At 55.8% G+C, this 57,067-nt stretch carries 53 protein-coding genes and 2 pseudogenes (1 of these 55 cut by a window edge); 22 read left to right on the plus strand and 33 right to left on the minus strand.

What is annotated here, in order from left to right:
* A partial coding sequence (locus FHC52_RS23045) for an IS1 family transposase (RefSeq protein WP_131646547.1) occupies positions 1-60 on the minus strand: 60 nt, incomplete at its 3' end.
* Between the two features lie 128 nt (positions 61-188).
* Here FHC52_RS23045 and FHC52_RS15120 point away from each other — a divergent pair.
* A complete protein-coding gene (locus tag FHC52_RS15120; protein ID WP_220420130.1) occupies positions 189-1,088 on the plus strand; it encodes a LysR family transcriptional regulator in 900 nt (299 codons plus the stop codon).
* Between the two features lie 89 nt (positions 1,089-1,177).
* Here FHC52_RS15120 and FHC52_RS15125 read toward each other — a convergent pair whose 3' ends face one another.
* Positions 1,178-1,660, minus strand: a complete 483-nt coding sequence (locus FHC52_RS15125; RefSeq protein WP_021241340.1) for a glutathione peroxidase — start codon at positions 1,658-1,660, stop codon at positions 1,178-1,180.
* Positions 1,661-1,796: 136 nt separating this feature from the next.
* On the opposite strand from FHC52_RS15125, the gene FHC52_RS15130 reads away from it, so the two are divergent.
* Positions 1,797-3,068 (plus strand): serine hydrolase, encoded by a 1,272-nt coding sequence (locus FHC52_RS15130; RefSeq protein WP_220420131.1) that lies wholly within the window; start codon positions 1,797-1,799, stop codon positions 3,066-3,068.
* Here FHC52_RS15130 and paaY read toward each other — a convergent pair.
* The 13 genes from paaY to paaA all read right to left on the minus strand — a co-directional run bounded on the left by paaY (position 2,971) and on the right by paaA (position 14,131).
* On the minus strand, positions 2,971-3,573 hold the full coding sequence (gene paaY / locus FHC52_RS15135; RefSeq protein WP_045335928.1) for a phenylacetic acid degradation protein PaaY: 603 nt from the start codon (positions 3,571-3,573) through the stop codon (positions 2,971-2,973). The two genes, FHC52_RS15130 and paaY, sit on opposite strands and share 98 nt — an antisense overlap.
* A gap of 9 nt (positions 3,574-3,582) precedes the next feature.
* Entirely contained in the window at positions 3,583-4,518 is a 936-nt protein-coding gene (gene paaX, locus FHC52_RS15140; protein WP_063616975.1) for a phenylacetic acid degradation operon negative regulatory protein PaaX, read from the minus strand.
* A 102-nt stretch (positions 4,519-4,620) separates the two neighbouring features.
* A complete protein-coding gene (gene paaK, locus FHC52_RS15145; RefSeq protein WP_023327374.1) occupies positions 4,621-5,937 on the minus strand; it encodes a phenylacetate--CoA ligase PaaK in 1,317 nt (438 codons plus the stop codon).
* A 27-nt stretch (positions 5,938-5,964) separates the two neighbouring features.
* Complete coding sequence (gene pcaF / locus FHC52_RS15150; protein ID WP_063616974.1) at positions 5,965-7,170, minus strand: 3-oxoadipyl-CoA thiolase; 1,206 nt, start codon at positions 7,168-7,170, stop codon at positions 5,965-5,967.
* Positions 7,170-7,592: a hydroxyphenylacetyl-CoA thioesterase PaaI gene (gene paaI, locus FHC52_RS15155; protein WP_062935615.1), complete on the minus strand. Its 423-nt coding sequence runs from the start codon at positions 7,590-7,592 to the stop codon at positions 7,170-7,172. The genes pcaF and paaI overlap by 1 nt, the downstream gene beginning before the upstream one ends.
* Complete coding sequence (gene paaH, locus FHC52_RS15160; protein ID WP_063616973.1) at positions 7,582-9,006, minus strand: 3-hydroxyacyl-CoA dehydrogenase PaaH; 1,425 nt, start codon at positions 9,004-9,006, stop codon at positions 7,582-7,584. Before paaH ends, paaI begins: the two co-directional genes overlap by 11 nt.
* A 1-nt stretch (position 9,007) precedes the next feature.
* Positions 9,008-9,796, minus strand: coding sequence for a 2-(1,2-epoxy-1,2-dihydrophenyl)acetyl-CoA isomerase PaaG (gene paaG / locus FHC52_RS15165; RefSeq protein ID WP_032623001.1), 789 nt, complete (start codon positions 9,794-9,796; stop codon positions 9,008-9,010).
* On the minus strand, positions 9,796-10,563 hold the full coding sequence (gene paaF / locus FHC52_RS15170; RefSeq protein WP_045416146.1) for a 2,3-dehydroadipyl-CoA hydratase PaaF: 768 nt from the start codon (positions 10,561-10,563) through the stop codon (positions 9,796-9,798). Before paaF ends, paaG begins: the two co-directional genes overlap by 1 nt.
* Complete coding sequence (paaE, locus tag FHC52_RS15175) at positions 10,560-11,630, minus strand: 1,2-phenylacetyl-CoA epoxidase subunit PaaE (RefSeq protein WP_063616972.1); 1,071 nt, start codon at positions 11,628-11,630, stop codon at positions 10,560-10,562. The genes paaF and paaE overlap by 4 nt, the downstream gene beginning before the upstream one ends.
* 7 nt (positions 11,631-11,637) lie before the next feature.
* On the minus strand, positions 11,638-12,135 hold the full coding sequence (gene paaD, locus FHC52_RS15180) for a 1,2-phenylacetyl-CoA epoxidase subunit PaaD (protein WP_008502378.1): 498 nt from the start codon (positions 12,133-12,135) through the stop codon (positions 11,638-11,640).
* A gap of 11 nt (positions 12,136-12,146) precedes the next feature.
* The gene (gene paaC / locus FHC52_RS15185; protein ID WP_063616971.1) at positions 12,147-12,893 is read right to left on the minus strand and encodes a 1,2-phenylacetyl-CoA epoxidase subunit PaaC; all 747 of its coding nucleotides are present in this window, start codon (positions 12,891-12,893) and stop codon (positions 12,147-12,149) included.
* A gap of 8 nt (positions 12,894-12,901) precedes the next feature.
* A complete protein-coding gene (gene paaB, locus FHC52_RS15190; protein ID WP_008502380.1) occupies positions 12,902-13,189 on the minus strand; it encodes a 1,2-phenylacetyl-CoA epoxidase subunit PaaB in 288 nt (95 codons plus the stop codon).
* 12 nt (positions 13,190-13,201) lie between these two features.
* Entirely contained in the window at positions 13,202-14,131 is a 930-nt protein-coding gene (paaA, locus tag FHC52_RS15195; protein ID WP_063616970.1) for a 1,2-phenylacetyl-CoA epoxidase subunit PaaA, read from the minus strand.
* A gap of 287 nt (positions 14,132-14,418) precedes the next feature.
* On the opposite strand from paaA, the gene paaZ reads away from it, so the two are divergent.
* From paaZ to FHC52_RS15210, 3 genes are all read left to right on the plus strand, one after another.
* Entirely contained in the window at positions 14,419-16,458 is a 2,040-nt protein-coding gene (gene paaZ / locus FHC52_RS15200) for a phenylacetic acid degradation bifunctional protein PaaZ (RefSeq protein WP_063616969.1), read from the plus strand.
* 205 nt (positions 16,459-16,663) lie between these two features.
* The gene (tynA, locus tag FHC52_RS15205; RefSeq protein ID WP_063616968.1) at positions 16,664-18,937 is read left to right on the plus strand and encodes a primary-amine oxidase; all 2,274 of its coding nucleotides are present in this window, start codon (positions 16,664-16,666) and stop codon (positions 18,935-18,937) included.
* A gap of 118 nt (positions 18,938-19,055) precedes the next feature.
* Entirely contained in the window at positions 19,056-20,162 is a 1,107-nt protein-coding gene (locus tag FHC52_RS15210) for a GGDEF domain-containing protein (protein WP_220420132.1), read from the plus strand.
* An 88-nt stretch (positions 20,163-20,250) separates the two neighbouring features.
* Here FHC52_RS15210 and FHC52_RS15215 read toward each other — a convergent pair whose 3' ends face one another.
* Positions 20,251-21,750 (minus strand): aldehyde dehydrogenase family protein, encoded by a 1,500-nt coding sequence (locus FHC52_RS15215; protein WP_063616966.1) that lies wholly within the window; start codon positions 21,748-21,750, stop codon positions 20,251-20,253.
* 241 nt (positions 21,751-21,991) lie between these two features.
* Here FHC52_RS15215 and feaR point away from each other — a divergent pair, with 241 nt between their 5' ends.
* Positions 21,992-22,900: a transcriptional regulator FeaR gene (feaR, locus tag FHC52_RS15220; RefSeq protein ID WP_021241324.1), complete on the plus strand. Its 909-nt coding sequence runs from the start codon at positions 21,992-21,994 to the stop codon at positions 22,898-22,900.
* Here feaR and FHC52_RS15225 read toward each other — a convergent pair whose 3' ends face one another.
* The 5 genes from FHC52_RS15225 to FHC52_RS15245 form a co-directional block, all read right to left on the minus strand.
* Positions 22,901-23,218 carry a YdbL family protein gene (locus tag FHC52_RS15225; protein ID WP_008502387.1) on the minus strand — a complete coding sequence of 106 codons (318 nt, stop codon included), beginning with the start codon at positions 23,216-23,218 and terminating at the stop codon, positions 22,901-22,903.
* Positions 23,219-23,225: 7 nt separating this feature from the next.
* Positions 23,226-23,417 (minus strand): YnbE family lipoprotein, encoded by a 192-nt coding sequence (locus tag FHC52_RS15230; RefSeq protein ID WP_008502388.1) that lies wholly within the window; start codon positions 23,415-23,417, stop codon positions 23,226-23,228.
* 2 nt (positions 23,418-23,419) lie between these two features.
* Entirely contained in the window at positions 23,420-26,053 is a 2,634-nt protein-coding gene (locus FHC52_RS15235) for a YdbH family protein (RefSeq protein WP_063616965.1), read from the minus strand.
* A 214-nt stretch (positions 26,054-26,267) separates the two neighbouring features.
* Complete coding sequence (locus FHC52_RS15240) at positions 26,268-26,591, minus strand: hypothetical protein (RefSeq protein ID WP_008502390.1); 324 nt, start codon at positions 26,589-26,591, stop codon at positions 26,268-26,270.
* Positions 26,592-26,593: 2 nt separating this feature from the next.
* The gene (locus FHC52_RS15245) at positions 26,594-27,349 is read right to left on the minus strand and encodes a DUF4225 domain-containing protein (protein ID WP_023327356.1); all 756 of its coding nucleotides are present in this window, start codon (positions 27,347-27,349) and stop codon (positions 26,594-26,596) included.
* A gap of 364 nt (positions 27,350-27,713) precedes the next feature.
* Between FHC52_RS15245 and FHC52_RS15250 the strand changes: the two genes are divergently transcribed.
* Positions 27,714-28,703 carry a 2-hydroxyacid dehydrogenase gene (locus FHC52_RS15250; RefSeq protein ID WP_008502392.1) on the plus strand — a complete coding sequence of 330 codons (990 nt, stop codon included), beginning with the start codon at positions 27,714-27,716 and terminating at the stop codon, positions 28,701-28,703.
* A 20-nt stretch (positions 28,704-28,723) separates the two neighbouring features.
* Here the strand turns inward: FHC52_RS15250 and FHC52_RS15255 are convergent, their stop codons facing one another.
* Entirely contained in the window at positions 28,724-29,929 is a 1,206-nt protein-coding gene (locus tag FHC52_RS15255) for an MFS transporter (RefSeq protein WP_032651698.1), read from the minus strand.
* Positions 29,930-30,383: 454 nt separating this feature from the next.
* Here FHC52_RS15255 and FHC52_RS15260 point away from each other — a divergent pair, with 454 nt between their 5' ends.
* Both FHC52_RS15260 and uspF read left to right on the plus strand, forming a co-directional pair.
* On the plus strand, positions 30,384-31,055 hold the full coding sequence (locus FHC52_RS15260) for an MgtC family protein (RefSeq protein ID WP_008502394.1): 672 nt from the start codon (positions 30,384-30,386) through the stop codon (positions 31,053-31,055).
* A gap of 245 nt (positions 31,056-31,300) precedes the next feature.
* Positions 31,301-31,735, plus strand: coding sequence for a universal stress protein UspF (uspF, locus tag FHC52_RS15265; protein WP_032651696.1), 435 nt, complete (start codon positions 31,301-31,303; stop codon positions 31,733-31,735).
* A gap of 117 nt (positions 31,736-31,852) precedes the next feature.
* Here uspF and FHC52_RS15270 read toward each other — a convergent pair whose 3' ends face one another.
* Together FHC52_RS15270 and dcp are read right to left on the minus strand one after the other, a co-directional pair.
* On the minus strand, positions 31,853-34,435 hold the full coding sequence (locus FHC52_RS15270; protein WP_220420140.1) for an EAL domain-containing protein: 2,583 nt from the start codon (positions 34,433-34,435) through the stop codon (positions 31,853-31,855).
* A 302-nt stretch (positions 34,436-34,737) separates the two neighbouring features.
* Entirely contained in the window at positions 34,738-36,771 is a 2,034-nt protein-coding gene (dcp, locus tag FHC52_RS15275) for a peptidyl-dipeptidase Dcp (protein WP_220420133.1), read from the minus strand.
* A gap of 142 nt (positions 36,772-36,913) precedes the next feature.
* Here dcp and ydfG point away from each other — a divergent pair, with 142 nt between their 5' ends.
* Both ydfG and FHC52_RS15285 read left to right on the plus strand, forming a co-directional pair.
* Positions 36,914-37,660, plus strand: coding sequence for a bifunctional NADP-dependent 3-hydroxy acid dehydrogenase/3-hydroxypropionate dehydrogenase YdfG (ydfG, locus tag FHC52_RS15280; protein WP_021241307.1), 747 nt, complete (start codon positions 36,914-36,916; stop codon positions 37,658-37,660).
* A 91-nt stretch (positions 37,661-37,751) separates the two neighbouring features.
* Positions 37,752-38,438, plus strand: coding sequence for a GntR family transcriptional regulator (locus FHC52_RS15285; protein WP_008502405.1), 687 nt, complete (start codon positions 37,752-37,754; stop codon positions 38,436-38,438).
* 35 nt (positions 38,439-38,473) lie between these two features.
* Here FHC52_RS15285 and FHC52_RS15290 read toward each other — a convergent pair whose 3' ends face one another.
* A complete protein-coding gene (locus tag FHC52_RS15290) occupies positions 38,474-38,905 on the minus strand; it encodes a universal stress protein (RefSeq protein WP_095429056.1) in 432 nt (143 codons plus the stop codon).
* 287 nt (positions 38,906-39,192) lie between these two features.
* On the opposite strand from FHC52_RS15290, the gene ydfZ reads away from it, so the two are divergent.
* Positions 39,193-39,396, plus strand: a complete 204-nt coding sequence (gene ydfZ, locus FHC52_RS15295; RefSeq protein WP_014883679.1) for a putative selenium delivery protein YdfZ — start codon at positions 39,193-39,195, stop codon at positions 39,394-39,396.
* A gap of 43 nt (positions 39,397-39,439) precedes the next feature.
* Here ydfZ and FHC52_RS15300 read toward each other — a convergent pair whose 3' ends face one another.
* The 5 genes from FHC52_RS15300 to FHC52_RS15320 form a co-directional block, all read right to left on the minus strand.
* Positions 39,440-40,903: a mannitol dehydrogenase family protein gene (locus FHC52_RS15300; RefSeq protein ID WP_220420134.1), complete on the minus strand. Its 1,464-nt coding sequence runs from the start codon at positions 40,901-40,903 to the stop codon at positions 39,440-39,442.
* A gap of 222 nt (positions 40,904-41,125) precedes the next feature.
* Positions 41,126-42,493: an MFS transporter gene (locus FHC52_RS15305; RefSeq protein WP_220420135.1), complete on the minus strand. Its 1,368-nt coding sequence runs from the start codon at positions 42,491-42,493 to the stop codon at positions 41,126-41,128.
* A 73-nt stretch (positions 42,494-42,566) separates the two neighbouring features.
* Positions 42,567-43,586 (minus strand): Zn-dependent oxidoreductase, encoded by a 1,020-nt coding sequence (locus FHC52_RS15310; protein WP_025911408.1) that lies wholly within the window; start codon positions 43,584-43,586, stop codon positions 42,567-42,569.
* 14 nt (positions 43,587-43,600) lie between these two features.
* Positions 43,601-44,815, minus strand: a complete 1,215-nt coding sequence (rspA, locus tag FHC52_RS15315) for a starvation-sensing protein RspA (RefSeq protein ID WP_039025374.1) — start codon at positions 44,813-44,815, stop codon at positions 43,601-43,603.
* Positions 44,816-44,925: 110 nt separating this feature from the next.
* Positions 44,926-45,252 carry a YnfA family protein gene (locus tag FHC52_RS15320; RefSeq protein ID WP_021241222.1) on the minus strand — a complete coding sequence of 109 codons (327 nt, stop codon included), beginning with the start codon at positions 45,250-45,252 and terminating at the stop codon, positions 44,926-44,928.
* A 152-nt stretch (positions 45,253-45,404) separates the two neighbouring features.
* On the opposite strand from FHC52_RS15320, the gene FHC52_RS15325 reads away from it, so the two are divergent.
* Both FHC52_RS15325 and speG read left to right on the plus strand, forming a co-directional pair.
* On the plus strand, positions 45,405-45,743 hold the full coding sequence (locus FHC52_RS15325) for a DUF1283 family protein (RefSeq protein WP_008502414.1): 339 nt from the start codon (positions 45,405-45,407) through the stop codon (positions 45,741-45,743).
* A complete protein-coding gene (gene speG, locus FHC52_RS15330; RefSeq protein WP_008502415.1) occupies positions 45,743-46,303 on the plus strand; it encodes a spermidine N1-acetyltransferase in 561 nt (186 codons plus the stop codon). The genes FHC52_RS15325 and speG overlap by 1 nt, the downstream gene beginning before the upstream one ends.
* Positions 46,304-46,446: 143 nt before the next feature.
* Here speG and FHC52_RS15335 read toward each other — a convergent pair whose 3' ends face one another.
* The gene (locus FHC52_RS15335) at positions 46,447-47,163 is read right to left on the minus strand and encodes a YnfC family lipoprotein (RefSeq protein ID WP_181239427.1); all 717 of its coding nucleotides are present in this window, start codon (positions 47,161-47,163) and stop codon (positions 46,447-46,449) included.
* Positions 47,164-47,261: 98 nt separating this feature from the next.
* Here FHC52_RS15335 and FHC52_RS15340 point away from each other — a divergent pair, with 98 nt between their 5' ends.
* From FHC52_RS15340 to FHC52_RS15360, 5 genes are all read left to right on the plus strand, one after another.
* Positions 47,262-47,531 (plus strand): DUF1161 domain-containing protein, encoded by a 270-nt coding sequence (locus FHC52_RS15340; protein ID WP_021241220.1) that lies wholly within the window; start codon positions 47,262-47,264, stop codon positions 47,529-47,531.
* Positions 47,532-47,662: 131 nt separating this feature from the next.
* Positions 47,663-50,104 carry a selenate/tellurate reductase subunit YnfE gene (gene ynfE, locus FHC52_RS15345; RefSeq protein WP_220420136.1) on the plus strand — a complete coding sequence of 814 codons (2,442 nt, stop codon included), beginning with the start codon at positions 47,663-47,665 and terminating at the stop codon, positions 50,102-50,104.
* Between the two features lie 93 nt (positions 50,105-50,197).
* A complete protein-coding gene (gene dmsD / locus FHC52_RS15350; RefSeq protein WP_008502419.1) occupies positions 50,198-50,812 on the plus strand; it encodes a Tat proofreading chaperone DmsD in 615 nt (204 codons plus the stop codon).
* A gap of 154 nt (positions 50,813-50,966) precedes the next feature.
* Positions 50,967-51,536, plus strand: a complete 570-nt coding sequence (locus FHC52_RS15355) for a hypothetical protein (protein WP_032651686.1) — start codon at positions 50,967-50,969, stop codon at positions 51,534-51,536.
* Between the two features lie 248 nt (positions 51,537-51,784).
* The gene (locus tag FHC52_RS15360) at positions 51,785-52,009 is read left to right on the plus strand and encodes a hypothetical protein (protein WP_032651684.1); all 225 of its coding nucleotides are present in this window, start codon (positions 51,785-51,787) and stop codon (positions 52,007-52,009) included.
* 134 nt (positions 52,010-52,143) lie between these two features.
* Here FHC52_RS15360 and FHC52_RS15365 read toward each other — a convergent pair whose 3' ends face one another.
* Positions 52,144-53,865 carry a SulP family inorganic anion transporter gene (locus FHC52_RS15365; RefSeq protein ID WP_220420137.1) on the minus strand — a complete coding sequence of 574 codons (1,722 nt, stop codon included), beginning with the start codon at positions 53,863-53,865 and terminating at the stop codon, positions 52,144-52,146.
* Between the two features lie 292 nt (positions 53,866-54,157).
* Here FHC52_RS15365 and FHC52_RS15370 point away from each other — a divergent pair.
* From FHC52_RS15370 to FHC52_RS15380, 3 genes and pseudogenes are all read left to right on the plus strand, one after another.
* Positions 54,158-54,564: pseudogene (locus FHC52_RS15370) on the plus strand (cell envelope integrity TolA C-terminal domain-containing protein).
* Positions 54,565-54,792: 228 nt separating this feature from the next.
* A complete protein-coding gene (locus tag FHC52_RS15375; protein WP_220420138.1) occupies positions 54,793-55,272 on the plus strand; it encodes a hypothetical protein in 480 nt (159 codons plus the stop codon).
* Between the two features lie 438 nt (positions 55,273-55,710).
* Complete coding sequence (locus FHC52_RS15380; RefSeq protein ID WP_032651683.1) at positions 55,711-56,808, plus strand: CBS domain-containing protein; 1,098 nt, start codon at positions 55,711-55,713, stop codon at positions 56,806-56,808.
* Positions 56,809-57,041: 233 nt separating this feature from the next.
* Here the strand turns inward: FHC52_RS15380 and FHC52_RS22935 are convergent.
* Positions 57,042-57,067 (minus strand): annotated as a pseudogene (locus FHC52_RS22935) (VOC family protein); its annotated part runs 191 nt beyond the window's last position; the annotation flags it as partial.

The following is a 57,067-nucleotide window of genomic DNA, read 5'->3' on the forward strand; positions in this document are numbered from 1 at the left end:
GTTACGCACCACGCCTTCAGTAGCTGAACAGGAGGGACAGCTGATAGAAACAGAAGCCACTGGAGCACCTCAAAAACACCATCATACACTAAATCAGTAAGTTGGCACCATTACCCTATTATATGGCTGGAATAGTTGCAAATTAATTGCTATTATCAAAATACATTATTGCAGATTTCACAATAATCATGGACAAACTTGACGCTCTAAAATTTTTTATCATCGCCTCTGAGACCTTGAACTTCCGCGAAGCAGCCATCAAGCTGTCGGTTTCACCATCAGTAGTAACCCGAACAGTCGCTGAGCTGGAGAAACAACTTGGTGAACCTTTATTCAAACGCAATACGCGTTCGATCTTTCTCACCAGTTTCGGCGAACTATTTTTACCCCAAGCGAAGCGACTGCTTGAAGATTCTGAAAAACTTTTTCAGACAGCGAAAGATGATAATGAAATGAAGGGTATTGTTCGTATCACATTACTTCGATTTCCAAATCATGAACAAATCTTGTATGAACTATTGACAGCACTACGCCCCTATCCTGAGTTATTTATCGACTGGCGTTTAGATATGATGGAACTTGATACTATTGAGCATCGTATCGATATAGGTATACGCGTAGGGCGAGAACCTAATCCAAACTTTATCATTAAAAATATCGGACAAGTTGAACATATTTTGGTTGCATCCCCTGAACTTATTGAGCGACTGGGAGCACCTACTGATTTAGAAGATCTTCGACAGCGTTATCCATTTAGTGGTTTAATTAATCCTGAAACGGGAAAATCATTTGAGTTTATGAGTGACGCAGTAAATACTTTTGTCCCTCGTCATATTGAGTTTTATACTACAGATCCATATGCCGAAATTCAGGCTGCATTGGCCGGGAGAACGGTTGTACAGTCCAGCGACTTTATCTGTAGGGAGTACTTAGCAAGCGGCCAACTTGTTCCCCCATTGCCAGAACTGCGACAGGAGAAATGGCAATTTTATTTATATCGGCCTTACCAGCTGATTACTCCCAAAAGGGTGACGGTCGTTTTCTCGTTATTAGAAAAAATATTACGCAAATATTTCGCATCAAAATAACATTCTCCTCGACGTCCGCATCTGGCACAGAGCGGACATCAGAATATCGGCTATCCCCAACAAACGGATGGCTCTGGCGACAAAAACACTCACCTTCCCAGTGCCGCAACAATTGCCCCCTCCATTTTCTCGGGCGTAGTCATCGGTGCAAAGCGCTTGAGGGGTTTACCGTCACGCCCGACAAGGAACTTGGTAAAGTTCCACTTGATCCGCCCACCCAGCACGCCGGGCAATTCGTCTTTCAGATAACGAAAAATCGGATGTGCTGCGGCACCGTTGACCTCGACTTTCTCGAACATGGGAAAGCTGACGCCGTAGTTAATGTAACAGGTCTTTGAGATGTCGTCGGCACCGCCAGGTTCCTGCTTACCGAACTGATTGCAGGGGAAGCCAAGCACCACCAGCCCTTGATCGGCGTATTTTTTGTACAGTGCTTCAAGCCCCGCATACTGTGGCGTAAAGCCGCACTGGCTGGCCGTATTAACAACCAGAACCACCTTACCCGCATAGTCGGCAATAGAGATAAGTTGCCCATCCAGACGGGTGGCGGTAAGTTGATAAAAGCGAGTCATACTAATATCCCTCAAAGCTGGCCGAAAAGTCATGGTGACCACCCGCAGGGCCGTCACCGTGTAGAAAGTTTACATTCAAGCAGGCTATTTGTGATACATTCCTGGCGCGCCATGACCACCACACTCGCTATCAGGTATGCAGAACATAACAAAAAAATTTCGCTGGCTTCTGCTTACTCTGCCACTCCTCAGCGGTTGTGGCACGCTCTCGCAAATGTCCTCCCCGGAAGGCACTCAGGAACTTCTCACTCATGATTCGCTGGATGGCGACGTTGACAGCGTGGTGCGTCACTACATGGCGCAAAAATCCGTTCCCGGGATGACGGTCGCGGTGATCCATAATCACGGCTCACCGCAGTTTTACACCTGGGGCGTAACCGATGCGGTCAATCGCTATCCGATCAGGACCGACACCCTGTTTGCGCTCGGCTCACTCAGCAAAGGGATCACGGCAGAAGTAGTGGCTTGTCTGGTGAATGAAGGGCAACTGAACTGGAACGATAGCCTGGCGACATTGCTTCCGCCGGGGACGGCGCTTAGCGCGGATGCACAAAAAATCACCCTACTTGAACTGGTAACCCACACCTCCGGCCTTCCGCGTCAGAATATGGATGTTCCGATGCTTGGAAAATTCATCAGCTACTTAAGCACCGGCGATAATTTCTACGGTGAGCTGGATAGCGATAACGTGCTGCTCTACCTCGCCGACTGGCGAGCGCCAAAGAATAAAGTGCCGCAATACTCCAATACCGGCTACGCCCTGATCGGCTACATCCTGAAGCACAAAACCGGCGAAGATATCCAGAGTTTAGCCTCGCGCTATATTTTCCATCCGCTGCAAATGGCTAACAGCAGCTTTACGCCCCGGCAGCTAAAAGGGTACCCCCAGCGTGCGCTTGGCCACGCGGGCGATCAGCCGAAATTTATCCCGCGCGGGCAAATCACTCCGGACTGGCATTTTTCCAACAACATGGTGGCGGCAGCGAGCCTATACAGTAACGCCGAAGATCTGGCGACCTACGCCCGCTATCACGTCTCAACGACCCACAATCCCCTGCTGGACAGCGTCTTTGCCGAAGTGAGAAATACCGATATTCAACGTCCCGACGGGGTACAGGGTATTGCCTGGACCACCGACTTTATCGGTCTGGAAAAAATCACCTATCAGGTCGGCTATATCGGCGGCTACTCCAGCTTTATCGGTTATGACAAAGAAAGAGGCAATGCGGTGGTAGTGCTGCAAAATACCTTTAACTGGAGTAATTACATTGGCATTGCGCTATTGATGGATATGGCGAAAAAAGACGGCCTTACCCCTGGTTCGCCGACTTCGGCCTCAAATTCTCGTCAAACGTCAGCCGTTTCCGTTCAGGCTCAACCTCGCGCAGCGGCTCAACCTGGTGCATAGTGAGCTTGCAGCGCTCCACCAGCACCTGATACTCCCGCGTGCCCTGCTGCTTCCAGGCCAGCTCCTGCTCGCTCAGCTCACGGATCGCTTTGGCCGGGCTGCCGATAATCAGATGGTTGGCGGGCATCTCCGCTTTCGCCTTCACGAACGCCGCCGCGCCGACGATGCTGTTTTCACCAATGACCGCCCCGTCCATCACCACCGCGTTCATGCCCACCAGCGCATTGCGGCGGATCACGCAGCCGTGAAGAATGGCGCTGTGGCCGATGTGCCCGTCCTCTTCCACCACCGTGTCCTGCTCCGGGAAGCCGTGCATCACGCAGTTATCCTGAATGTTCGCCCCGTCTTTCACCACGATACGGCCAAAATCACCGCGCAGGCTGGCATTGGGACCGACATACACGCCTTTGCCCAGAATCACGTCGCCAATGAGCACCGCCGTTGGGTGAACGTAGCTCTCGTCAGGCACGACCGGCGTCAGGCCGTCAATTTGATAAACAGGCATCTTCCCTCCTTATGCGCTTGTAAGACCACCGAAGCGTTGATAGTAGAGCGTGCCGGGCACGGGCAGTTCGCCGACAGAGGTTTCGCCCTTCTCGCTGACAAACGCCAGCGCTCCCGGCGCGACACGCTGATAGATATTTATGCAGAGCTGTCGGGCGCTTTGCCCCGCCCAGTGCGCAGGCAGTAACTCTTCCGGCAGCAGCGGGTCCTTCAGCACCACGCGACGATAAAAGTGAATCAGCAGCAGCTGGATCTGGAAGCAGCGTTCCGGCGTCAGCTCCTCCGGCGCGGCCTCTTTCAGCAGCGGCAGCAGCGGCCGGAACGAGCTGATAAACGACTCGTACATCGCGTTTTGCTCGGTTAACTGCCAGCACTCTTCTACGCGTGAACGCAGCGCGGCACGCGAGAGCGCCAGCGGCGAGTAGGCTTCAAAAAAAATCACGTTTTCGGCCACGCCGGCATCGTGAAGCAGGGACTGCACGTCCGCCAGATGCTGCGACGGCGAGGCCATCAGGCTCGGCGCCAGCGTGCCAAACCCCTGCCAGATCAGCTGCTTTTTAACGTCGGCCAGGGTGGTTTTATCCAGCCCCTCGGAGAGCAGCAGTAACCATTTGCCGTCCCAGGCGGGCAGTTCCGCGCGGTAGATCTTATTCTCCGCGCGACGCGTCAGGCGCAGCCCCTTATCGCTCAGGCGGTAAAAGCTGCGTCGCCCGATGCGCGAGACGTCCAGCCAGCCCTCTTTGTTGAGGCGAAACAGCGCGGTACGCACGAACCGTTCGCCAAACCCCATGCCTTCCAGTAAGGCAGCCAGGCTGCCGAGCCAAATCTCACCGCCGCGATGGGAAAGCGCGTCACCGTATAGCGAGGAGATAAGCGAGGTCCCGCTGACGGGAACGGAGCTGACCGCGTGCTGGATAAAGGCGTCGAGTTTATTCATGTGATTCATTCTGTTGTTATTTTTGTCCTGGATGAATCATAGCATAGGATTCAGGGATAGCCCCTCACCCTAACCCTCTCCCTTTGGAAGAGGGCCGGGGTGAGAGGAAACTTAGCCGTTGGCCGCAACTTTACGCAGGTCAAACACCCGGCAGGCTTTCCCCTCCGAGCGCGGGATGCTGCCGCAGTTCACGATCGTCACGTCGGTGGAAATCCCCACCATCGATTTAATGCGGTGGCGCAGCTGGTGGCACACCTGGCAACGCTGCTCGTGCGTCAGCGTCAGGCTGCTCTCTTTCAGCTCCACCTTCACGGAAAGTGAATCAAGATGTCCGCGACGGTTCACCTCCAGCTGGTAGTGCGGAGAGAGATGTTCGAACTTCACAATCTCTTCCTCCAGCTGCGACGGGAAGACGTTGACGCCGCGAATAATCAGCATATCGTCGCTGCGGCCGCTGATGCGGTCCATACGGCGCATGCTGCGCGCGGTTGCCGGGAGCAGGCGCGTCAGGTCGCGGGTGCGGTAGCGGATCACCGGCAGCGCCTCTTTGGTCAGCGTGGTGAACAGCAGTTCGCCCTGCTGGCCGTCATCCAGCGGCGTGCCGTCGTTCGGGTTAACGATCTCCGGGTAGAAATGATCTTCCCAGATGGTCGGGCCGTCGACGGTTTCGATACACTCCATCGCCACGCCCGGCCCCATCACTTCGGAGAGGCCATAGATGTCCAGGGCCGTAATACCTAAGCGTTTTTCAATTTCGCGGCGCATGGCCTGCGTCCACGGCTCGGCGCCGAAGACGCCCACGCGCAGGGAACAGCCGCTGGCATCGCCGCCCATCTGGCGCTCCAGCTCCTCAATCAGGTTGAGACAGTAGGATGGCGTCACCATGATCATGTCCGGCTGGAAATCGCGGATCAGCTGCGCCTGTTTCTCCGTCTGGCCGCCGGACATCGGGATCACCGTCGCGCCTAAGCGCTCGGCCCCGTAGTGCGCCCCCAGCCCGCCGGTAAACAGGCCGTAGCCATAGGCCACGTGTATTTTGTCCTTCGCGCTGCCGCCCGCCGCGCGCAGGGAGCGGGCCACCAGATTGGCCCAGTTGTCGATGTCGCCCTGAGTGTAGCCGACAACGGTCGGCTTGCCGGTGGTGCCGGATGACGCGTGAATGCGCACCACCTGCTCCATCGGCACGGCAAAGGTATCGAACGGGTAGTTATCCCGCAGGTCCTGCTTGGTGGTGCACGGGAACTTACGGATATCCGCCAGCTCGTTGAAATCGTCAGGATGAACGCCCGCGGCATCAAACTTGCGTTTGTACATCGGCACGTTGTTATAGGCGTGATGCAGCGTCCATTTCAGACGCGCGGTCTGCAGCGCCTGTAACTCGTCAAGGGAGGCCGTTTCAATCGGATCAAGCTTTGTTGTATTTGTCATTGTAGGGTACTCACATTGTTTTTATGCTCAAACACGCTCAAGGATCATGGCAATGCCCTGACCCACACCGATGCACATCGTACACAGCGCGTAGCGCCCGCCGCGTCGGTGCAGTTCGTTACTCGCGGCCAGCGCCAGCCTGGCGCCGCTCATGCCCAGCGGGTGGCCCAGCGCAATCGCGCCACCGTTCGGGTTAACGTGCGCGGCATCATCCGGCAGGCCCAGCTGACGCAGCACGCCCAGCGCCTGCGCGGCGAAAGCTTCATTAAGCTCGATGACGTCCATATCGAGAATACCGAGTCCGGCGCGCTCCAGCACCCTGCGGGTGGCCGGTACCGGGCCGAGCCCCATCAGACGTGGCTCCACGCCCGCCGTCGCCATCGCCACGATCCGCGTGCGCGGGACTACCCCCTGCGCCAGCGCCATCTTCTCGCTGGCGACAATCAGCGCCGCCGCGCCGTCGTTGACCCCGGAGGCATTGCCCGCCGTGACCACCCCGTTCTTACGGAACGGCGTTTTCAGACCGGCAAGCTGTTCGAGCGTGGTGTCGGCGCGCGGATGTTCATCCACGCTGAACGCCGTAACCGTCCCTTTTTTGCCCGGCACCGGCACCGGGACAATCTCCTGCGCCAGAATGCCGTTCTGCTGCGCCTGCGCGGTGCGCTGCTGGCTGCGCAGCGCGAACGCGTCCTGATCGGCACGGCTGATATTTAACAATTCAGCTACATTCTCTGCCGTTTCCGGCATACTGTCAGTTCCGAATTGCTGATGCATGAGCGGATTCACAAATCGCCAGCCGATGGTGGTATCGAAGATCTCCGCCTGTCGCTGAAACGCCGCGGTGGCTTTGCCCATCACAAACGGCGCGCGGGACATCGACTCCACCCCGCCCGCAATCAGCAGGTCGCCGTCGCCCGCCTTAATGGCGCGCGCGGCAAAACCAATCGCGTCCAGCCCGGACCCGCACAGGCGGTTGATCGTTGTGCCGGAGACCGTCTGCGGCAGACCGGCCAGCAGCAACGACATGCGCGCCACGTTGCGGTTATCTTCACCCGCCTGGTTGGCGCAGCCGAAAATCACGTCGTCAAGCCGCTCCAGGTCGAGCTGCGGGTAGCGGGCCAGCAGCGCGCGCAGCGGCACGGCGCCGAGATCGTCAGTTCGAACAGCGGAAAGCGCCCCGCCGTAGCGGCCCACCGGGGTTCGAACGCCATCACAAATAAATGCGTCACGCATCAGGCCTCTCCTGTCACGCTGCCGCCAATGCGGTGAGATTTTCCGCGAAAAAGGGCGACGGTTTTCTGTTGTTGGTTGTGAATTTCAATGTCATACACGCCGGTCAGCCTGCCCTGATGCTTCACCCGCGCGGTGGCGGTGAGCGTGTCCCCGGCAAAGCCCGGACGCAGAAAGTCAATCGAGCAGCCGGAGGCTACCGCCGCCAGCCCCTGGCTGTTGCAGGCGTAGGCAAAAGCGGTGTCTGCCAGCGAAAACAGCTGTCCGCCGTGGCAGGTTTTGTGGCCGTTCAGCATCTGAGGGGTGATGGTCATGGTTACCACCGCGTAGCCCTCGTCCATCTCGACAATGTCCATCCCCATCGCCTGCGCGCAGGCGTCCCGTTCGTACATGGTGCGGGCGTTATGCCAGGCGTTATGACTCATAGCTACTCTCCAGAAGCGCGCGCTGGCGCAGCAGTGAACAGGGGCGATAGCGCTCTTCGCCGTAATGACGCTGCAGGTTCTCCAGCAGTGTCAGCAGGCGCTGCCAGCCCAGGCGCTCGCCCCAGGCGATCGGCCCGCTCGGGTAGTTCACGCCCAGGCGCATGGCGGTATCAATGTCCTTCTCGCTGGCGACCCCTTTTTGCAGGGCATCCAGCGCCTCGTTGGCAATCATCGCCAGCGTTCGCCAGATCAGCAGGCCGGGATAATCGGCAATTTGCACCACCCGGAGCCCCTGCTGCTGCAGGTAGTGAATGGCTTTTTGCGTCGCGGTATGCGGGTTGCTGGCCGCGGCGGCAATGACCGCCACGTCACGCTCGATGCGGTCTACCACCACCACCGGGCCGTTGAGCCGCAGCGCCAGCGCCTGCGCGGTCTCCCCCTGCGTTTCAATCAGGTACACATCATCAATTTCTGTGACACTGTCACGCCTTTTTTCCACGCGCATCGGGCTATAGCTGTCGTTAACCGCCTTGACCCACTGCACGTCGGGTTTGTCACCCTGCCAGTCGTAAACGCCCTTCCCGCTCTTTTTGCCCAGCCTGCCTGCCAGCACCAGCTCCTGCTGAACCAGCGAAGGCAGAAAACGGCGCTCCTGCCAGAAGGCGTTAAAGACCGAGCAGGTCACCGCAAAGTTCACGTCCTGACCGATCATGTCGGTCAGCTCCAGCGGCCCCATCGGGAAGCCGCCGCCTTCGCGCAGGGCGGCGTCAATCACCTCCGGCGGCGCGACCTGTTCTTCCAGCGCGCGCCAGGCCTCGGAATAGAACGGACGGGCGACGCGGTTGACGATGAACCCCGGCGTGGACTGGCAGCGAACGGGCTGTTTGCCCCAGTTCAGCGCCAGCTCGCACAGCGCGTCGGCCACTTCCGGAGAGGTCGCCAGCCCGCTGACCACCTCCACCAGCTTCATCACCGGCGCCGGGTTAAAGAAGTGCAGCCCTGCGACCCGCTCCGGGTGGTGGACGTCCGCCGCAATCGCCGTGACGGAGATGGAAGAGGTATTGCTGGTCAGCACCGTCTGCGGCGGGCAGATCTCAGCCAGCTGCGCAAACAGCGCCTTTTTCACCTCCAGCCGCTCTGAGGCCGCTTCAATCACCAGATCGGCCGCGGAGAGCGCCTCGATATCCGTGACGGGAACCAGCCGGGCAAGGATCTGGCTCCCGGCATCGGCAGAGAGTTTTCCCCGCGTTACCCGGGAGGCCAGACGCTGGCGGATCCCGTCGATGGCGCGCGATATCGCATCGCTGGAGATGTCGTAGATCAGCACCTGATGACCATGGCTGGCGGCGACTTCGGCAATCCCTGCGCCCATCGTGCCGCTGCCGATCACGGCGACAGTCCGTATGTTCAGCATCTTATTTCCCCGTAAAGTTCGGCGCGCGCTTCGCCAGGAAGGCGCTGACGCCCTCGCGGTAGTCATCGCTGCGCCCGGCCAGGCGCTGATAGTCGCGCTCGAGATCGAGCTGGGCGTCCAGGGTGTTGGTTTCCGCGGCATTGATGGCCTGCTTGATCAGCCCCAGCCCGAAGGTCGGCTGCGACGCAAAATGCAGGGCCATCTGCTGCGCCGTAGCGGAGAGCTGTTCGTCATCCACCACCTGCCAGATCATCCCCCACGCCTGCGCCTGTTCAGCGCTGAGCTTGTCGCCGAGCAGCGCCAGCCCCATGGCGCGGGCGCGTCCGGCCACGCGTGGCAGCAGCCAGGTGCCGCCGCAGTCCGGCACCAGACCGAGCTTGCTGAAGGCCATCACAAAGCTGGCGGAGCGCGCCGCAATCACCATGTCGCAGCCGAGCGCCAGCGTGGCGCCAGCGCCCGCCGCTACGCCGTTAACGGCACAGATGACCGGCTTCGGCAGCTTTGCCAGGCGGCGCACCAGCGGGTTGTAGAAGGTTTCCACGGACATGCCCAGATCCGGCGCAGGGCCGTTGGGGTCGACGTTGCGGTCGTTCAGGTCCTGACCGGCACAGAAACCGCGTCCTGCGCCGGTGAGCAGCAGGCAGCGAACGGTGTCATCGCGCTCGGCCTGTTTCAGGCACTCGGCCAGCTGCTGGTGCATCACGTCGTTAAAGCTGTTCAGACGCTCCGGACGGTTCAGCGTAAGGGTCATCACGCCCTGTTCTACATGACTGAGAATAAATTCCACAATTAGCGTCCTTTAAAGTCGGGAGTGCGTTTTTGTAGGAAGGCGTCGATACCTTCCCGGCGGTCTTCGGTGGCAGAAAGCAGCGTAAACAGCTGGCGCTCCTGGGCCAGACCGGCCTGGAGCGGCACTTCCTGGGACTGGCGCAGCGCCTGCTTCGCCGCCTGCAGCGCCAGCGGGGAGTGGCGCGCCATCAGGGCCGCCTGCTTCAGGGCATACTCCAGCGTCAGCGCCGCCGGGAAAACGTCGCTCACCAGCCCGGCGCTCAGCGCCTGCCCGGCGGAAATGCTCTCGCCGGTCAGCACCATTTTGCTGGCCAGGGATTTACCGACGCTGCGGATAAGACGCTGGGTGCCGCCCGCGCCGGGCATGATGCCGAGCGTGATTTCCGGCAGGCCGAAACGGGCGTTGTCGCCAGCGATAACCACGTCGCACAGCAGCGCCAGCTCGCAGCCCGCGCCCAGCGCGAAGCCATTCACGGCGGCGATCAGCGGTTTAGGAAACGCGTTGATTCGCGCCCACAGCTGCGGGCGAATATCGTTCAGAGTGGCAGGCAGGTCTTTCTCCGCCATTTCGTTGAGATCGGCCCCGGCGGCAAAGCAGCGCTCGCTGCCGTAAATCACGCAGACGGCGATGTCGGCATCCACAGCGGCGGCCTCAAGCTGTTCCGCAAGCTGGGTCAACAGCGCGTTGTTGAGGGCGTTGCGCGCCGCCGGACGGTTCAGCGTCAGCTGCAGCACGCGGCCATGACGGGTAACAATCAGTTCGCTCATGCCATCCCCTTCGCGTCAAAGTCGACAATTACGTCCGCGGTTAACGGCAGCGACTGGCAGCTCAGCACATACCCGGCGGCCAGCTCGTCCGGCTCCAGGCTGTAGTTGGTCGCCATGTCCACCTTCCCGCGCAGCACTTTGCATTTACAGGTGGCGCAGACGCCGCCCTTGCAGGCATACGGCAGATCCGCTCCCTGACGCAGGGCGGCATCCAGAATGCTTTCGTCCTCCGCCGTCAGGGTGATTTCACGGTCGCGCCCGTCCTGGCGAACGGTCACTTTCTGTCCTTCTGCCTGCACGTGCGCCGCGCGCTTAACGGTGATTCCGGAGGTGTTAAAGCGCTCAAGGTGAATGGATTTCTCCGGCATCCCCAGCGCCTTCAGCGTGGCTTCCGCGTCGTCCATCATGGCAGACGGGCCGCAGATAAACGCCTCGTCATACTGGCGGAAGTTGATCAGGGTTTTCGCCAGCGCCTGCAGCTTTTCCCCGTCGATGCGGCCATAGAGCAGGTCGCTGTCCAGCCGCTCCTGGCTGAAGATGGAGAGCAGCTGCAGCCGCTGCGGGTATTTGTCCTTCAGGTCCGCCAGCGCCTGGCGGAACATCATGCTCTGGCTGCTGCGGTTGCCGTAGATCAGGGTGAAATGGCTGTTCGGTTCGGTCGCAAGCGTCGCGGAGATAATCGCCAGCATCGGGGTGATCCCGGAGCCTGCCGCAATCGCCAGGTAGTGGCCTTCGCGTTCGGCCCGGGGCTGGTAGCCAAACTGCCCCTGAGGAACCATCACCTCCAGCGCCATGCCCGCTTTGATCTCATCCCGGGCATAGCGGGAGAAGCGCCCGCCCTCAATCGCTTTGACCGCCACGCTGATTTCGCCCGGGGCAGTACTCCGGCAGATGGAGTAGCAGCGGCGCAGCTCGTCCCCGCCAAGCGTCGTTTTTAACGTCAGGTGCTGGCCGGGACGGAAGCGGTAGGCCTCCTGCAGGGCCTGCGGCACCGCAAAGGTGATGGTCACCGCGTCGCGGGTTTCGGGTTCCACTTTTGCCACTGTTAATGAATGAAACGTTGTCATGGCAGCCTCAAATACATTTGAAATAGTCGAAGGGCTCACGGCAGGAATTGCAGCGGTAGAGCGCTTTGCAGGCCGTCGAGCCAAATTCACTGATAAGCGCGGTGTCGGTGCTGGCGCAGCGCGGGCAGCTCACCTCCACCGGGGCGTGCGCGTGACAGCTATGCCCCACCGGCGGACTGATGCCGTACGCCCGCAGGCGCTCGCGCGCGTCGGGGGTCATCCAGTCGGTGGTCCAGGCGGGTTCAAGCTGGAGCACAATGTGCACCGGGGTAAAGCCGTGCGCGGTCATCGCCTCGCGGATCGCCCCCAGCAGGTGTTCCGTCGCCGGGCAGCCCGAGTAGGTGGGCGTGAAGCCGATGACCCAGCCTTCCCCCTGCGCCTTCACGCTGCGCACCATGCCTAAATCGGTGATGGTTAACACCGGCACTTCCGGGTCCGGGATCTGGCTTAACAGCGCCCAGATCTGCGGAATTTGCGCGGGCGCGATGTCGACGAGGCGTTGCATAACGTTCTCCTTTACCACTGCTGACCGGGATACGCGCGCTGGAGATACTGCATTTCCGCCAGCATCGGGCCCAGATGTTCGGTATGCAGCCCCTGCTTGCCCCCGGTGCGGTACGCCACCTCGGCGGGCACCTGCAGGCAGGCTTCATTCAGACCGGCATACACTTCGCTTTCCCACGGCTGACTCAGGAGGCGCGGGTCAACCGCCACGCCGGACTCAATCAGCTCCCGCTCGACGTCATCGGCTTCAAACAGCTCGGCCGTAAAACGCCACAGGCTGTCGATGGCCTGCTGCATTTTTTGCGCGGACGTTTCGGTCCCGTCGCCCAGACGCACCAGCCAGCCGCGGCTGAAGCGCAGGTGGTAGCGCGCCTCTTTAATCGCTTTGGCGGCAATGGCGGCAAGCTGGCCGTCGCGGCTTTGGGTCAGGCGTTCATACAGCGCCACGTTCCAGGCATCCATCAGGTACTGGCGGGCAATCGTGTCGGCGAAGCTGCCGTTCGGCTGCTCCACCAGCAGGACATTGCGGAACTGGCGCTCATCGCGGCCATACGCCAGCGTGTCTTCATCGCCCTGGCCTTCCCGCTGCGCGGCATAGGTCAGGAAATTGCGCGCCTGTCCCAGCAGGTCGAGAGCGATATTGGCGAGCGCGAGATCGATCTCCAGCTCCGGCGCGTGGCCGCACCAGGCGCCGAGACGCTGGGAGAGCACCAGACCGTTGTCGCCCAGACGCAGGGCATAGGCAGTCACTGAGTTCATTCTTTGCCTCACATATGCTCGATGCCGTCGGGGATGGTGTAGAACGTCGGATGGCGGTAAACCTTGCTTTCTGCCGGGTCGAAGAACTCGCCGCGCTCTTCCGGCTGGGAGGCGACAATCTCGCTCGCCTTCACCACCCAGATAGAACACCCTTCGCTGCGGCGGGTATAGGCATCACGCGCATTTTCCAGCGCCATGCGATCGTCGGCGGCATGCAGGCTGCCCACGTGACGGTGGGACAACCCCTGTTTGCTGCGTACGAACACTTCGTACAGCGGCCAGTAGACATTGCTCATGGTTATTTCCTCTTAAGCGGCCTGACGGGCGCGTTGTTTTTCGGCGTGCGCCAGCGCGGCTTCCCGCACCCACGCGCCCTCTTCCCAGGCTTTACGTTTCGCGGCCAGGCGTTCGTGGTTGCAGATGCCGCGCCCGTTAATGACCTCGTCAAACTCCTGCCAGTCGATCTCGCCGAAGCGATAATGACCGCTCTCTTCATCAAAACGCAGATCGGGATCGGGCACCGTCATGCCCAGCATCTCCACCTGCGGCACCGTGTTGTCGACAAAGCGCTGGCGCAACTCGTCGTTGCCAAAGCGTTTGATTTTCCACGCCAGGCTGCGGGCGCTGTTCGGCGAATTGTCGTCGTTCGGCCCGAACATCATCAGCGCCGGCCACCAGAAGCGGTTGATGGCGTCCTGCAGCATCTGGCGCTGAGCCTCGCTGCCCTGCGCCAGCGCCATGCAGGCTTCAAAGCCCTGACGCTGGTGGAAGCTCTCTTCTTTACAGATTTTCACCATCGCGCGGGCATACGGACCGTAGGAGGTGCGGCACAGCGCCACCTGGTTGACGATGGCGGCGCCGTCCACCAGCCAGCCGATCACGCCGATATCGGCCCAGCTCAGGGTCGGATAGTTGAAGATGGAGGAGTATTTCATCTTGCCGTCGAGCATCTTCTGGTAGATGTCTTCCCGCGCGCAGCCCAGCGTTTCCGCCGCGCTGTAGAGGTAAAGCCCGTGTCCGGCTTCGTCCTGCACCTTCGCCAGCAGGATCGCCTTACGGCGCAGCGTCGGGGCGCGGGCGATCCAGTTCCCTTCCGGCAGCATGCCGACAATTTCGGAGTGCGCATGCTGGCCAATCTGGCGGATCAACGTCTTACGGTAGGCGTCAGGCATCCAGTCCTGAGGCTCAATCGCCGTCTCCTGCGCTATGCGCTGCTCAAACCGTTGTTCTTGCGTCACGTCATCACCTTTTATGATTCGTTAGTTTGCAAATTAAAGCGTAATGTTGAATCACTTTGTTTTTTTAAAAGTTACACAAAGGTTAAATATAACCCCAAGAATTGTTTGTTTGTTTTGTGATGCTGCTCGCAAGGCTTTTACTGCAAGCCTTGATAAGCGGGCCTTGGTATTCTCTGATTCATCCATCCAGATCACATCGTTAACAATTCATTAAAAACTCGGCTTGATTTTTATGATTCACGATCAAACTATTAATGGGCAAACCACGTAACATTTGGAGATAAGCGATGCAGCAGTTAGCCAGCTTCTTGTCCGGCACCTGGCAGTCTGGCCGGGGCCGCGAACGCACTATTCATCACGCCATCAGTGGCGAAGCGCTGTGGAGCGTGACCAGCGAAGGGCTGGACATGGCGGCCGCCCGTCGCTATGCGATTGAGCGCGGCGGCGAAGCGCTTCACGCGATGACCTTTATCGAACGCGCGGCCATGCTGAAGGCGGTGGCAAAGCATCTGCTTAGCGAGAAAGAGACGTTTTATGCTCTGTCCGCCCAGACCGGGGCGACGAAAGCAGACAGCTGGGTCGATATCGAAGGCGGCATCGGCACCCTCTTCACTTACGCCAGCCTGGGCAGCCGCGAGCTGCCGGATGACACCGTGTGGCCGGAAGACGAGCCGATCCCGCTGTCGAAAGAGGGCGGCTTTGCCGCGCGCCACGTTCTGACCTCGAAGTCCGGCGTGGCGGTGCACATCAACGCCTTTAACTTCCCCTGCTGGGGAATGCTGGAAAAACTGGCCCCGACCTGGCTTGCGGGCATGCCCGCCATCATCAAACCCGCTACCGCCACCGCGCAGGTGACGCAGGCGATGGTGAAATCCATCGTCGACAGCGGGCTGGTGCCGGACGGTGCCATCAGCCTGATCTGCGGCGGCGCGGGGGATCTGCTCGACCAGCTCGACAGCCAGGACGTGGTCACCTTTACCGGCTCCGCCAGCACCGGGCAAAGCCTGCGCGTGCACCCGAATATTGTGGCGAATGCCATTCCGTTCACGATGGAAGCCGACTCCCTGAACTGCTGCGTGCTGGGAGAAGACGTCACGCCGGAGCAGCCGGAGTTCGCCCTGTTCATTCGGGAAGTGGTGCGCGAGATGACCGCCAAAGCCGGGCAGAAATGTACGGCCATCCGCCGCATTATCGTCCCGCAGAGCCAGATTGACGCCGTGAGCCAGGCGCTGATTGCCCGCCTGGAAAAGGTGGCGGTGGGCGACCCGGCGCAGGAAGGAGTAAAGATGGGCGCGCTGGTCAACGCCAAACAGCGCGCGGACGTGCAGGAGAAAGTGGATCACCTGATCGCCGCAGGCTGCCAGGTCCGTCTGGGCGGCAAAGCGGATTTGCAGGCCGCGGGCGCGTTCTTCCCGCCGACCCTGCTGTTCTGCCCGCAGCCGGATGAAACTCCGGCAGTGCACTCAACCGAAGCTTTTGGCCCGGTTGCGACGCTGATGCCGTATCGCAACGCACAGCACGCAATGCAGCTTGCCCGCGCGGGCGGCGGCAGCCTGGCGGGCACGCTGGTTACCGCAGACCTGGACATTGCCCGCCAGTTTATTCTCGGCGCGGCGCGCGCCCACGGGCGTATTCAGATCCTCAACGAGGAAGCCTCGAAAGAATCCACCGGCCACGGTTCCCCGCTGCCACAGCTAGTGCACGGCGGTCCCGGACGTGCGGGTGGCGGCGAGGAGCTGGGCGGCCTGCGTGCGGTCAAACACTATATGCAGCGCACGGCCATTCAGGGCAGTCCGACCATGCTGGCCGCCATCGGCAAGCAATGGATGCGTGGCGCAGCGGTGCAGGAAGATCGCGTGCATCCGTTCCGTAAATACTTTGAGGAGCTGCAGCCGGGCGACAGCCTGCTGACGCCGCGCCGCACCCTGACGGAAGCGGACATCGTGAATTTTGCCTGCCTGAGCGGCGACCACTTTTACGCCCATATGGACAAGATCGGCGCGGCAGAGTCGATCTTTGGCGAGCGCGTGGTGCACGGCTACTTCCTGATTTCCGCCGCGGCAGGGCTGTTCGTTGATGCGGGCGTTGGGCCTGTCATTGCCAACTACGGCATGGAAAACCTGCGCTTTATCGAGCCGGTTAAACCGGGCGATACCATTCAGGTGCGTCTGACCTGCAAGCGTAAAACGCTGAAGAAACAACGCAGTGCCGAGGAAAAACCAACCGGCGTGGTGGAATGGGCGGTTGAGATCTTCAACCAGCACCAGCAGGCCGTGGCGCTCTACTCCATCCTGACGCTGGTGGCGCGCCAGCAGGGGGATTTCTGACACCTTCCCTTCACCGCCTTTCCTGCCGGGTGGCGCGATGCTTACCCGGCCTACGACGACCAGCCGGGGTGTGACATCGCCCCGCTCTTTTTTTAACCTGGCAAGACTGGCAAATAATCTGGCAGATGCAGGCAAACGCTTTTCTCAGGCGCCTGTCAGGATAGGGCTGTCACAACACTATAAACACAACAAGATGAGGTCTACGATGGGAAGCAATTCTTCTTTTTCTGCCCGTAGAACGGCGCTGGCTATGGCCGTTGCGCTGTGTTGCGCCTGGCAATCCCCTGTTTTCGCCCACGGCAGCGAGGCGCATATGGTCCCGATGGACAAAACGCTGCAGGACTTTGGTGCGGACGTGCAGTGGGATGATTACGCACAGATGTTCACCATTGCGAAAGACGGCGCCTTTGTGAAGGTCAAACCGGGTGCCAAAACCGCCATCGTCAACGGGAAAACCCTCAAGCTCGAGGTGCCGGTGGTGATGAAAGGCAAGAAAGCCTTTATCTCTGACAGCTTCATCAATGATGTTTTCCAGTCCGGTCTTGACCAGACTTTCCAGGTTGAAAAACGCCCTCACCCGCTGAACGCGCTGACGGCGGACGAAATTAAGCAAGCCGTTGAGATTGTCAAAGCCTCGACGGATTTTAAACCGAATACCCGCTTTACCCAGATTGCCCTTGCTGAGCCAGAGAAAGCCAAAGTGTGGGACTTTGTGCTTAACGGTACGGCTGTGGATGCCCCGCGTCAGGCAAAGATTGTAATGCTCGATGGCAAGCACGTTATCGAAAGCGTGGTGGATCTGAAGGATAAAAAAATCCTGCGCTGGGAGCCGGTGAAAGATGCGCACGGCATGGTGCTGCTGGATGATTTCACCGCGGTGCAGCAGATCATCAACGACAGCACGGAGTTTGCCGAGGTGCTTAAAAAACACGGCATCACCGACCCGAAAAAAGTGATTACCACGCCGCTGACCGTCGGCTATTTCGACGGTAAAGATGGCCTGAAGCAGGAAGACCGCCTGCTGAAGGTGGTGAGCTATCTCGACGTCGGCGACGGCAACTACTGGGCGCACCCGATTGAAAACCTGGTGGCCGTGGTCGATCTTGAGCAGAAGAAAATCCAGAAGATTGAGGAAGGTGCCGTTGTTCCGGTTCCGATGACGCCGCGCCCCTACGATGGCCGCGACCGTATAGAGACGCCAAAAAAACCGCTCGACATCATTGAGCCGGAAGGCAAGAACTACACCATTACCGGCGATATGGTGCACTGGCAGAACTGGGATTTCCACCTGAGCCTGGACTCCCGCGTCGGCCCGATGATTTCAACCGTCACGTATAACGACAACGGCAAAAAACGCCAGATTATGTATCAGGGGTCGCTCGGCGGCATGATCGTTCCTTACGGCGATCCGGACGTGGGCTGGTACTTCAAGGCCTATCTTGATTCCGGCGACTACGGCATGGGCACCCTGACCTCGCCGCTGGTGCGCGGGAAAGACGTGCCGTCCAACGCGGTGATGCTCAACGAAACTATCCCGGACTACACCGGCGCGCCGATGGAGATCCCGCGCGCGATTGCGATTTTCGAACGCTACGCGGGGCCGGAATATAAGCATCAGGAGATGGGCCAGCCTAACGTCAGCACCGAGCGCCGCGAACTGGTGGTGCGCTGGGTGAGTACCGTGGGCAACTACGATTACATCTTCGACTGGGTGTTCCATGAAAATGGCACCATCGGCATTGACGCCGGCGCGACGGGTATCGAGGCGGTGAAAGGCGTTCAGGCGAAAACCATGCACGACGCCACCGCCAAAGATGATACAAAATACGGCACGCTGATCGACCACAACATCGTGGGCACCACGCACCAGCACATCTACAACTTCCGTCTTGATATGGACGTGGACGGCATCAACAACAAGCTGGTGGCGATGGATCCGGAAGTGAAGCCGAATACCGCCGGTGGCCCGCGCACCAGCACCATGCAGATCAATCAATACGATATTGATACCGAGCAGCAGGCAGCGCAGAAGTTCGACCCGGGCACGATTCGCCTGCTGAGCAACACCCGTAAAGAGAACCGCATGGGCAACCCGGTTTCGTACCAGATCATCCCTTACGCGGGGGGCACGCACCCGGTGGCAACCGGCGCGAAATTTGCCCCGGACGAGTGGATTTACCATCGCCTGAGCTTTATGGACAAACAGCTGTGGGTGACCCGCTACCACCCGGATGAGCTCTACCCGGAAGGGAAATTCCCTAACCGCTCCGTGCACGACACCGGCCTGGGGCAGTACAGCAAGGATAACGAGTCGCTCAACGATCAGGATGACGTGGTCTGGATGACCACCGGCACCACCCACGTGGCGCGTGCGGAAGAGTGGCCGATTATGCCAACGGAATGGGTGCATACCCTGCTTAAACCGTGGAACTTCTTCGACGAGACGCCAACGCTCGGAAAGAAAAAAGACGAAAAATAACCATCCACCGGGCAATTGCCCGGTTTTTTTTGCCCTGGCGTTTGAGGATCGTCCTGGCTTGCTTATAGTTACTGATATCTCACCTGCATGATTTATCCCCCGGACGGGAAAGGGCTTTATGGAAAAAAGAAAAAAACCGACGCTGGAACGGGCAACCTGGCCAACGCGCCAGGCCATGGTCATGCATGGACTGGCGATGAACCTGCCGTGGCTGGCCTTCGTCAATATCAGCTTCGCGGTGATGATTCTGCTGCGACACGTTCTGCTTAAGGCCAGCGATCCCCTTTATCCCCACTCGCCGCAGCTGACGAGAATCGTCGATGCCTCCATGCTCGGTATTGTTATCCTCTCGGCTGCGCTGATCCTTATGGCCTGGCGGCGCATCGCCGGCATCAGCGTGGTGTTGTTTATCTGCAGCGCCATCTGGTCGGTCTCCTGCTTCTGGTTTATCACCCAGCTGCTGCTCCCGCACGTCTGGCCGTTGTGCGTTATTCTGTTACTCGCCGGTTTGACGGCGCTCTATTTCTACCCTGAAGGGCTGCTCGCCTTTGTGCTCCCGCTCTGGATCACCCTGCCGATAGCAAGCTGGATACGAAACGATGGTCTCAACCTTCACTTCGTTGTTATCTGGAGCGTCTTTACGCTGATCCTGATCTGCGGGCGTTTTATTCTGCTGAGCTGGTTTGACGAAGCCTGGCGACGTAACCAGCAGAATCAGCTGCTGATTTCGCGGCTGGATGCGCTGGCGCATCAGGACCCGTTAACCAAAACCGCCAATCGACGGAAAATGGAGGTGGTGCTGGAGAACGCGGTTGAGCAGAAGAAGCCCTTCTCGCTGATTATGCTGGATATCGACTACTTCAAGCGCTACAACGACACCTACGGGCACCAGGCGGGTGATGACTGTCTGACGCGCGTGGCGCGCGTGCTTAAGCAGTCGGTGCGCACACCTGAGGATGTGGTGTCACGCTACGGCGGCGAAGAGTTTCTGGTGATTCTGTTTAATTGCCCGGAGAACATCGCTGAAAAGGTCGCCCTGCGTATCCAGGACGGCCTTCGCGCAGAGGCCATACCGCACGGCGCCTCGACGGTCAGCGACCATGTCACCGTGAGCATGGGGATTGCGGGGATGGCGGGGGGACTCGCGGGCACCGAGATTATCGCCCGCGCCGATGCGGCGCTGTATCGGGCGAAAGAGGCCGGGCGGGATCGGTGGTCGCTGTAGATAAAAGCCGGGTGGCGCTGCGCTTACCCGGCCTACGGTTCGAGTCGTTGTAGGCCGGGTAAGGCGTAGCCGCCACCCGGCTTGCTTTTTAATACCGCACGCACACCGACTTGGTTTCACACCAGCCGTCCAGCCAGTCCGGACCGAAGTCACGCCCTGTCCCGGACTGCTTCATCCCGCCGAACGGCAGGTTGGCGTCGATCAGCGTATGGCTGTTCACCCACACGGTGCCCGCCTGCAGCCTGTCGGTGTACTCCAGCGCCTTGCTGATATTCTGCGTCCAGACGCTGGCCGTCAGGCCATATTCGGTGTCGTTTGCCAGCTGGAGCGCCTCTTCCCCGTCGGCGACACGTACCAGGTTGACCACCGGACCGAATACTTCTTCGCGGGTGAGCCGCAGCGAGGCATCCGGGTTCACCACCAGCGTCGGCGACACGTAATAGCCTTTGCCCTCCGGACCACGGTTACCGACGATCAGCTCCGCGTTGCGCGACGTCGCCTCATCAAGGAAAGACTGCACCTTGTCGCAGTGCGCACGCGACACCAGCGGGTTGATAAACGCCTTCGGCGACATGCCCGGCCCGACGCTCAGGGATTTCACCGCCTGTTCGAACCCACCGACCAGCGTGTCAAACAGCGGCGCCTCTATGTAGATACGCGAGCTGGCCGCGCACACCTGCCCCTGGTTCAGGAAGCTGCCGGTCATCAGGCCTTCGATCACCCACGCGGGGTCCGCATCCTTCAGCACGATGGCCGGGTTTTTCCCACCGAGCTCCAGGGTCACGCCGGTGAGCGTATCCGCCGCCGCGCGGGCAATTTGCTTACCCGTCGCCGTTGAGCCGGTAAAGCTCACCTTCGCGATATGCGGATGCGAGGTCAGCGCTGCACCACACACCGCGCCGCTGCCGGTCACCACGTTGAACACCCCGTCCGGGATGCCCGCTTCACTGGCGAGTTCCGCCACGCGCAGCAGGGTCAGCGGCGTGGTTTCCGACGGCTTAATGACGATAGAGCAGCCCGCGGCCAGCGCTGGCATCACTTTCCACATGCCAATCATCAGCGGGAAGTTCCAGGGCACAATTCCGGCCACCACGCCAACCGGCTCTTTACGCGTCCACGCCTGATAGCGTGCCCCCTGCGGTAGCGGGATGGAGAGATCGAGGGTTTTGCCCGCAATTTTGGTGGTCAGCCCGGCGGTATAGCGCATCCAGTTCAGGGTGCAGCCGACTTCAAAGGCACGGGAGATGTTGATGGACTTGCCCTGCTCCAGCGTTTCAAGCTGAGCCAGCTCCTCGCCGTGCTGTTCGACGAGATCGGCGAAATGGAGCAGGATCCGCTCGCGCTCCGCCGGGAGCTTTCCGGCCCAGGTACGGGCCACAAAGGCGCGCCAGCCGGACATGACGGCACGATCAACGTCGTCGACGCTGGCATCGGCAGTTGAGGCAATCACCTCGCCCGTGGCCGGGTTGTAGACATTAAGCCGCTTTTCACTGTCCGACGCGGCCTGACGCCCTTCAATCCACAGGCCATGCTGTCGGTCTAAAAATTGTTGCACGGCAGGCTGAATAGCCACCAGTGATTCAGACATAGGATACTCCTTCGTTATTCTTCTCAGGGTGTTAATCCAGTCTAAGAGGGGTTTTGCATTCTCGCTTTTGTCTCTGTGACATTCGCTTTGCCACCTGTGACAGGCGCCGCAAATCGCGATAATTGCCGCTTATATCGCTGTTACCGGTGAGTGTTCTTTCCTATAGTCAGCCTCATAGCTCTGACAAAATGCAACACAAATGCAACAATGCGAAAACGTTGACGGTGCAGTGAGAGAAACGATGGCGTGTGCAAGCGAGCAGGAACAGTATCAGCAGTGGCTGGCGCAAATTAACCAGGTTTGCGGGCGTTTTAACGCGCAGCCCACCGGGGGCAGATTCTACGGCGAGCTGGAGACCAGCTATGCGCGCAGCCTGAAGCTCAGCACCGTCACCGCCGGTGGTGTCAACCTGTTCCGCTCCCGTGAGGAGATCAAACAGAGTAACGATGCCTGGTTCTATACCGTGTTTCAGCTCGAAGGCAGCGCGGAGATTGAGCAGGATGACCGTCGCGCGGTACTCAGAACCGGGGATATCACGCTGATTGACGCCTCACGCCCCTGCTCGATCAACTGGCAGGAAAAATCCCGCCAGATTTCGCTCCTGGTTCCCCGTCAGATTATTGAGCAGCAGTGCCGTTTTCAGGAGATAAGCTGCGCCACCGCCCTTTCCCGCACGCTGCCCACGGTGCAGCTGAGCCATCGCCTGTTGATGGAGAGCATGAGCAATGCCAGCCTGAGTGACCGGGAGAGTGAAGCGGCGCTCGAAGCGATGATCTGCCTGCTGCGCCCCGCTTTCCAGCAGCGCGAAATCATTCAGCCGCGTAAGGAGCGCCAGTTCCAGCATGTGGTGGCGCTGATTGACGACCACATTCAGTCTGAATCGCTGCGTCCGGAGTGGATTGCCGCCGAGAGCGGAATGTCCGTGCGCAGCCTTTACCGTATGTTTGCCGAGAAGGGGCTGGTGGTTGCGCAGTACATTAAAAACCGCCGCCTGGATCGCTGCGCGGAGGTGCTGCGCGCAGCCGGTGATGACGAAAAGCTGGCGGGCATTGGCTACAGCTGGGGGTTCACCGACCATAGCCATTTTTCAACGGCGTTTAAGCAGCGCTTTGGCGTTTCGCCGGGTGAATACCGCAAGCGCTACCGCTAGCTATTTTTTCAGCCATTTTCCGTTAATGCCCTTCACATACTCGCCCGGCTGGGCGCGGGCAACCAGTTTTTGCCCTGCCATTTTGGCCACTTCATCGACCGGCAAATTATTGCTGTCAGCCAGCTTCTGGTAGCTTTCCGTGCGCGCCGCGTTGATGCGATTGACCAGCGCCAGCGTTTCGGCATCCTGTTGAATCGGGGCCAGATAACCGCTGAGGGTTTCCCCCACGCGCCCCTGGGCCCGGGCATCGTTGAGGGTGAGCGTAGCCGCCTGCACGTTCATCCCCAGCGCCAGCAAAATCAGAGCTACTCGTTTCATGGCATCCTCAGAACAGATCGCTGCGCGATTTCAGCAGGGTTTCAACGTCTTTATCGACCTTAATGTGGATCTCATGTTCGATTTTGACATTCATGTTGATGGTAATCGGCTCCTTTGGCGCAGCGACTTCAATGCGCGGCGTACAGCCGGACAGTAGCGCGGCAACGGCAACGGTGAGCGCACCAGCCATCTTTTTCATTGTTATTCCTCACTTTCCTTGCCAGTCGAACTGCGGAGACCGGGTATCGCCGCGTGTTGCTCAAACCAGGTTTGCAGGTTGTCTCCAAAACGCAGGCTGCGCCAGAGGGTAAAGACATTCTCGTCATGGGTATAGTTCAGGTTGACGGAGCTGCTTTTGCCATCGACCCGGCTGGTCCCCTTGATGGTCGCCTGCATGGTTAATTCACCCAGGTTATCTAAATTGATTCTCGTCCACGAACGCGAAATTTCCATATAGCGGAGCCAGTTAATCGCGGCGCCCGCGACCATATTGTCTTTCACGATGGCGTCGGCCGTATCTTTGTCGATGCGCAGCGTCATTGGCCCCGGGTTGGTCAGCCAGCCATCCTTAATGATCCATTTTTCATTGTCCAGCCAGAACGGCAGCGCCCCGCTGACCGGCCCCGACATGGCGAACTGTTTCGGATTGACGGCGCTAATCAGCTCGCTCGAGGAGATATTGTCCACCCGCAGCAGAGCCGGATCGTGCTGCGGCATTCGCAGCTGCTGCATGGTGATCTTCCCGCCGAGGGTTTCCACCTTCACGTTGGTGAGCAGCAGCGGATTGTCCTCCGTCCAGGGATAATCGCCCTGTAAATCCGCGGTAATGTTGCGCGCGGTCACCAGGTTTACCACTTCACCGATGCGCAACGTGACCGGACCGCGCGTGCCCAGAGACCAGGTGCCCTCGCTGAAGCGGAACGGCAGCACAAAATCGACGCCGTTAATCTGGTTATCGGGCATCCAGGCGCTGCCGGATTTCAGCACTCCGTGCCCGCCCGCTTCAAAGCCCTGATCGGCCGCCGCCGAGAAGGCGACCTGCGCATAAAGCTCTCCACCGCGCAGCGTCATTTTCCAGTCCGGCGGAATAAGCGGCTGGAATACGGTGAGGGACTGTTTCGGCCACCAGGCCTGCCCGCGAAGGCGCACGCCATCCCAGCGTCCGTTCACCTGTACCGGGCCGATGTTGTCCGCATGGAGGTCACCCTTAAACTGAAAAATCGTCGGGTCGGTGCCGTCGACGCTGAAGGTCAGGACCGAGGGCGGCAACACGCTGCCGCCGGAGAAACGGGTTTGCCCTGCGTTGAGCGACAGCGCCCCACTGAAGGTTGGTTTTTCGGCATCGCGCAGCCATCGTACAGGCCGATCCAGCAGCAGACGCGGCGTGCTGACCTCCATCGTGCCGTACTGAAGCTTGTCAAAGCCGGTGGAGAGCGCCGTCAGCTCAATAAGGTTGTCGCGCCACTCGCCTTTCCCGGCGACATCCCAGCGGGCATGCATCGGCGTAAAGCCACCTTTGCCCCAGTAGCGCCACTGCCACAGGCCGTTATCGGGTAAAAAGTCGTTGGCCTGACCGTCCAGGTGGAGTTCAAAATCGCCCATCTCGTTTTCATGGGCGCGCAGAATCGCCTGTAAACGACCGTCCACCCCCTTCCGGGTGAGCTTCACGCCCGCCAGCGGCCAGCGGATTTCATCGATATCGAGCGAGTCAATGATGCGCCCGCGCGAGCGAAGCAGCGCGCCAGGCTCAAAAGCGAGCTGCGGTTCATACAGGCTGCCGGTCAGTTTTGCCGGTAATTTGGCGTAAAGAATGAGATCGTTTTGCTTCGCCTCGCCGCTCAGGTGCAGGGGCATGTCGCTGTTTTCCATGCTGAGCCTGCCGGGCCCAATATTCAGTACCGCGTTGCCTTTACCCGCATCGCCTTGCGTCAACACGTTCAGTCGTCCGGTCAGGGTGGCTTTCTCCAGCCCCTGCTGCCAGTTGTCGGCGCGAAGGGACACCCGCCCGCTCAGGGGCATACCCGAGAGATCCCAGTTCCAGCGCCCGTCGCTGATGTTGAGCCGTTCCGCCGTGATCTGCCACGGCAGGTCGAGAAGCGGATCGGGGTTGTCTCTCGCCATCACCACCAGCTGTCCCTGATTGTCTTCCCAGTCGAGATCGGCATCGACCAGAGACGTTAACTGTGGCACGTTAAAGGTCGCCACCGCGTGGCCTTTCACCGGCACGCCGTCCGGCACCAGCGGCAGGGTAAACTCGCCCACCAGCTTAATCGGCTGCGGCTGATCCGGAAGCTGAACATCGAACTGGCTGACCGAGAGCGTCTGACCGCGAAGCGTGCCTTTAATGCTGACCTGCTCGCCTTTATAGGCGATCTCCTGGCTGGACGGGGTTAGCGACGCCTGCAGCTCGCCCTGCCACTGCTGCCAGGGCGACAGCGTCAGACGGTGAATCGTGAGCCAGGTATTGGGTAACACTGCCTGCCATTGCGCCAGCGTTTTCGGGGCGACCGTTGAGGGCGCCGACTGGGGAATTTTGCTCAGGCAGACGGTGTTAAGATCCAGCGCGCCGATATCCAGCTTCCAGCGGCTGGGATGTGACAGCGTCACGTTATCGATGCGGGCAATTTCGCAGTCTTCCACCAGATAGCGAAGATCGGGGATCACTAGCGCGTGGCGAGTCAGTTTCGGGCTCTCTTCGAACGCGATGCGCGTCCCGACGGGAAGCCAGATCCCGGCGAGCGTCGGCACCCACTGGGCGAGCGTCATCAGCAGCGTCAGCGGCAACAGTATGAACAGCAGTAAAAGCGCAAGAGCGGCTTTGTATTTACCCTTCATGGGCAGTTAATGTCCTGATTTAGCGAAAGAATTAAGCCGGCAGTGCCGATCATTGTCGCATGTTTAGCGGTTGAGTTGAAGTTGACGCCAAGTTAAGAATAGATGCTGTAATAGTAAGCGGTAATTTTTTTGCTATGCGTAACCTAAAGAATATAGTTTCGGTTCAATTGGTTACGCATAAGTTCAAGAATAATCGCAGAGCAGATTTGCGACATTAATACCTATTCCGTGGCATTGCCAGCAGGTAAAGCATGGCGAATATCAATGACCCCCAATACACCGAGTCGTACCGCCAGGGATCAAAATCAATATGTAAAAAACCGCTAACAAACTCATAGCCGTTGGCAAAAACGTTAATTTGAATGGCTGCGATGGCTATCACAAATAGCGTATAGGCAATGAACAGAGGATATTTATGAAGCCTGTTGACCTTGAGTTTCCCGAGGTACAACAAGAAAAAAACGACAATAGATACAATAAAATAGCATACGGCAGGTAGAATCGGTGGGGTTAATGACAACTCGAATTGTTCCGACATAATTAATTCTCTTTAGCTATCTGGTACATCTGCCAACCTGTGACGCTTCCACTGGTTAAATCCAGAGCCATCGCTGTTTTAGAAGCCTCTTGCCATCCTCTGATATAATCAGATTCAATGTTGCGAAACAGACTCCAGGATTTTTCTCGGGGAGCCAGTACTCTCCTGCCCGCGCCATAGGCTGATAAAGAGATATCAACTACTCCATAGACAATATCAGCTTCATTATTCCCATAGCCGAGTTTCGCTGCTACGTAACGATAAGCATCTCTTAGCGTGCCAGACCGATCCTCACGATAAAGAAGATAGTATCCATTTTCATACATGTTGTTTAGCCCATGAGTAATCATAGGTGCACCATACGCAGCACAGGCCAGACCCAGCGAACCGACGCATAAACTAGCGCCCCCATACACTTGCGCCCCACCGGCAACGAAACCGATCTGTTTAAGCGCTAAAGTCGTCGTTGTTGTTCGGTTTTTTTCAACAACAATAAATAACTTAGCTTTATTGAAGGTGAGTAAATCATCCTGTTCCTTAAGATGATGTATCTGTTCATCAAGTAATTGAATCCCGCCTGACCAGGTCAAGCAATGCGACTCGATCTCCCTTCTCAGGTGAGCAACAAGTTGTTGAGTTTCAAAAAACATACCAGCGGTACCATAAAGCAAATGCTTTGTGGCAATTCGCTGCGCAAGATTTTCAATCTCTAAGACTTTCTCTTCGAAATGACTTTTATCCCGATTATGGTTGTACATTCGGTCTCCCTGTCATTTTAAAATGATAGTAATAATACTACCTTCGATGTTAGGACATTCAAAGAGCTACGTCATTTTAACAGCTAAAGGTAGTCACATTTTCAAGCATTGGGAAACCACTTACCCAAACATACGCACTTGTTGTGACTTTAGTCTCCCCCATAGCCCCCTTAGAGTAAAACAAGCAGACATGTCGCTGGTGTCAGTCCCGCTTAAGAAATCGGTGGATATGAATATCATGGAGTTAGGGTGCACATATGCTCTAGAATAATTGATAGAACTTATTGAATTCAATAATATTTTAGAAATTGTAAGATAATTTTAATCATGCTAACGTGAATGCAAAATCACTGGAGAAAGTCTTATGAAACTCGCGGTATACAGCACAAAGCAGTACGACAAAAAGTATCTGCAACATGTTAACGAGGCTTACGGGTTTGAGCTTGAATTTTTCGACTTTCTGCTGTCCGAAAAAACCGCCAAAACGGCGCACGGCTGTGAAGGCGTCTGCATTTTCGTAAACGATGACGGCAGTCGCCCGGTGCTGGAAGAGTTGAAAAAACAGGGGGTGAAGTACATCGCCCTGCGCTGTGCGGGCTTCAACAATGTGGACCTCGACGCGGCAAAAGAGCTGGGTCTGAAGGTGGTGCGCGTTCCGGCGTACTCCCCGGAAGCGGTGGCTGAACATGCGATTGGCATGATGATGTCCCTCAACCGTCGTATTCACCGCGCTTATCAGCGCACCCGTGACGCCAACTTCTCGCTGGAAGGGCTGACCGGCTTTACCATGTACGGCAAAACCGCTGGCGTAATCGGCACCGGTAAAATTGGCGTGGCTGCCCTGCGCATTCTGAAAGGCTTTGGCATGCGTCTGCTGGCATTCGATCCGTACCCAAGCGCCGCAGCGCTGGATCTGGGCGTGGAGTACGTCGACCTGCCGACCCTGTTCTCGCAGTCCGACGTGATTTCTCTGCACTGTCCGCTGACCCCGGAAAACTATCACCTGCTTAACCAGGCGGCGTTTGACCAGATGAAGGATGGCGTGATGATCATCAACACCAGCCGCGGCGGACTGGTTGATTCTCAGGCTGCTATCGAAGCCCTGAAGACCCAGAAGATTGGCGCGCTGGGGATGGACGTGTATGAGAACGAACGCGATCTGTTCTTTGAAGACAAGTCTAATGACGTCATCCAGGACGACGTGTTCCGTCGCCTCTCTGCCTGCCATAACGTGCTGTTTACCGGTCACCAGGCGTTTCTGACGGCAGAAGCGCTGATCAGCATTTCAGAAACCACGCTGGGGAACCTGCAGCAGCTGGAAAAGGGCGAAGCGTGCCCTAACGAGCTGGCTTAAGTGCTACGCCGGGTGGGCGGCTAAGCCTCACCCGGCGCGTTTGTTTCCCAGCTCCGGTGCGCAACGCGCCACCAGAGCAGGACGGCAGCCAGCGCAATCGCGCTCAGGACACTGAATGCCGTCGCAAACGAGTAATGACCGGCGATCGTCCCGGTTAATGCCGGACTCATGGATGCCCCTACTCCCTGCATCAACATCACCACGCTCTGCCCGGCATTGACGTGCCCGCTTCCGCGCAGCAGCACCACAATAAACGACGGGACGACGACACCCAGGATCCCGGCGGCCAGGCCGTCGAGAATTTGTACCGGGATCATCATTAACGGCGCATCCGTGGATGCCGCCAGCGCCGCACGCACCGGCATAACCAGCAGCGCCAGCATAATCAAGCGCCAGTAGCCATAGTGTTCGATCCGGCGCGAGGCCCAGATGGCGACGGGGATCATCACGGCCTGAGAAATGATGACGGTACCTGCCGCATACAAACCGGGGTTGATCGCGGCAGGTGCTGCGGCAACCCTCATGCTCAGCATCGGCAGCAGCGCGGCGTTCGCCAGGTGGAACAACAGCAGCGTCAGCCCGGTCACAAACAGCGCCCGGTTTTTCATCAGCACCGCAAAACCGGGGACCGGCAGGCTCGCTGAAGAGGACAGCCCGCGCGCCGCGTCGTTATCGATATCGCTGTTGCGAATGGCAAGCAGCGCACACAGCGTTAGCAGCGTGGTGCTGGTCATCAGCAGGAAAATCCCGCCCACGCCCCAGTACCACGCAATGCCGCCCGCGATCAGTGCAGTAACAAAGTTGCCGCCGTGATTGAACGCCTCGTTTCTGCCCATCTGCGCGCTGAACCCGCCCTGCCCGGTCAACCCCAGCGTAATCCCGGCGATTAACGGCCCGACAAATGCCGCACAGATACCGGTGACGACTTGCGACACGGCGACAACGCCGCTCTGCTGGCTAAACCAGAGCAGAAGCGTGCTGAGCGTGATCAGAATGCACAGCAGCGCGAGCACAGCGCGCTTGTTGCGGGAGGTGTCGGTGATGAATCCCGCCGGCAGCGTGGCCAGTAACCCCGCCAGCCCGCCGGCCGTCATCAGAATGCCGATATCATCAGGGGTCCAGCGGCGTTCGGTCAGGAAAATACCGAGGAAAGGCCCCAGACCATCACGAACATCAGCAATGAAAAAACTTGTCAGGCATAACGCCCGCAGCGAACGAAGAGACATACTTCCTGCCTTGCCTGTTATTGCCTGAAATAAGCAAAATGCAGTATACCGGGTATTTTTGAAAATCAGATGACGTCTGAAAAATATTCCCTGCAAACTTAAACAATACATCAAGGGCGCTGTTTTTTTACTTTACTCATTATTGCGCCTGCTTATACTGGCAAAAAATTTCACAGGAGTCCTTCGTTGGAAAGCCATTTTATCGTCGATACGAAGGTAAGCTGACGCGATTTTCTCGCTGCTTGCCTTAAAGGTGGGCAGCAATCCTCTTGACGTGATTGCATCCCAATACATTAAGAACGACCAAATTTTTGGGGCATCGCGATGTTCATGTTTCATCATTCACTCTTTCCACCGCCCTCGCGCTGACATGCTTTGCGTTTTAACGGCGTCATATTGTGCTTTGTGAAGCGCTGACGCTTATCGTGTAACCATGTTAACAGGCGACAGGCTGATGTTTCCTTATATCTCTCATCTGCTCGCAGCGATGCTGCTGGGCGCAATTATTGGCGCGGAAAGACAGTGGCGCCAGCGTATGGCCGGGCTTCGTACCAATGCTCTGGTTGCAACGGGTGCGGCCGTGTTTATTTTAAGTTCCCTCTCGACGTCACCCGATAGCCCGGGGCGTATTGCAGCGCAGATTGTCTCCGGAATAGGCTTTCTTGGCGCTGGCGTTATTATGCGTGAGGGAATGAATATTCGCGGTCTTAATACCGCCGCGACGCTGTGGTGCTCGGCCGGAATTGGCGTGCTATGTGGATTAGGTCAATTCTGGAATGCCGGTATGGCCAGCGTGATTATTCTCTGCGCCAACATCCTGCTTCGCGAAGCTGCGCAACGGATTAATCAACTGCCCGCGATCCATGAAGGCGAAAAATGCTATGTCCTGAAAATCACCTGTGATGACGAGCATGAAGATGCGGTGCGGCAGAGTGTGGTCAACATGGCGAAAGAGTTGACGTTGAGTCTGAAAGCCATTTATTGCGATACGGCGCAAGCAGAAGGAAAAACTGAAATACGGGCCGAGGTAATGACCCGTGAGGAATACCGGAAATTACTCGAGCTAATTATGGGTAATATTGGCGGGAATAAAATTATGGCTTCCGTAAGCTGCCACGCAATATGAACACGATACCGGGCATTGCGCCCGGTTGAGGCTTTGCCGTTTTGCAGAAAACGGACCGTGACGCGAAGAGATTCATCCCCGGATGTCCCTGTTCGTTGTCACGCCACGTTGGCAAGATCACGGACAGGTTCGACTGTACGCCTATCACATAACCGAAATTTGTCCCCGTTATGACACCCTGCTCTCTGTTTTCCTAAAATTAACGGTCTACCCTGAATTGTGTGAAAAACACTCAGGAGGGACACATGTACAACTCAATTTTGGTTCCCATTGACATTTCCGAGGATAGCCTGACGCACATGGTTATCCCGTTCGTTCAGGCACATACCGCACTTAACACAGCTAAAGTTCACTTTCTTACTGTCATTCCATCGCTTCCGTATTATTCATCATTAGGCCTGGCCTACTCGGTCGAAATGCCGAAGCTGAAAGAGTTCCAGCACGCGGCCTTAGCAAAGCTGGATGAAATCGTTAAGCAATTCAAAATTCCTGCAGATAAGATACAGACTCACGCCGTGACGGGATCGCCTAAGGATCAAATCCTTAAGCTCGCTGACACAATCGGCGCCGACCTGATTATCATTGCCTCCCACAAACCTGACATATCGACGTATCTGTTGGGTTCGAACGCTGCGGCAGTGGTGCGGCATGCGAAATGCCCTGTGCTGGTCGTTAGATAGAACGCGCTTGCGCCTCTGTATACGGTCAGATAGCAGATGACAAAAAACCGGGCGAGAAGCCCGGTTTTTCATTTTCGCTTCCCGGCGTAAAGCGTGTGAAGCTGATGGAAGCACACTTTAAAGATCTATTCTGTTTGCGTTTAAATTTAATTCCGTAATGGCGGCCGGTTTTCCAAGCAAGTAGCCCTGAACTTCATCACATCTATTTTTTTTAAGAAAAGAGAGCTGTTCGGTGGTCTCCACCCCTTCTGCAGTGACCGCCATTGAATAGGCCTTACCCAGATCGATAATTTTTTCTACGACTGATTGGTTCTGCGGCGAATCGGCCAGGGTAAAAATAAAACTCTTGTCGAGCTTGAGTCCATCAAACTGAAACTTCCGGAGATAGCTCAGAGAGGCATAGCCGGTACCGAAATCGTCAATCAAAATACGGACGCCCATTTTTTTGAGAGCCTTCATGGTATGCAAGGTCTTTTCAGGATCGGAAAGCGTGACATTTTCCGTCACTTCTATTTCCAGTCGGTCAGGTTCTAGCCCTGTTTCGTGCAGGATCTCTTTTATCCTTTCAGCAAGATCGCTTGCCTGGAATTCGATAGCGGAAATATTTACGGATACCGATAGCCCCGGCAATTTATCTTTTGTCTCCGCACACGCTTTGCGTATGACCCAGTTGCTGAGGTTAATAATCAGACCTGTTTCTTCAGCCAGCGGGATGAACTGATCGGGCATCATCGTCCCTCGGTGCGGGTGCTGCCAACGTACCAGCGCTTCGACGGCCTCTATCTTAGAATATCGGAGGTTATAACGGGGCTGGTACACCAGATAGAGTTGCTCTTCGCGAATCGCGGTTTTCAGTTCGAGTTCCAGTTTTCTCCGTTCAGTTAACTTTTCCGACATATCCGGGCGATAATAGACCCATCTGTTTCTGCCGGATTGCTTAGCCTGGTAAAGCGCAATATCGGCATAGCGTAAAAGATCGTTTGCGCTGCTGCTATCCAGGGGAGCCAGCGCAATCCCCATGCTTACGCCTATTGCGACATCATTACCCTCAATGGAGAAAGGACGGTTGAGTTCCTGTACGATGCGGTGACACACCTCATCAATCTGGTCTTTTTGGCTGGTATTGCCGAGAAGAAGCATAAATTCATCCCCTCCCTGCCGTGCGACAAAATCACCTCGACGAACGCAATTTTTAAGACGTAAAGCGACCTCGCCAAGCAGCGCATCCCCCGTGGAGTGCCCAAAAATATCATTGACGGGTTTAAACTTGTCTAAATCGAGGCAAATCATGGCAAAGGGATAATGGTTAAGGTCTTCTTTAGCCAACTGGCCTGCCAGAAATTCCTTAATATGATAGCGGTTCGGCAGACCGGTTAATTCATCATGACGTGACAGGAACTCCACCCGTTTAGTTGCTTCAACTTCCAGAGAAACGTCGGTTGCCGCGCCTCGCAAAACCACCGTTCCATCAGGCTGAGCAGAAAGCTTTGCCAGAAGCGTGCAATAGGCCGTAGATTGTTGTGCATGAATATAAGGACAGTTCTTAAATTCAAAGCGTTCAGTTAATTCCCTGAGCCTCACACAGTCTTGTAATAATCCGCGTGACGTAGGAAAGAGTTCATCCAGCCTGCGGCCTATCCATTTGCTATTTTCATATCCCGTTACTGTAGAAAAACGACCTGAAAGCCAGGTTATCTTTAACGATAAATCTGTTTCCCAGAACCAGTCGCTGGTTGTTTCACTGACGTCCCGGAATCGTTTTTCACTGGTGATAAGATTCAACCGCGCCTGCTCGAGGAGAAAGGTATTTTCGTCAAGCATTCTCGCCTTCTGCATAATATGGCGCATGAGAATAACCGTCAACGATACCGTCAGAATAACTGAAAGAATGAGTAATGGTAAAAAATAAATAATCAACGCCTGGCCGGGGTTTTCACCGTCCCAGATAATTTGCACATCACCATTCTGGGTGCTTAAGGTAAATTCTGTTTGATTGTTTATTTGAGAAGTGATTGCATCAGGTGACGTACGAACATTTTTAATACCGGCATCCTGCCCAATCGCGAGGAGTTTTTTAGCCGTTAACTTGTCTACAAACACCATTACCGACGGTTTCCCCGGCAAGGGTTGCACGCTCGCGTCATCGCCCGTTGTTATCCATTCAGCAGAAACAATGGCTGGAACGGAATCGATAAGCGTGAGTATAGAAACCGGCAATCCATTGTTAACGCTCACCTCACGGAGTAATCGCTCCTTGGTTGATTTATCTAACCAGCGCCCGAGATCCTGAAGCTTCAGTTTCCCGTCAAGCACGCTGTATCGCGTGGTTCCTTCCGGGGAGAGAATAAACACCCCTTCGTAGCCAAAGTTGTCATACAGGGACTTACCCAGGTTCTGCTTATCCCATGCCCAGTGAACGTCAGTGTTCAAATGAAGATGTTTGTAGGCATCTCCCCATTCAGCATTATCTTTCAAGTGACTTCGCATGCTTTCCTGGCGGGAATCCAGGGCTTTCCTTAACAAAAATTCATCGTGCTTATCGCTGATTTTATTAACATTATTTTTTATTAATAGCAGGGAAATTATTGCCGCAATGAAAATACTTATCAACAATGTCACTATATAGGTAAAGGTTTTATTTATCAGCCCCTTAGAAGGCTCGGCATCCGTAAAACCGGGATTGTTCAGAGGTAGGGTCATCATTCGCCTTCTTATACTGCTAATACGTCAATTTTTATGCCACCTTTATTTATCGGCAAAGAATAATAAAAATTTATAGTTAAAACCCTTAAGCTTAAAGAACATTTGATTTTTACAATCCAGATCAAATTATTAGCTCTCTTACAGCCTGAATTCGGTTAAATACTTCTCCCGGAGGGAGTGACCTTTAACCTCGCCGGTTTTATTTATAAAGAACATAATCTTAGTTTTTATGCTGTAACGGTTACAGGCGTATAAAAAACCGGGCGTAAAGCCCGGTTTTTATTCATACGGCATTGACTCTATTCGCTCAATCCGCGGTTATCCAGCATCGGCTCAATCTTCGGATCGTGCCCGCGCCAGTTGCGATACAGTTCGGCTAAATCTGTGCTGTTCCCGCGCGACAAAATGGCCTCGCGGAATTTTTGCCCGTTTTCACGCGTCAACCCGCCCTGCTCGACAAACCACTGGTAGCCATCGTCCGCCAGCATCTGCGTCCACAGGTAGGCGTAATACCCCGCCGCGTAGCCGCCGCCGAAGATATGGGCAAAATAGCTGCTGCGGTAGCGCGGCGGCACGGCAGGCAGATCCAGCTCCTCTTTTTTCAACGCTGCCGCTTCAAAATCCTCCACGCTCAAAACGGCCTCGCTGATGCCGTGCCAGTTCATGTCCAGCAGCGCGGCACCCAGCAGTTCGGTCATGTCATAACCCTTGTTGAAATGGGTCGCGTTTAGCATGCTTTCCCGCAGCGCGTCCGGCATCGGTTCGCCGGTTTCGTAATGGCGCGCATAGTGGGTAAACACCTGAGGATGGCTGGCCCAGTGCTCGTTGATTTGCGACGGGAACTCAACAAAATCACGCGGCGTATTGGTGCCGGAAAGCGTGGCGAAACGCTGGCTGGCAAAGAGACCGTGCAGCGTATGGCCAAACTCGTGGAACAGGGTTATTACGTCATCCCAGGAGAGAAGCGCGATACCGCCATTCGCCGGTTTCTGGTAGTTACAGACGTTGTAGATCACCGGACGGGCAGCAAACTCGAAGGATTGCTCGACGAAATTCCCCATCCATGCCCCGCCCTGCTTGGAATCACGGGCAAAGAAGTCACCGTAAAACAGCGCCATGCCTTCGCCGGTGTGGTCGAAAATTTCCCATACGCGGACGTCCGGGTGATACACCGGGATATCGAAGCGCTCGACGAAGCGAATGCCAAACAGCTGGCTGGCAGCCCAGAATACGCCATCCTGCAGCACGGTATTGAGCGCAAAGTAGGGCCTGATCTGCGACTCATCGAGGGCATATTTTGCCTGGCGCACGCGCTCCGCATAAAAGGCCCAGTCCCAGGCCTCCACGTTGAAACCGCCCTGCTCGTCGTCGATGACTTTCTGAATATCGGCCTGTTCGCGTTCCGCGCGGGCGCGGGCGGCAGGCACAATGCCGCGCATAAATTCCAGCGCGGCGGCCGGGGTTTTCGCCATCTGGTCAGCGATGCTCCAGCTGGCGTAATCCTCAAAGCCCAGCAGACGGGCCTGCCGCGCGCGCAGCGCCGTCAGACGAAGAATCAGCGCGCGGGTGTCGTTTTCGTCCCCTTTCTGGGTACGCGTCCAGCCTGCGTTGAAGAGGTTTTCGCGGGTCTGACGATTGCGCAGCGCGGAAAGCGCGGGCTGCTGGGTGGTGTTCAAAAGCGGGATCAGCCAGCGATCGTTTAGCCCTCGCTCCGCGGCAGCCTGTGCCGCGTCAGCGATCTCCGTTGCGCTGAGCCCGTCAAGCTGGTGCGCATAATCCACCACCAGCCCACCGGTCTTATCGGCAGCCAGCAGACGCTGGTTAAACTGGCTGGTCAGGGAGGCCGCTTCGGTATTCAGCGCCTTCAGCTCGGCCTTTTCTGTCTCATTCAGACGCGCGCCGGCCAGAATAAACCGCTGATACAGCTCCTCGACCAGACGACGGCATTCGGCGTCCAGCGCGGCACGGTCCTGCCAGACGCTCTCCACGCGGGCAAACAGCGCGTCATTCAGCCAGATATCGTTTGCCAGCGCGGCAAGCTCGGTGGAGAACTGTTCTTCCAGCTCCTGTAAATACGGATTGGTGTGCGCGGAAGTCATGGCGAAGAATACGCTGCTGACACGCGAGAGCATGGCGCCGCTCTTCTCCAGCGCCAGCACGGTGTTCGTGAAGTCAGGCGCAGCGGCCTGAGCGACAATCGCGTCAATGTCCGCCCGCTTCTGGCGAAGGGCTTCATCGAAGGCCGGACGATAGTGGCTGTCGTTGATCTGATCAAAATGGGGGGCCTGGTAAGGCAGCAGGCTGATGTCAAAAAAAGGATTCGTGGCCGTCATCTTTCACTCCTGAGTACGGGTATCCTCCCAGAGTAGGCCAGGCCGCCATCCCCTGCAACGCTGTCATACAAATGTTGCCTTAACGCACCCTCTGCGGCCGTGCTATGTTAGTTAAACACAAAAAGCGTTGAGGAACAGTGAGATGATTATTTTAGTTACCGGGGCAACGGCAGGTTTTGGTGAAAGCATCACGCGTCGCTTCGTCGCCAACGGGCACAAGGTTATTGCAACGGGCCGCCGTCAGGAACGTCTGCAGGAGCTGAAGGACGAATTAGGCGACAGCATCCTGACCGCGCAGCTGGACGTGCGTAACCGCGCGGCGATTGAAGAGATGATTGCCAACCTGCCCGCCGAGTGGCGCGCCATCGACGTGCTGGTCAACAATGCCGGTCTGGCGCTGGGCATGGAGCCTGCCCACAAAGCCAGCGTTGAAGACTGGGAAAACATGATCGACACCAACAACAAAGGGCTGGTCTATATGACACGCGCGGTGCTGCCGGGCATGGTTGAGCGCAATCGTGGCCACATTATCAATATCGGCTCCACCGCCGGAAGCTGGCCCTATGCAGGCGGCAACGTCTACGGCGCAACGAAAGCGTTTGTGCGCCAGTTCAGCCTTAACCTGCGTACCGATCTGCACGGCACCGCCATTCGCGTCACCGACATCGAGCCGGGCCTGGTGGGTGGCACCGAGTTTTCCAACGTGCGTTTCAAAGGCGATGACGCGAAAGCAGACAAGACCTATGAAAACGCTAACGCCCTGACGCCGGAAGATGTCACCGAAACGGTCTGGTGGGTGGCGACGCTGCCAAAACACGTCAACATCAATACCGTAGAAATGATGCCGGTCAGCCAGAGTTTTGCCGGGCTTAGCGTCCATCGTAGCTAACGCTGCCCTTCCCGGCCTGCGGGCCGGGTCTGTTTCGGGTTATAAAAGAATGGTAGTATGTTCAGGCTAACTCTCTGAGAAATGACAACTCATGGCCGCTGAATCACAACTCAATCCCACCCAGCCCGTAAACCAGCAAATCTATCGCATTTTGCGACGTGATATTGTCCATTGCCTGATCCCACCGGGAACGCCGCTTTCTGAAAAAGAGGTGTCCGTGCGTTTTGACGTTTCCCGTCAGCCGGTGCGTGAAGCGTTTATTAAGCTTGCGGAAAACGGTCTGATTCAGATCCGCCCGCAGCGCGGCAGCTACGTGAACAAAATTTCACTCTCTCAGGTGCGCAACGGCTGTTTTGTTCGCCAGGCCATTGAATGCGCGGTGGCGCGCCGTGCCGCAACGCTTATCAACGACAAGCAGTGTTACCTCTTGGAGCAAAACCTGCATCAGCAGCGGATTGCGATTGACCGTAAGCAGCTGAATGATTTCTTCCAGCTTGATGATGAATTCCACCAGAAGCTGGCGCAGATTGCGGATTGCCAGCTGGCCTGGGACACCATCGAAAACATCAAGGCCACCATCGACCGCGTGCGTTATATGAGTCTCGATCACGTCTCTCCGCCGGAAATGCTGCTCCGACAGCATCATGATATTTTCAGCGCGCTGGAAAAACGCGACCCGGACGGCGTGGAAAAGGCGATGACGCTGCATCTGCAGGAAATCAGCGAATCCGTGCAGCTGATTCGTCAGGAAAATAGCGAGTGGTTTAGTGAAGAGTAATATTACGCCGCCCCCTTTCGGACGCGGCGATGAATTTAGCGAACGACTAACACCGGAATGGTTGCGTAGCGCAGGATAGATTCCGCATTTGATCCCAGCAGATGGGTGGTGATGCCCGGATTTTTCGACCCGATGACGATCGCGTCATATTCCCCTTCCTTGCTCAGTTTGATAATTTCATCGCGGACGTTGCCAAAGCGAACCAGGCTGTCAATTTTCTCCGGCGAGATGTCGAACAGCCTTTTTAAGGCGTTCATTTTCTTCCCGGATTCCTCAGTCATATATTCTTCGAACTTTTTAATATCGGCGTTAAAACCGCGCAGCAGGGATCGGCTGCTGGTCGGCAGAATATTGACCAGGGTAATCGTCGCGCCCTCGGCCTTCGCGAGGTTAGCCGCGTGGCGAACCGCTTTGTCGCTCAAATCCATTTCAAATACATCAACAGGCATCAAAATCTTCTTATACATAAGCCTGGCTCCTTATTCCGATGAAAGGGTTATTTCCTGTACCCAGAATGGCATCGGGAATATAAACCAACCCTCAACGCTTCCCTGCTGAAACTATCAGTTAATGATAATAACGGTCTGCTTTGTCAATTGCTGTCGTGAACCGTCAGCGCCCGACGCAATAAAGAAAAAAGTGTGAGTTTGATCAAAAACAAAAACATCTGATGCAGACAGGCGTATTTATATGCCCCGTGAACGGCAACCCTGAAATAACGCCGTAACGAACAGGTTAGAGAGGAGAAAATACCATGATGACATACGACCGTAACCGCAATGCAATCACCACCGGCAGCCGCGTCATGATTAGCGGCACAGGTAAAACTGGCGTGATTAAAGCGATCCACAGCGACGGGCTGGATGCCGCGCAGGTGCGCCGCAGCAAAACGGTTGAAGTGGAAGGATGCGAAGGTAAGTTCGAACCGATTGAGCTGATTCGCCTGGGTATGCACTAAACGGTGCGCAGACATGCCGCCGCGAACGGCGGCATGTAGTGAATTACCGTTGAGACACGTACTGCGCCACGGTTGCTTTCGCGCCCTTTTGCAGCAGCGTCTGGTATGCCTTCATCACCGCATCAACAAAGACGGCTTCACGCGGTAATTCCTTGCCGAAGATGGCCTCGATGCCGAGCAGCGCCCTGACCCGGCTTTCCCCTTCCGCACTGCCTTTAACCGCCGCCTGAATCACTGCCAGCTGCGGATCGCTCACGTCAATTGCGTTACCCTGCTCATCCACGCCGCCGACATAGCGCATCCACCCTGCCACGCCCAGCGCCAGCAGCGGGAAAGGCTTCTGATGCACCAGGTGCCAGCGCACGGAATCCAGCATGCGCTGCGGAAGCTTCTGGCTGCCGTCCATCGCAATTTGCCAGGTCCGATGGCGCAGGGCCGGGTTGCTGTAGCGGGCAATCAGGAGATCGGCATAGCGTCCTAAATCGACGCCTTTGACCTTCAGCGTAGGCGCCTGCTCGTTAAGCATCAGGGCGTGCGCGGCGATGCGGTAGTTTTCATCTTCCATACAATCGTTAATATGCTGATAGCCCGCCAGATAGCCCAGGTACGCCAGGAATGAGTGGCTGCCGTTAAGCATGCGCAGCTTCATCTCTTCAAACGGGATCACGTCTGACACCAGCTCGGCTCCGGCTTTTTCCCACGCTGGACGGCCGGCCACAAAGTTATCTTCGATCACCCACTGACGGAACGGTTCACAGGCCACCGCCGCCGGATCGCGCACGCCGGTAAGCTGTTCAATTTTATTCAGCGTGTCGGGGGTGACCGCAGGCACGATGCGATCCACCATCGTTGACGGGAAAGTAACGTGGGATTCGATCCAGTCCGCCAGCTCACCGTCTACCGCACGGGCGTACGCGCAGGTGACATTGCGCATCACGTGACCGTTCTCCGGCATGTTATCGCAGGACATCACGCTAAACGCCGGCAGACCCGCCGCCTTACGCCGCGCCAGCGCTTCCACGACCACACCCGGCGCAGATTTCGGCTGGTGCGGGTTTTGCAGGTCTGCGACGATAAAAGGGTGATCGAGCATCAGTTGCCCGGTCGCCGGGGAATGGCAGTACCCTTTCTCGGTGATGGTCAGCGAGACAATCGCCACCTGCGGTTCGCACATCGCGGCCAGCACGGTCTCCAGCCCGTCAACCTGCGCATGCAGCGCCTTTTTTACCACGCCAACCACGCGGGAGGTCCACGCATCGGCAGACATTTCCGCCACGGTATAGAGATTATCCTGCGCGTTCAGATCGGCAATCTGCTGTTCGCCGCCAATCAGGTTAACCTCACAGTATCCCCAGTCGCTACCGTGTTCCGCGGCGAGGATGTCGGCGTACACTGCCTGATGCGCACGGTGAAACGCGCCAAAGCCTAAATGAACGATGCGTGCTTTAAGGCTGTCGCGATCGTACTGTGGCAGCGTCGCGTTGGCCTGTAATAAGGTATTTTCCATGATTAAGACTCGTTAATTAGAAAGCTGTGGATCGCTGCCGCCCATACTGAAGCGGCAGCGCCTGCTGACTACACCAACTAGAATGGTAGCTGGAGTAAAAAAAGTGAACTGCCATCAACCATACTGATACTGCCGTTTGAGTTTTTGATTTATATTAACTTTTGTTCATGTGGTGTGACACAAAATCAAAGTTGTGTGACAGGTAACGCAAGCTATAAACCATCAGCGTCGCGAGGAGACGGCACCGTAACCGACCGTCTCTTTCGGCGCAGACTCGGCTGCGTCTTGCACCGCGCTTAAATCACGGTCGCGCACTTCCGGCATCAGGATCGCCGAGATCAGTCCAATCACGGAATAGGCCACCATCATGGCGACAATCGGCCACCAGGAGCCGGTCATATTGCAGAAAATCCCTGCCAGTACCGGACCAAAGCCCACCGCTACGAGACCGCCCGCCTCTTTGGAGATCGCCATACGGGTAAAGCGATTTCGCGAGCCAAACATCTCCGCCATGGTGATATTTTCCAGCGCAAACAGCCCCAGCACGGCGAAGTTATGGATCACGATGATGCAGAGCATGATCGTCCCCGGCGCATAGCTCTTATCGACGATGATCGACAGCATCGGATAGGCCAGAATAATGGCGGAGATATTGAGGATAATGTACGGCAGACGGCGCCCCACTTTATCGGAAAGCCAGCCCAGCAGCGGAATGGAGATAAACCCGAGAATGGAGCTGATCATCAGCGCATCGGTCGGGATGGCCTTATCGAACAGCAGCGTCTGGACCAGATAGCCCGCGAGGAAGGTCTGGATCAAACCTGAGTTGCCTGCCTGGCCGAAACGCAGGCCGGTCGCCAGCCAGAAGGATTTGCTTTTCACCATGGAACCTAGTGAGGTGTCCGGCTGCGCAGCTTGCACATCGTTCACTTTCTCAAAGACCGGGCTCTCCTTGAGGTTCATACGCAGCCAGATGGCGAAGATCATCACCACGACGCTGGCGAGGAAAGGCACGCGCCAGCCCCAGGCGAGCAGCTGTTCACGATCGAGGGCAAAGAACATGATGGCCCAGATCGCCGTTGCGCTCAGCGTCCCGCAGTTAGTCCCCATCGCCACCAGCGAGGAGATGATGCCGCGTTTACCTTTCGGCGCGTACTCCGCCAGCATGGTCCCGGCCCCGGAGATCTCGGCCCCGGCACCGAGGCCCTGAATAATGCGCAGCGTCACCAGCAGCACGGGGGCAAAAATCCCGATCTGCGCGTAGGTCGGCAGGACGCCAATCAGCGTGGTGCAGATCCCCATCATGGTGATGGTAATGAACAGCACCTTCTTACGACCAATGCTGTCGCCCATTCTGCCGAAGATAAAGGCGCCGACGATGCGCGCAATATAGCCTGCGCCGTAGGTGCCCATCGCGAGGATCAGCGCCATCGCGGCGGACTGTTCCGGGAAGAAGATCTCATGGAAGACCAGAGCGGCGCCCAGCGAGTAAAGCTGGAAATCCATAAATTCCAGGGCGGTGCCCAGCCAGCCGGAAACGGCGGCTTTCACCAGATCGGATGTGGTTCTTTGAGGTTGTACTTGCGTCATAATGGCTATCTCTGAAAGGTAAGATGCGTACCACATAGCGCCTGTCTGCGCAGGCGCTTAACCGCGTAAATGATTATTGGCCGAACGTGAGCAAAACTTTGCAGCACTGCCGCTGGTCTTTCTCAAACAGTTCAATGGCGTCTTTAACGTGGTGATAGTCAAAGGTATGGGTGATCAGTTTTTCCGGGTCGATCAGCCCCCTCTTCAGCCAGTCGATAACGACAGGGAATTTGTTGGCGTTCAGGCGCGAGGAGAAGATCGCCAGCTCTTTGCCGGTGATGCCCTGCTGAACAATCTGGCTCGGCTCGCTGGAGAACCCCATCAGCACGATGCGCGCCGCCGGTGAGGCCAGGGTTATCGCTTCCTGCAAAATGGAGGGATGGCAGGCGGCATCAATGATTAACGTCGGTTTGATGCCTTTTTCCTCCAGCGCGGCCTGCAGCGACTGCTCGCCGTTATTAAAGACCCAATCCGCGCCGCTGCGCCGGGCCATCGCCAGACGCTCGTCTATGCGATCAACCACGATAACCTGCTTCACCTGATAGACGCCTTTCAGGGCCTGAACCGTAACCAGCCCCATCGGCCCGGCGCCATATATCAGCGCGACGTCCTGTTCAGTCGGTTTCGCCTGCCCCGTTACGTTGGCGGCGATGGTGAAGGGCTCAACCATGACGGCGTGCTTATCAGGAATGTCATCCGGAATGGGCCAGGCGTTTTGTGCGGGCACGACCGCATATTCGCTAAAGCCGCCGTCACGGTGAACGCCCAGCACCACCAGCGAGGTGCAGACGTTCGGTTTTCCCACGGAGCACGGGTAGCAGTGGCCGCAGCTGATTACCGGATCGACCGAAACGCGCTGGCCCAGGCGCGCGCTGTCAACGCCCTCGCCCACGGCGTCAATCACGCCAAAAAACTCATGGCCGATGACGCGCGGATACTTCGCAAACGGGTTATGGCCGCGGTAGATGTGGCTATCCGACCCGCAGATCCCGGCCAGCTTGATACTGACGCGGACGTCACCTGCGCCAGGTACCGGGAGTTGACGTTCTTCAATTACCAGTTCGTTCGGCTGTTGAATCACTACGCTTTTCATCGTTTGCTCCTCGCTTACCAGTTCCACAGCGTGCCGTCTTCAAGACGGGCCACCGGCAGATAGGCCGGATCGTACGGGTATTTCGCCGCCAGCTTCTCATCAAATTCGATGCCCAGCCCCGGCTTGTCGCCCGGATGCATATAGCCGTTATCAAAGCGCCAGCTGTGCGGGAAGACCTCCAGCATCTGTTCGGAGTAGCCCATATATTCCTGCACGCCGAAGTTCGGCACCCACAGGTCGAAATGCAGCGCCGCGGCATGGCACACGGGCGACAGATCCGACGGACCGTGCGAGCCGGTACGCACCTGATAGAGCGACGCGAAGTCCGCGATGCGGCGCATCCCGGTGATGCCGCCCGCGTGGGTAATGGTGGTGCGGATATAGTCGATCAGCTGCTCTTCGATGAGCTGCTTGCAGTCCCAGATGCTGTTAAACACTTCGCCTACCGCAATGGGCGTGACGGTGTGCTGGCGGATCAGGCGGAAGCAGGCCTGGTTTTCCGCAGGGGTGGGATCCTCCATCCAGAACATGCGGAACGCTTCAATGCTCTTGCCGAAGCGCGCCGCTTCGATGGGCGTCAGGCGGTGGTGCATGTCGTGCAGAAGATGCTCATTGAAGCCGAATTTATTACGCACCGCGTCGAACAGCTTCGGCGTGAAGTCGAGGTATTTTTCGGTGGACCAGAGCTGCTCTTCCGGCCAGTCGCCTTTGGTCGCAGGCTCGTAGGCCAGCCCCTTCCCTTTGGCCATGCCGTAGGTGGTTTTCATGCCCGGCACGCCGCACTGCACGCGGATCGCCTTAAAGCCCATCTCTTTGTGACGGGCGTAATCTTCCAGCACGTCGTCAATGGTGTGGCCGGTGGTGTGACAGTAGACCATCACCCCTTCCCGGGAGGCGCCACCCAGCAGCTGGTAGAGCGGCATGTTGGCCGCTTTGGCTTTGATATCCCACAGCGCCATATCCACGGCGGAGATGGCCGACATGGTAACCGGACCGCGACGCCAGTAAGCACCTTTGTAGAAGAACTGCCAGATGTCTTCGATGCGGTGCGCATCGCGGCCAATGAGCTGGGGGCAAAGGTGATCCTTCAGGTATGAGGCCACGGAGAGCTCGCGTCCGTTTAGCGTAGCGTCACCGAGGCCGACAATCCCCTCATCGGTGGTGATTTTAAGGGTGACAAAGTTCCGCCCCGGGCAGGTAACAAACACGTCAGCCGCGACAATCTTCATAATTCCTTTCCTTACATCGTTCGTTGTGATGCCGGAAATTTACGCAACTACACTACTACCATACAAGTATAATGATCGTAAAATAAGCTAACGATCACAAAACCGGGGGCTCATGCGCGGCCCCATCCCGCCACAATAATCAGCATACCGCACAGGGCAATCAGCGCCCCGGCCCAGTCGTATGCGCTGAGCTTGACGCCGTCCACCACGCGCAGCCACAGCAGCGCCGTGCAGACATAGACGCCGCCGTAAGCCGCGTAAACGCGCCCGCTGGCCGCCGGATGCAGCGTTAACAGCCAGACAAACAGGGCCAGCGCAACGCTTGCCGGAATGAGCAGCAATACGGATCCACCCTTTTTGAGCCAGAGCCAGGGCAGGAAGCAACCGATGATTTCACACAGCGCAGTCGCAAAAAAAAGCAGCGTCGTTTTAAGCATATTTCACGTCAGGTGAGGATTTATTTAACCATCATACCTGATGATGCCCTTTACTTTTCCATACTCGCTCCGCGGGTATGCCGTCATTTTGCTTTAGTGTAGAATCTGTACGGGGTAACTTGATTATCTGCACCCATTTAAAAGGAAACGCTATGACCACATTAAGCAAACGCCTTTGTCTGACAGCCCTGCTGGCGCTGTCATCGTTCGCCTTTGCCGCCTCTGCGACAGCGGAAACCAGCAAGCTCATTATTGAGTCTGGTGACAGCGCGCAAAGCCGCCAGAACGCCGCCATGGACAAAGAACAATGGAATGACACCCGTAGCCTTCGCCAGAAGGTCAACAAACGTGCCGAAAAAGAGTGGGACAAAGAAGATGTCGCTTTTGACGCGCGCGATAAGTGTCAGCAAAGTGCAAACGTCAATGCCTACTGGGAGCCTAACACCCTGCGATGCCTGGATCGCCGCACTGGCCGCACGGTAGCCCCATAATGTCGGCGCCCTGCGACGTTAAACTCCGTCCGCTGGAGCGTGAAGACCTGCGCTTTGTTCACCAGCTCGACAACAATGCCAGCGTGATGCGCTACTGGTTCGAAGAGCCTTATGAGGCCTTTGTCGAGCTGTCCGATCTCTACGATAAGCACATTCACGATCAGAGTGAACGTCGTTTTGTGGTGGAGTGTGAAGGTGAAAAAGCCGGGCTGGTGGAGCTGGTTGAGATCAACCACGTTCACCGTCGGGCGGAGTTCCAGATCATCATCTCCCCTGAGCATCAGGGAAAAGGCCTTGCGTCACGCGCGGCCAGGCTGGCAATGGATTACGGATTCAATGTTCTGAATCTCTACAAGCTTTACCTGATTGTGGACAAAGAGAACGAAAAAGCGATCCATATCTATCGCAAGCTGGGCTTTATGGTGGAAGGCGAGCTGATTCACGAGTTCTTTATCAACGGTGAATACCGCAACACCATCCGCATGTGCATTTTCCAGCATCAGCACCTGGCCGGACATAAACCGTCAGGCGCCAGCCTGCTGAAACCTACCGCGCAGTAAGATTGATGACAAACAGTGTCATAAACCGTTGAGCTGTCTTTCTTGCCGGGTGGCGCTGTGCTTACCCGGCCTACAGGGTGCTTCATTGTAGGCCCGTGCAAGCGTAGCGCCGCCGGGCGAAACGCACAAAATGCACTTTACGCTCAGTAATATTCAATCGTGTTCTTGATGGTGTACTTGTGCTCAACGGCGGGTTTGACGCTATCGTCCGTGATGGTCAGATCGCAGCTCACCGGGTTATTGTGGCGATCGTAGTCGCAGCTCTGCGTCACGTTGCCCAGCGGCTTGTCATTCAACATGCTGACTGCCGAGTAATCCATTCTTTTGCGCAGGTCTTTCGACGGCGTCGACTGGACGGACAGATGCTGATCCCCTGATACGGTGGTTTTGCCCAGCGGGTAACCATCCGCGTCGTAGCGATACTTCACTTCCATCTCTTTGCCGTGCGCCGCCACCACAAATCCGTTGTCGTCAGTATCCCACGTTACCCCGGCTGACGGCAGTTCGGCCAGCTGGCATTTGCCCTGCAGCTTCACTTTGCGCTGCTGGGTTTCCGCATCAAGATAGTAATTAGCATCCAGCACCAGCGCCACGCTGGTGTTGGCCTCCAGGTCGTGTAGCTCCAGCGTATCGAAACACCCTTCCGTCGAGACGGTGCCGGTGACCCGTTTAGACACTTCGCCCTTCTCGTTGAACAGCGTCTGGGTAAAGTCTTTGACCGGGCCGCGCAGCGGATCAAAATCAAATTCGTTTGAAAAACTCGCCATCTCGGGCGTAAACGACAGCGGCGCGGAGCTGTTGTCGCACCCCACCAGTGTTGCTGCCAGGAACGTTATCGCTGCATATTTCTTCACATTCATTTCCGTACAGGGAGATTATTCCCAATCATATTAGCAAATACAGATGTTTACACGAAGCCTGCTAAAATTAATCTCTACACAGAGAAAAGGAGCTACAGATGAAACGGTTACCCTGGATTACCGCCCTGCTGTTAATGAGTGCCTCAACGGCCGCGCTGGCGGCACCGGATTCCTGCGAGCGCGTGAAAAGCGACATTCAGCAGAAGATCGTCAACAACGGCGTGCCTGAGTCAGGTTTTACGCTGAACATTGTGCCGAACGACCAGGCCGATCAGCCGGGCACGCAGGTTGTAGGCCACTGCGCTAACGACACCTTTAAAATTCTGTACACCCGCACAGGCAGCGGTGCGGCAGCTGAACCTCAGTAATTGAGCGTCAATTCCCTTTGATTTGATAAGGATTAAGATCTACTACCCCCAAATAAGTAACACTCACCCCATCATTAGCCCGGATATCATTTCGGGAGAAATAATACGCAATAATAATGATGGGGTGAGCCATGTCCGATGCTGAACATTACGACGGCGGAATTAGCCGTCGAACTCTCGTGAAATCTACGGCGATAGGTTCTCTGGCGCTTGCCGCTGGTGGGATCTCGCTTCCCTTTGGCCTTAAACGCGCTGCCGCTGCGGTAAAGCACGCCGTCCAGCCTCCTGAAGATACCGTGGTGTGGGGCGCCTGCTCGGTCAACTGCGGCAGCCGCTGTGCGCTGCGTCTGCACGTCCGCGACAACGAAGTGTACTGGGTCGAAACGGATAACACCGGCGAGGATGTGTATGGCGATCACCAGGTGCGCGCCTGCCTGCGCGGACGTTCTATTCGTCGCCGCATCAATCACCCTGACCGTCTGAACTACCCGATGAAGCGCGTGGGCAAACGCGGCGAAGGCAAGTTCGAGCGCATCACGTGGGATGAAGCGCTCGACACGATCGCCGCCAGCCTGAAAGACGTGGTGGCCAACTACGGCAACGAAGCGGTGTATATCAACTACTCTTCCGGGATTGTCGGCGGCAATATCACCCGCTCCTCCCCTTACGCTTCGCTGGTGGCGCGCCTGATGAACTGCTACGGCGGCTTCCTGAGCCACTACGGCACCTACAGCACGGCGCAAATTGCCTGCGCGATGCCCTACACCTACGGCAGCAACGACGGCAACAGCACCTCGGACATCGAAAACACCAAACTGGTAGTGATGTTCGGCAATAACCCGGCGGAAACGCGCATGAGCGGCGGCGGGATTACGTACTATCTGGAACAGGCTCGCGAGCGGTCCAACGCGCGCATGATTGTTATCGACCCGCGCTACACCGACACGGCGGCCGGACGCGAAGATGAATGGATCCCGATCCGTCCGGGAACCGATGCCGCGCTGGTGGCGGGTATTGCCTGGGTATTAATCGACGAAAACCTGGTCGACCAGCCGTTCCTCGACAAATACTGCGTTGGCTACGACGAAAAAACGCTGCCGGAAGGCGCGCCCGCTAACGGTCACTACAAAGCGTATATTCTCGGCCAGGGCGATGACCACACGGCGAAAACGCCGGAGTGGGCCTCCCGCATCACCGGTATTCCCGCCGATCGCATCGTTAAGCTTGCTCGGGAAATCGGCTCCGCTAAACCGGCTTATATCTGCCAGGGCTGGGGACCTCAGCGTCAGGCGAACGGCGAGCTGACCTCCCGCGCTATCGCGATGCTGCCGATCCTCACCGGAAACGTCGGGATCAACGGCGGGAACAGCGGCGCGCGTGAGTCCACCTACACCATCACCATCGAACGTATGCCGCTGCCGGATAACCCGGTCAAAACGCAAATTTCCTGCTTCAGCTGGACGGACGCCATCGCCCGTGGGCCGGAGATGACCGCCCTGCGCGACGGCGTGCGCGGCAAGGATAAGCTGGACGTGCCGATTAAGTTCATCTGGAACTACGCGGGCAATACCCTCATCAACCAGCACTCCGATATCAATAAAACCCACGATATCCTGCAGGATGAAAGCAAGTGCGAAATGATTGTGGTCATTGATAACTTCATGACGTCGTCAGCGAAGTATGCCGATATCGTGTTGCCGGACCTGATGACCGTGGAGCAGGAAGACATCATTCCAAACGATTATGCGGGCAACATGGGCTACCTGATATTCCTTCAGCCCGTGACCGCGCCGAAGTTTGAACGCAAGCCCATCTACTGGATCATGAGTGAAGTGGCCAAACGCCTCGGGCCGGATATCCACCAGAAATTCACCGAAGGACGGACGCAGGAACAGTGGCTGCAGTATCTGTATGCCAAAATGCTCGAAAAAGATCCCAAACTGCCGTCCTATGACGAGCTGAAAAAAAGGGGCATTTACAAGCGCAAAGATCCGAACGGCCATTTTGTGGCCTATAAAAAATTCCGTGAAAACCCGGAAGCCAATCCGCTGAAAACCCCATCGGGTAAGATTGAAATTTACTCCAGCAAGCTGGCGGAGATTGCGGCCACCTGGGAGCTGGAAAAAGATGAGACCATCAGCCCGCTGCCCGTCTACGCGTCAACCTTCGACGGCTGGGACGCGCCCGAGCGCGCGCGGTTCCCGCTGCAGCTGTTTGGCTTCCACTTTAAGGCCCGTACCCACTCGAGCTACGGTAACGTGGACGTGCTGAAAGCCGCCTGCCGCCAGGAGGTCTGGCTTAATCCTGTCGATGCCGAAAAACGCGGCATTAAGAACGGCGATACGGTGCGGGTCTTTAACGACCGCGGCGAGGTACGAATTGAAGCGAAAGTGACGCCGCGCATCATGCCCGGCGTCAGCGCCATGGGCCAGGGGGCCTGGCACGACGCCAATATGAGTGGCGATCGTGTCGACCACGGCTCATGCATCAACACCCTGACCACGCACCGCCCGTCACCGCTGGCCAAAGGCAACCCGCAGCACACCAATCTGGTACAGATCGAGAAGGTGTAACGGGTGAATGGCGTGACCGTGGTTTATTCTATAGTTTGTATTATCGGTTAACTCAGTCGCGCGGACACCCTCCGCGCGAGCAAGGAAGATGTAATGAAAGATGTCTCACATCGTGAATCGTTCGCGTTCAGCGCCCGGGTGCTGGGTGCGCTGTTTTATTTCGCACCAGACAGCGAGCAGGCCGCGCCGCTGGTGCAGGCCCTCACCGCAGGCGAATGGGTTCAGGACTGGCCCCTGCCGCCAGGAACGCTGCAGCCAGTCGCTGACACCTTTGCCGCGTCTGCCGATGAGCCGCTGAGGGACGCCTGGCAACGACTGTTTATTGGCCCTTACGCCCTGCCCGCGCCACCGTGGGGCTCCGTCTGGCTGGACCGCGAATCCGTGCTGTTCGGCGACTCGACCCTCGCGCTGCGCCAGTGGATGCGGGAGAACGCTATCGCATTTGAAATGCAGCAGAATGAACCGGAAGATCACTTCGGGACTTTGCTGCTGCTGGCGGCATGGCTGGCCGAGAACGGCCGCGATGAGGAGTGTGCTCAACTTCTGGCGTGGCACCTGCTGCCGTGGAGCACCCGCTTCCTGTCCGTGTTTGTCGACAACGCCGGGCATCCGTTTTATACCGCGCTGGGTAAGCTTGCGCAGCTGACGCTCGCGGACTGGCGATCCGGGCTCCTTATTCCGGTTGCGGAAAAGACGCTGTATCGCTAAGGGGTGTGGCTTGCTCGCGGGTAGCGGGCAAGCAGCACTCAGAAGATAGCGTTTAAAAATTCATATCGAAACATGAGTCATGTTAAGATTGATGATATATAATGGCCTTTCCTAAAAAAATGATGCTATCTGTTGATACATACAAAATAAAAAAATGACTGGAAAACACCCTTCCGTAAATAATTTTAAAAGGCTACTTATAACAGCCATAACATTTACCATTTTAGGTGCATGGATCTGGTATATGTCATGGACAACAAGCATCTCCAATTATACCATTTTGCAAGAATCGGTTCCTGAATTGACCACGTATATTTCTGTTGGAGTAGCGATTGGCGCGCTTTTGGTTATACGCGCTTTTTTTGTGCACGCTTTTAACCAAACTTTAAAATACTTTGCCAATACTTTCTTATGCGGTTTTTGCCTTGGGTTTGTATTGAGCTTAAATGGTTATGATATTTATGTCTATCTCTTCCCGGACAAAATAATTGGCTATGAATCTGAATATGAAGTTGTCTTTCCGGGGCCTTCGAGAGGTAAGCATGGCCATTGTGAAGCGGGTCTCTGGTTAAAAGATCAGAACACCAACAGATGGATTCAGCTTTGTACAAACAAAGAATATCTGCACAGCCACCGTAAGCAGGGAATGACTGGGGTGTGGGTAACGGCCCGTGTGAATAATATTGGAAGTTACATTGTGAGTTATGAGTTTATTTATTTGTAGGCACTACCCTATCTATTTTTGTTCCGGTGAAAATGAATGGCGCTCAAGGCCCGCTCCTTGCTTATAGCCGTCAGCCTGATACGTCGCACCAGAGATTGCGCATTCACAGCGGAGAAACCGGCTACGGGCAGGGTCATCTCAAAATCGAATCAGGGTAAATTTCATTCATACCCCCACATTTAGTGGTGGATACGTGACGACTGTTCCTCTATTCTGCTTTTTCAGCGAGCAAGCCGGAGTCATTTTTAGTGGATAATCCCATACTTCAGAAAACCATCATTATCTTTATTCTCATCCTGTGGGTAATAGACGGAGTCAGGAAAAAGAAAAAAAAGCGTTATGACTCCGCTATAGCAGAGGCTAATGCCAGAGAACGCTATGAATGGCGCTATCTCAGATGGGGCTGGCAGGCAATACGAGTGGCGGCGGCAGTGTATATCTTTGTTCAGCTGATTCAGGTTTTACTGAGATAGATGGCAGAAGAAAGTAAGGCAGGCAAGGAACATCTCACTGTCCAGGCCAACAGGAGTTGCGCCTCGGTGGTAGAAATTGTGAGTGTTCCCTGCCTGCCAGTAGCATGCGTTACGAGCCTTTCGCCACTATTTGGTTATGTATCACCGACTGATTCCCCCTCACTCGCACTCTCTTTGCTCTGAATGAACCGAAGTGCCAGGTAGAGGTCTGGCGCCAGAATTATGTCATCATCATTCATTGTTGGCCGACTGTCTTTAAACCAGCGTGTTAACTCCGTTTTCCTGCCCGCAAGAATTAATTTAATCTGTCGACCCTTCAGATCGCGCTTTAACTCATTAATGGTTGCCAGGACGCTGATGTCTGAATAGGTGAAGCAGGCAACGGCATCAATGACCACCCATTTAGGCTGTATGGCTGCCCCATCAACCAGGTTCAATACCCGACGTTTAAAATAAGCCACATTAAAATAGGTCAACGGTGAGTTAAATCGATACATCAGCACGCCCGGGACCATTTTTATATCGGTGGTATTCCCTAACGAGTGAATCATTCCCTCTTCGTCAGTGCCCAGCAGGTGCTCAGAGGGGCGAAACACCGTACGAAGGAATTGTAATAACCCAAGCAACACCGCAAGGCCAATCCCCTGGATAACGCCGATAATTAAAACACAGCCAAACGTGAAGAAGGCCAGGCGAAAGGCCTGTTTATTTCTGCGCCTCAGGTTCCATAGCCCACGTAAATCGATTAATGACCACGATGCATACATTAGAACAATCCCTAACGCAGATACCGGAATGAATTGTAATGGCTGAGTGAAAAATACTACGACGATACCGATGATTAAGGCGGCGACCACGGAAACCAGCTGACTTTTCCCACCAACTGAATCATTCACCGCGGTCCGGGAATCGGCTCCACTGATAGCAAACCCCTGAGATAACCCCGACATAATGTTCGCAATACCCAGAGCCCGGAATTCTGCATCCGCATTAATTTCGTACCCATTTTTTGCGGCGAAACTGCGGGCGGTCAGCATCAGACTGACAAAACTGACCAACGCCAGGTTCAGCGCCGGGATCACCAAATCACGCATCGGCCCCGGCTGGAACGCCCCCCAGTGAACGACCGGTAAACCAGGCTGGAAGCCTTCTCCCCCAATCGTGGCAATGCCGTACTGTTGCGCAGAGGTCACCCATACCAATGCCGTTGTTATCACAATGGCGATTAAAGGTGCTGGCCACTGGCTGCGATACGTTTTGATCACCATTAAAATAATTAACGTAAAAAGGGATATTCCTACGGTTAATAAATGGCTATCTGAAAGTCGACCTGGCAAGGCGATTATTTTTTCAATAACCTGCGCTTCATCAAGCTTAATCCCCAACACCTTGCCTAATTGCCCGACGATAATCGTCACGGCTACGCCATTAAGTAAACCGGTAAGAATGGGATGAGAAAGCAGATCGGCGAGCGCGCCCAGCCGAAATTTACTGGCAAGCAAACACCACCCGCCCATCATCAATGTCATGATGATCGTCAGCTGCCAGTGCAGTTCGGGGTTTCCTGCAGAAAGCGGAAATACGACGGCCGCAATCACCGCGCAGGTTGTGGCATCAGGGCCCACAATAAGCTGGCGTGAAGAGCCAAACAGTGCGTAAGCTATCATCGGTAAAACGCAGGAATAGAGTCCTACAATTGCCCCCACCCCCGCCAGCTCAGCGTATGCAATCGCAACAGGGAGCGCTACGGCCGCAACGGATAACCCGGCTTTAACATCATGCTTTAGCCAGCTTTTATCGTAGGCTAACAAATTTTGTAGCCCTGGCATGTAGTTCAACAATAGCTTTCCGAACACGTTATTCTCCGGACATGAATATTACCCACGAAATGTTGCCACACTTTTAAGTGAGGTTCTGGCTTTCAAATGCTCCGGAGGGAGGCCCCGCCGCTCAGGTCCTGTAAATACTTAATCATTTTATTATTCTGACTGGTGTTAAACATAGTTCAAAAACGAACGGTTAGTCGGAGATGGAACCGGTAGCATGGTCGCCGACGTTGTAACCCGTTATTGGTAGTTGAAAAGAGGCCAGGAAGTGCGGAAGAATATTTAAACATTACTGAAGCTAAAATGGATTGCGGGGGAAGAGATGGGAATGTCTCAAGCAGTAAAGAAAATCGCTGTGGTGGCTATAGTGGTGAACCTGGCCGCCGGATGCGCGCCGCTACACCCTTCCGGCTGCCATAAGACCACGGCAACGGGTAATTGCGGTTCAGGACGCTGGGACGATCGGGATGAATGGGGCGCGCAGGCGCGGGCAATCAGGGCGGCAATAAACGCCGAAATTGAAGAGCCGCAAACTGGAAAGGGAAACAATGCAGGTTGCATATTGAACTTGCTCAGGATGGCACACCTTTAAGCATCTCAACCAGTAACGGCAATAGCGCCTATTGCGAAGCGATAAAATCAGCCGCTCATAAAGCCAAATTCCCGGCCTTCAGCAATCCGGAAGTTTATAGAGATTTTCAAAAATCAGGCTTCGACATGCGCGGTTAGCTTCAAGATTATGTCTTGAATGGCGCGCTTTGCTAAACTCCGCCATGCTGCTTCAGGCCATGTTCTCTTTGTCATGAGCGGATTTTTGGGTAGTTTCAGTAGGACGGTATTTCAGCATAATGCGACTGTCTGTAAGACATGGTTGTTTTTAATACAGCCACACACTACTGAATCTAGCTCCGGCAGGCGCTACCGACCCACAAAAGAAAGGATGCACGAGATCGAGCTATGCGTACTCATCAACAGAATAAGTCCCGTAAGCTGTATCGCAGCGTCAACACCACTACACGACATCAATCTAATAATCCTGGTGCTGAGTATCGCTGGGAACGCAACTGTAAAAAAGACGGAAATGAGCTACTGGCAAAGCGCGGGACAATGCATGGCAGACAGAAGCGTGGCCGAGATTATACACCCTTGTTTTATTTCCTGATCAAACACATTGGCAAACCATGGGATGAAATATTCAGTGAAGTAGGTGGGCGTCTTGATACTACCGAGCCTGTATTCTGGTTAGTCGCACGACATGAGCATCAGCGAAGAGATTTAGTCTGCATTGGTGAAAGTAGTTTTTATCTAGGTCTGTTTGTTGATGAGAATGGAATTCTTCAACAGGTAAATCCTTCAATTTCGGGAAAGGACGTGAAAGTAACTTGCCGCTGCTGCACACACACCTATCTTGGTGAACCTGTCCCCTGGATAGAGTAACTGACAACATTTCCTGGGCTGACATGAGTGCCGCTGACACCAGCTATGAGAGCGATTGCAAACTTCCGCTCCTCGATCCAAACTGACCTACTATTTCTGCAATGTCAGTTTTGTGCCAAGGGCGGAAAGTTAGCCTCGAGTCGAAAAATAACGATTAATATTGCAGCTTGTTGTCCGAGTCTTGTATTTTTATCAAATTCTAAATGAATAAGGCATCTACTAAACTCAACGCGCTGGCACTAGCGGTAAGGGCAATTCGTATTCTGGCCTCCTTCTACTGAACATTAGGAATCTGAGCTATGTGTATGGGATGGTGCAATCTGAGGTGAGCTGAAAAAGCCAATCCAGCCTCGTTGTCCAGATTTAAAAAAAGCATGAGAAGCCCAAGATCAAGACTGAAAGCTAACTGTAGTCGCCAACCTACATGGAGAAAATTTTATGGCAGTAGAAAATCGAGAAAGACTTAACGAAATCATTCGTGAACTAAAAGCCGGTATGCCCTCAAACCCAATATCAGTGCGAGAATTCATAAGCTGGTTTGGCGCAGAGCGTCGAGGCTACATGGTTGCGTACAAAATTCGCAAAGCATTAGAAAACTTAGGAGTTAAAACCGAACCTGATTTTGATAGTGTGCCGCTGGATGCAAAAATTACTATCTATGCACCTCCTAGGAGTGACGCAACGACCCATGAAGCGGGTGAATGCTTAGACGAAGCAACCGAATCAGGTAACGGCGAATTAGCTATACCTGAAACAGTATTTCAGCCGCAAGATGAACTAATTTCCGGTGCAGTTTCCGAGCCAGCCTTCCGTGTTAGTCGACTCGAAGCATCAGATGTTAAGCTAGTGACCGTGAAACCTGACGCCACATTAACAGAAGCCATCACATTGATGTTACGGCATGACTACTCTCAACTACCCGTTATGACCAGCGAGCGAGATGTTAAAGGTGTCATTAGTTGGGAAAGCATTGCTCCAAAACTAGCGTTGACCAAATCCGAATCTGCGGTTGTGCGTGATTATATGAAGCCACACAGGGAAATAAACGCCAGCGACTCTATTTTTTCTGCACTACCTAGAATTATTGAGTATGCTTACGTATTAGTACGATCTGCTGATCAAAGAATTAGTGGGATTATAACTACTACCGATCTTAGCTCTCAGTTCAGACAGTTGTCAGAACCTTTTCTTTTACTATCTGAAATCGAAAATCATATTCGTAAGCTGATAGATGGTAAATTTACGAAAGATGAGCTTGTTAGCATAGTTAATCCATCTGACAGCGAGCGGGTTATAGAGTCGGTTGCAGATTTAACCTTTGGGGAATATATACGACTTTTTGAAAATCCAGAATTGTGGAAAAAAACCGAACTTCAAATAGATAAAAAAATCTTTACTAAAGAGCTCGACAAGGTCAGAATAATTCGTAACGACGTGATGCACTTTGATCCAGATGGTATCTCAGAGGAAAATCACGAGCTTCTTCATAACTTTGTAAGGTTTATTCATACCATACAAAGCTTATCAAGAAAATAAGAGTTACTTGCTCCCTGTTGATTAACACGCAGCAATGTTAGTAATGCGACTATTTGGGTGCGAGATGAACTGTTAACTTTCGCTCCTCGCTCACAGCGGACCTTAAGCTCAGTCAGATCGTCCGCATCGAGCCAGAGGCGGACTGTACCAGCCGTGTACTGAATTGAGATGACTCGCAGGGGACGCCCTATTACACGGCTGATTTAGTCACCACTAAACATCCTAAAAAGTAACTATTGTTCCTTTGAATACTCATCTG

This window comes from Enterobacter sp. EC_64 (assembly GCF_019584165.1).
Taxonomy (GTDB): domain Bacteria; phylum Pseudomonadota; class Gammaproteobacteria; order Enterobacterales; family Enterobacteriaceae; genus Enterobacter; species Enterobacter roggenkampii.

Excerpts from the sequence above, each read along its gene's own strand:
- feaR (WP_021241324.1), top strand. The coding sequence starts at position 21,992 with ATGGCGTGTGCAAGCGAGCAGGAACAGTATCAGCAGTGGCTGGCGCAA.
- FHC52_RS15210 (WP_220420132.1), top strand. The coding sequence starts at position 19,056 with ATGGAAAAAAGAAAAAAACCGACGCTGGAACGGGCAACCTGGCCAACG.
- FHC52_RS15270 (WP_220420140.1), bottom strand. The coding sequence starts at position 34,435 with ATGACCCTACCTCTGAACAATCCCGGTTTTACGGATGCCGAGCCTTCT.
- FHC52_RS15230 (WP_008502388.1), bottom strand. The coding sequence starts at position 23,417 with ATGAAAAAGATGGCTGGTGCGCTCACCGTTGCCGTTGCCGCGCTACTG.
- ydfZ (WP_014883679.1), top strand. The coding sequence starts at position 39,193 with ATGATGACATACGACCGTAACCGCAATGCAATCACCACCGGCAGCCGC.
- paaB (WP_008502380.1), bottom strand. The coding sequence starts at position 13,189 with ATGAGCAATGTCTACTGGCCGCTGTACGAAGTGTTCGTACGCAGCAAA.
- FHC52_RS15225 (WP_008502387.1), bottom strand. The coding sequence starts at position 23,218 with ATGAAACGAGTAGCTCTGATTTTGCTGGCGCTGGGGATGAACGTGCAG.
- paaC (WP_063616971.1), bottom strand. The coding sequence starts at position 12,893 with ATGAACTCAGTGACTGCCTATGCCCTGCGTCTGGGCGACAACGGTCTG.
- FHC52_RS15255 (WP_032651698.1), bottom strand. The coding sequence starts at position 29,929 with ATGTCTCTTCGTTCGCTGCGGGCGTTATGCCTGACAAGTTTTTTCATT.
- rspA (WP_039025374.1), bottom strand. The coding sequence starts at position 44,815 with ATGAAGATTGTCGCGGCTGACGTGTTTGTTACCTGCCCGGGGCGGAAC.
- FHC52_RS15290 (WP_095429056.1), bottom strand. The coding sequence starts at position 38,905 with ATGTATAAGAAGATTTTGATGCCTGTTGATGTATTTGAAATGGATTTG.
- tynA (WP_063616968.1), top strand. The coding sequence starts at position 16,664 with ATGGGAAGCAATTCTTCTTTTTCTGCCCGTAGAACGGCGCTGGCTATG.
- FHC52_RS15125 (WP_021241340.1), bottom strand. The coding sequence starts at position 1,660 with ATGACTCGCTTTTATCAACTTACCGCCACCCGTCTGGATGGGCAACTT.
- FHC52_RS15340 (WP_021241220.1), top strand. The coding sequence starts at position 47,262 with ATGAAACGGTTACCCTGGATTACCGCCCTGCTGTTAATGAGTGCCTCA.
- ynfE (WP_220420136.1), top strand. The coding sequence starts at position 47,663 with ATGTCCGATGCTGAACATTACGACGGCGGAATTAGCCGTCGAACTCTC.
- FHC52_RS15245 (WP_023327356.1), bottom strand. The coding sequence starts at position 27,349 with ATGTACAACCATAATCGGGATAAAAGTCATTTCGAAGAGAAAGTCTTA.
- FHC52_RS15375 (WP_220420138.1), top strand. The coding sequence starts at position 54,793 with ATGCGTACTCATCAACAGAATAAGTCCCGTAAGCTGTATCGCAGCGTC.
- FHC52_RS15120 (WP_220420130.1), top strand. The coding sequence starts at position 189 with ATGGACAAACTTGACGCTCTAAAATTTTTTATCATCGCCTCTGAGACC.
- FHC52_RS15130 (WP_220420131.1), top strand. The coding sequence starts at position 1,797 with ATGCAGAACATAACAAAAAAATTTCGCTGGCTTCTGCTTACTCTGCCA.
- paaI (WP_062935615.1), bottom strand. The coding sequence starts at position 7,592 with ATGAGTCATAACGCCTGGCATAACGCCCGCACCATGTACGAACGGGAC.
- paaX (WP_063616975.1), bottom strand. The coding sequence starts at position 4,518 with ATGAATCACATGAATAAACTCGACGCCTTTATCCAGCACGCGGTCAGC.
- FHC52_RS15305 (WP_220420135.1), bottom strand. The coding sequence starts at position 42,493 with ATGACGCAAGTACAACCTCAAAGAACCACATCCGATCTGGTGAAAGCC.
- FHC52_RS15325 (WP_008502414.1), top strand. The coding sequence starts at position 45,405 with ATGACCACATTAAGCAAACGCCTTTGTCTGACAGCCCTGCTGGCGCTG.
- FHC52_RS15320 (WP_021241222.1), bottom strand. The coding sequence starts at position 45,252 with ATGCTTAAAACGACGCTGCTTTTTTTTGCGACTGCGCTGTGTGAAATC.
- FHC52_RS15250 (WP_008502392.1), top strand. The coding sequence starts at position 27,714 with ATGAAACTCGCGGTATACAGCACAAAGCAGTACGACAAAAAGTATCTG.
- FHC52_RS15380 (WP_032651683.1), top strand. The coding sequence starts at position 55,711 with ATGGCAGTAGAAAATCGAGAAAGACTTAACGAAATCATTCGTGAACTA.
- paaD (WP_008502378.1), bottom strand. The coding sequence starts at position 12,135 with ATGCAACGCCTCGTCGACATCGCGCCCGCGCAAATTCCGCAGATCTGG.
- FHC52_RS15335 (WP_181239427.1), bottom strand. The coding sequence starts at position 47,163 with ATGAATGTGAAGAAATATGCAGCGATAACGTTCCTGGCAGCAACACTG.
- FHC52_RS15260 (WP_008502394.1), top strand. The coding sequence starts at position 30,384 with ATGTTTCCTTATATCTCTCATCTGCTCGCAGCGATGCTGCTGGGCGCA.
- paaK (WP_023327374.1), bottom strand. The coding sequence starts at position 5,937 with ATGACAAATACAACAAAGCTTGATCCGATTGAAACGGCCTCCCTTGAC.
- paaE (WP_063616972.1), bottom strand. The coding sequence starts at position 11,630 with ATGACAACGTTTCATTCATTAACAGTGGCAAAAGTGGAACCCGAAACC.
- FHC52_RS15235 (WP_063616965.1), bottom strand. The coding sequence starts at position 26,053 with ATGAAGGGTAAATACAAAGCCGCTCTTGCGCTTTTACTGCTGTTCATA.
- FHC52_RS15300 (WP_220420134.1), bottom strand. The coding sequence starts at position 40,903 with ATGGAAAATACCTTATTACAGGCCAACGCGACGCTGCCACAGTACGAT.
- paaY (WP_045335928.1), bottom strand. The coding sequence starts at position 3,573 with ATGCCTGTTTATCAAATTGACGGCCTGACGCCGGTCGTGCCTGACGAG.
- dcp (WP_220420133.1), bottom strand. The coding sequence starts at position 36,771 with ATGACGGCCACGAATCCTTTTTTTGACATCAGCCTGCTGCCTTACCAG.
- uspF (WP_032651696.1), top strand. The coding sequence starts at position 31,301 with ATGTACAACTCAATTTTGGTTCCCATTGACATTTCCGAGGATAGCCTG.
- FHC52_RS15310 (WP_025911408.1), bottom strand. The coding sequence starts at position 43,586 with ATGAAAAGCGTAGTGATTCAACAGCCGAACGAACTGGTAATTGAAGAA.
- FHC52_RS15285 (WP_008502405.1), top strand. The coding sequence starts at position 37,752 with ATGGCCGCTGAATCACAACTCAATCCCACCCAGCCCGTAAACCAGCAA.
- speG (WP_008502415.1), top strand. The coding sequence starts at position 45,743 with ATGTCGGCGCCCTGCGACGTTAAACTCCGTCCGCTGGAGCGTGAAGAC.
- FHC52_RS15215 (WP_063616966.1), bottom strand. The coding sequence starts at position 21,750 with ATGTCTGAATCACTGGTGGCTATTCAGCCTGCCGTGCAACAATTTTTA.
- ydfG (WP_021241307.1), top strand. The coding sequence starts at position 36,914 with ATGATTATTTTAGTTACCGGGGCAACGGCAGGTTTTGGTGAAAGCATC.
- FHC52_RS15355 (WP_032651686.1), top strand. The coding sequence starts at position 50,967 with ATGACTGGAAAACACCCTTCCGTAAATAATTTTAAAAGGCTACTTATA.
- pcaF (WP_063616974.1), bottom strand. The coding sequence starts at position 7,170 with ATGCGTGACGCATTTATTTGTGATGGCGTTCGAACCCCGGTGGGCCGC.
- paaZ (WP_063616969.1), top strand. The coding sequence starts at position 14,419 with ATGCAGCAGTTAGCCAGCTTCTTGTCCGGCACCTGGCAGTCTGGCCGG.
- paaH (WP_063616973.1), bottom strand. The coding sequence starts at position 9,006 with ATGCTGAACATACGGACTGTCGCCGTGATCGGCAGCGGCACGATGGGC.
- paaF (WP_045416146.1), bottom strand. The coding sequence starts at position 10,563 with ATGAGCGAACTGATTGTTACCCGTCATGGCCGCGTGCTGCAGCTGACG.
- dmsD (WP_008502419.1), top strand. The coding sequence starts at position 50,198 with ATGAAAGATGTCTCACATCGTGAATCGTTCGCGTTCAGCGCCCGGGTG.
- FHC52_RS15240 (WP_008502390.1), bottom strand. The coding sequence starts at position 26,591 with ATGTCGGAACAATTCGAGTTGTCATTAACCCCACCGATTCTACCTGCC.